Annotated in this window: 59 protein-coding genes and 1 tRNA gene (2 of these 60 running past the window's edge); 30 read left to right on the top strand and 30 right to left on the bottom strand. The window is 65.0% G+C overall.

Annotated features, from left to right (window positions below):
* Positions 1–736, top strand: the 3' portion of a protein-coding gene (locus tag P6U31_RS04820; protein ID WP_407187117.1) for an NAD(P)-dependent oxidoreductase. The gene continues 173 nt to the left of window position 1, outside the view; 736 of the gene's 909 nt are visible here — the last part of the coding sequence; its start codon lies beyond the left edge, outside the window; the stop codon is at positions 734–736.
* Positions 737–875: 139 nt separating this feature from the next.
* Here the strand turns inward: P6U31_RS04820 and lysA are convergent, their stop codons facing one another.
* The 3 genes from lysA to argH form a co-directional block, all read right to left on the bottom strand.
* Positions 876–2,141 (bottom strand): diaminopimelate decarboxylase, encoded by a 1,266-nt coding sequence (gene lysA / locus P6U31_RS04815; RefSeq protein WP_407187116.1) that lies wholly within the window; start codon positions 2,139–2,141, stop codon positions 876–878.
* Between the two features lie 23 nt (positions 2,142–2,164).
* The gene (gene lptM, locus P6U31_RS04810) at positions 2,165–2,461 is read right to left on the bottom strand and encodes an LPS translocon maturation chaperone LptM (RefSeq protein ID WP_407187115.1); all 297 of its coding nucleotides are present in this window, start codon (positions 2,459–2,461) and stop codon (positions 2,165–2,167) included.
* Positions 2,462–2,555: 94 nt separating this feature from the next.
* Entirely contained in the window at positions 2,556–3,953 is a 1,398-nt protein-coding gene (gene argH / locus P6U31_RS04805; protein WP_407187114.1) for an argininosuccinate lyase, read from the bottom strand.
* 100 nt (positions 3,954–4,053) lie between these two features.
* Here argH and tlpA point away from each other — a divergent pair, with 100 nt between their 5' ends.
* The gene (tlpA, locus tag P6U31_RS04800) at positions 4,054–4,719 is read left to right on the top strand and encodes a thiol:disulfide interchange protein TlpA (RefSeq protein ID WP_407187113.1); all 666 of its coding nucleotides are present in this window, start codon (positions 4,054–4,056) and stop codon (positions 4,717–4,719) included.
* Between the two features lie 59 nt (positions 4,720–4,778).
* Here tlpA and P6U31_RS04795 read toward each other — a convergent pair whose 3' ends face one another.
* The 6 genes from P6U31_RS04795 to P6U31_RS04770 form a co-directional block, all read right to left on the bottom strand.
* The gene (locus P6U31_RS04795; protein WP_128923331.1) at positions 4,779–4,973 is read right to left on the bottom strand and encodes a hypothetical protein; all 195 of its coding nucleotides are present in this window, start codon (positions 4,971–4,973) and stop codon (positions 4,779–4,781) included.
* 87 nt (positions 4,974–5,060) lie between these two features.
* Positions 5,061–5,942, bottom strand: a complete 882-nt coding sequence (locus P6U31_RS04790; protein WP_128923330.1) for a 3-hydroxybutyryl-CoA dehydrogenase — start codon at positions 5,940–5,942, stop codon at positions 5,061–5,063.
* A gap of 195 nt (positions 5,943–6,137) precedes the next feature.
* Entirely contained in the window at positions 6,138–7,082 is a 945-nt protein-coding gene (locus tag P6U31_RS04785; RefSeq protein ID WP_407187112.1) for an electron transfer flavoprotein subunit alpha/FixB family protein, read from the bottom strand.
* The gene (locus tag P6U31_RS04780; protein ID WP_407187111.1) at positions 7,082–7,831 is read right to left on the bottom strand and encodes an electron transfer flavoprotein subunit beta/FixA family protein; all 750 of its coding nucleotides are present in this window, start codon (positions 7,829–7,831) and stop codon (positions 7,082–7,084) included. Before P6U31_RS04780 ends, P6U31_RS04785 begins: the two co-directional genes overlap by 1 nt.
* Positions 7,832–7,957: 126 nt before the next feature.
* The gene (locus P6U31_RS04775) at positions 7,958–8,548 is read right to left on the bottom strand and encodes a cob(I)yrinic acid a,c-diamide adenosyltransferase (RefSeq protein WP_407187110.1); all 591 of its coding nucleotides are present in this window, start codon (positions 8,546–8,548) and stop codon (positions 7,958–7,960) included.
* Between the two features lie 2 nt (positions 8,549–8,550).
* Complete coding sequence (locus P6U31_RS04770) at positions 8,551–8,745, bottom strand: twin transmembrane helix small protein (RefSeq protein ID WP_407187109.1); 195 nt, start codon at positions 8,743–8,745, stop codon at positions 8,551–8,553.
* Positions 8,746–9,036: 291 nt separating this feature from the next.
* Between P6U31_RS04770 and P6U31_RS04765 the strand changes: the two genes are divergently transcribed.
* The gene (locus P6U31_RS04765; RefSeq protein WP_407187108.1) at positions 9,037–9,930 is read left to right on the top strand and encodes a YihY/virulence factor BrkB family protein; all 894 of its coding nucleotides are present in this window, start codon (positions 9,037–9,039) and stop codon (positions 9,928–9,930) included.
* Here P6U31_RS04765 and P6U31_RS04760 read toward each other — a convergent pair.
* Both P6U31_RS04760 and gluQRS read right to left on the bottom strand, forming a co-directional pair.
* The gene (locus tag P6U31_RS04760) at positions 9,857–11,125 is read right to left on the bottom strand and encodes an ATP-binding protein (protein ID WP_407187107.1); all 1,269 of its coding nucleotides are present in this window, start codon (positions 11,123–11,125) and stop codon (positions 9,857–9,859) included. The two genes, P6U31_RS04765 and P6U31_RS04760, sit on opposite strands and share 74 nt — an antisense overlap.
* Before the next feature lie 104 nt (positions 11,126–11,229).
* Positions 11,230–12,102 carry a tRNA glutamyl-Q(34) synthetase GluQRS gene (gluQRS, locus tag P6U31_RS04755; RefSeq protein ID WP_407187106.1) on the bottom strand — a complete coding sequence of 291 codons (873 nt, stop codon included), beginning with the start codon at positions 12,100–12,102 and terminating at the stop codon, positions 11,230–11,232.
* A 199-nt stretch (positions 12,103–12,301) separates the two neighbouring features.
* Here gluQRS and P6U31_RS04750 point away from each other — a divergent pair, with 199 nt between their 5' ends.
* On the top strand, positions 12,302–12,955 hold the full coding sequence (locus P6U31_RS04750; RefSeq protein ID WP_407187105.1) for a DNA-3-methyladenine glycosylase family protein: 654 nt from the start codon (positions 12,302–12,304) through the stop codon (positions 12,953–12,955).
* Here P6U31_RS04750 and P6U31_RS04745 read toward each other — a convergent pair.
* Complete coding sequence (locus P6U31_RS04745) at positions 12,952–13,839, bottom strand: LysR family transcriptional regulator (protein WP_407187104.1); 888 nt, start codon at positions 13,837–13,839, stop codon at positions 12,952–12,954. The genes P6U31_RS04750 and P6U31_RS04745 overlap by 4 nt on opposite strands.
* Before the next feature lie 179 nt (positions 13,840–14,018).
* On the opposite strand from P6U31_RS04745, the gene P6U31_RS04740 reads away from it, so the two are divergent.
* The 6 genes from P6U31_RS04740 to P6U31_RS04715 all read left to right on the top strand — a co-directional run bounded on the left by P6U31_RS04740 (position 14,019) and on the right by P6U31_RS04715 (position 21,539).
* Positions 14,019–14,993, top strand: a complete 975-nt coding sequence (locus P6U31_RS04740; RefSeq protein ID WP_407187103.1) for an NAD(P)H-dependent flavin oxidoreductase — start codon at positions 14,019–14,021, stop codon at positions 14,991–14,993.
* A gap of 36 nt (positions 14,994–15,029) precedes the next feature.
* Positions 15,030–16,214, top strand: a complete 1,185-nt coding sequence (locus P6U31_RS04735) for an ABC transporter substrate-binding protein (protein WP_407187102.1) — start codon at positions 15,030–15,032, stop codon at positions 16,212–16,214.
* Positions 16,215–16,237: 23 nt separating this feature from the next.
* Complete coding sequence (locus P6U31_RS04730) at positions 16,238–17,764, top strand: acyl-CoA synthetase (RefSeq protein WP_407187101.1); 1,527 nt, start codon at positions 16,238–16,240, stop codon at positions 17,762–17,764.
* Positions 17,765–17,917: 153 nt separating this feature from the next.
* Positions 17,918–19,705, top strand: a complete 1,788-nt coding sequence (locus P6U31_RS04725) for a flavin-containing monooxygenase (RefSeq protein ID WP_407187100.1) — start codon at positions 17,918–17,920, stop codon at positions 19,703–19,705.
* 87 nt (positions 19,706–19,792) lie between these two features.
* Positions 19,793–20,770 (top strand): peptidyl-alpha-hydroxyglycine alpha-amidating lyase family protein, encoded by a 978-nt coding sequence (locus P6U31_RS04720; RefSeq protein WP_407187099.1) that lies wholly within the window; start codon positions 19,793–19,795, stop codon positions 20,768–20,770.
* 211 nt (positions 20,771–20,981) lie between these two features.
* Entirely contained in the window at positions 20,982–21,539 is a 558-nt protein-coding gene (locus tag P6U31_RS04715) for an HNH endonuclease (protein ID WP_028134115.1), read from the top strand.
* Between the two features lie 17 nt (positions 21,540–21,556).
* On the opposite strand, the gene P6U31_RS04710 is transcribed toward P6U31_RS04715, so the two are convergent.
* The gene (locus P6U31_RS04710) at positions 21,557–22,438 is read right to left on the bottom strand and encodes a DMT family transporter (RefSeq protein WP_407187098.1); all 882 of its coding nucleotides are present in this window, start codon (positions 22,436–22,438) and stop codon (positions 21,557–21,559) included.
* 174 nt (positions 22,439–22,612) lie between these two features.
* Between P6U31_RS04710 and P6U31_RS04705 the strand changes: the two genes are divergently transcribed.
* Both P6U31_RS04705 and P6U31_RS04700 read left to right on the top strand, forming a co-directional pair.
* Positions 22,613–22,834 (top strand): dodecin, encoded by a 222-nt coding sequence (locus P6U31_RS04705; RefSeq protein ID WP_407187097.1) that lies wholly within the window; start codon positions 22,613–22,615, stop codon positions 22,832–22,834.
* An 83-nt stretch (positions 22,835–22,917) separates the two neighbouring features.
* Positions 22,918–23,565, top strand: coding sequence for an HAD family hydrolase (locus P6U31_RS04700; RefSeq protein WP_407190082.1), 648 nt, complete (start codon positions 22,918–22,920; stop codon positions 23,563–23,565).
* 20 nt (positions 23,566–23,585) lie between these two features.
* Here P6U31_RS04700 and P6U31_RS04695 read toward each other — a convergent pair whose 3' ends face one another.
* From P6U31_RS04695 to P6U31_RS04670, 6 genes are all read right to left on the bottom strand, one after another.
* On the bottom strand, positions 23,586–24,554 hold the full coding sequence (locus P6U31_RS04695) for an ABC transporter ATP-binding protein (protein WP_407187096.1): 969 nt from the start codon (positions 24,552–24,554) through the stop codon (positions 23,586–23,588).
* Positions 24,551–25,546 (bottom strand): ABC transporter ATP-binding protein, encoded by a 996-nt coding sequence (locus P6U31_RS04690; protein WP_407187095.1) that lies wholly within the window; start codon positions 25,544–25,546, stop codon positions 24,551–24,553. Before P6U31_RS04690 ends, P6U31_RS04695 begins: the two co-directional genes overlap by 4 nt.
* Entirely contained in the window at positions 25,546–26,463 is a 918-nt protein-coding gene (locus P6U31_RS04685) for an ABC transporter permease (protein WP_407187094.1), read from the bottom strand. Before P6U31_RS04685 ends, P6U31_RS04690 begins: the two co-directional genes overlap by 1 nt.
* Entirely contained in the window at positions 26,429–27,388 is a 960-nt protein-coding gene (locus P6U31_RS04680) for an ABC transporter permease (protein ID WP_407187093.1), read from the bottom strand. Before P6U31_RS04680 ends, P6U31_RS04685 begins: the two co-directional genes overlap by 35 nt.
* 30 nt (positions 27,389–27,418) lie before the next feature.
* A complete protein-coding gene (locus P6U31_RS04675) occupies positions 27,419–29,212 on the bottom strand; it encodes a peptide ABC transporter substrate-binding protein (protein ID WP_407187092.1) in 1,794 nt (597 codons plus the stop codon).
* 260 nt (positions 29,213–29,472) lie between these two features.
* Complete coding sequence (locus P6U31_RS04670; protein WP_407187091.1) at positions 29,473–30,891, bottom strand: M20 family metallopeptidase; 1,419 nt, start codon at positions 30,889–30,891, stop codon at positions 29,473–29,475.
* A 285-nt stretch (positions 30,892–31,176) separates the two neighbouring features.
* Here P6U31_RS04670 and P6U31_RS04665 point away from each other — a divergent pair, with 285 nt between their 5' ends.
* The 3 genes from P6U31_RS04665 to P6U31_RS04655 all read left to right on the top strand — a co-directional run bounded on the left by P6U31_RS04665 (position 31,177) and on the right by P6U31_RS04655 (position 33,527).
* Positions 31,177–32,148 (top strand): S1C family serine protease, encoded by a 972-nt coding sequence (locus P6U31_RS04665; protein WP_407187090.1) that lies wholly within the window; start codon positions 31,177–31,179, stop codon positions 32,146–32,148.
* A 19-nt stretch (positions 32,149–32,167) separates the two neighbouring features.
* On the top strand, positions 32,168–33,238 hold the full coding sequence (locus tag P6U31_RS04660) for a phospholipase (protein WP_407187089.1): 1,071 nt from the start codon (positions 32,168–32,170) through the stop codon (positions 33,236–33,238).
* Between the two features lie 82 nt (positions 33,239–33,320).
* On the top strand, positions 33,321–33,527 hold the full coding sequence (locus P6U31_RS04655; protein WP_407187088.1) for a hypothetical protein: 207 nt from the start codon (positions 33,321–33,323) through the stop codon (positions 33,525–33,527).
* A gap of 79 nt (positions 33,528–33,606) precedes the next feature.
* On the opposite strand, the gene P6U31_RS04650 is transcribed toward P6U31_RS04655, so the two are convergent.
* From P6U31_RS04650 to P6U31_RS04630, 5 genes are all read right to left on the bottom strand, one after another.
* On the bottom strand, positions 33,607–34,263 hold the full coding sequence (locus P6U31_RS04650; RefSeq protein WP_407187087.1) for a DsbA family protein: 657 nt from the start codon (positions 34,261–34,263) through the stop codon (positions 33,607–33,609).
* A gap of 87 nt (positions 34,264–34,350) precedes the next feature.
* On the bottom strand, positions 34,351–35,073 hold the full coding sequence (locus P6U31_RS04645) for an LrgB family protein (RefSeq protein WP_407187086.1): 723 nt from the start codon (positions 35,071–35,073) through the stop codon (positions 34,351–34,353).
* The gene (locus tag P6U31_RS04640) at positions 35,070–35,453 is read right to left on the bottom strand and encodes a CidA/LrgA family protein (RefSeq protein ID WP_407187085.1); all 384 of its coding nucleotides are present in this window, start codon (positions 35,451–35,453) and stop codon (positions 35,070–35,072) included. Before P6U31_RS04640 ends, P6U31_RS04645 begins: the two co-directional genes overlap by 4 nt.
* A 44-nt stretch (positions 35,454–35,497) precedes the next feature.
* Entirely contained in the window at positions 35,498–35,974 is a 477-nt protein-coding gene (locus P6U31_RS04635) for a PaaI family thioesterase (RefSeq protein ID WP_407187084.1), read from the bottom strand.
* A gap of 3 nt (positions 35,975–35,977) precedes the next feature.
* A complete protein-coding gene (locus P6U31_RS04630) occupies positions 35,978–36,406 on the bottom strand; it encodes an acyl-CoA thioesterase (RefSeq protein WP_407187083.1) in 429 nt (142 codons plus the stop codon).
* A gap of 93 nt (positions 36,407–36,499) precedes the next feature.
* On the opposite strand from P6U31_RS04630, the gene P6U31_RS04625 reads away from it, so the two are divergent.
* Positions 36,500–37,048 carry a TetR/AcrR family transcriptional regulator gene (locus P6U31_RS04625; RefSeq protein ID WP_407187082.1) on the top strand — a complete coding sequence of 183 codons (549 nt, stop codon included), beginning with the start codon at positions 36,500–36,502 and terminating at the stop codon, positions 37,046–37,048.
* 46 nt (positions 37,049–37,094) lie between these two features.
* Here P6U31_RS04625 and P6U31_RS04620 read toward each other — a convergent pair whose 3' ends face one another.
* Positions 37,095–37,574 (bottom strand): hypothetical protein, encoded by a 480-nt coding sequence (locus P6U31_RS04620; RefSeq protein WP_407187081.1) that lies wholly within the window; start codon positions 37,572–37,574, stop codon positions 37,095–37,097.
* A gap of 204 nt (positions 37,575–37,778) precedes the next feature.
* Between P6U31_RS04620 and P6U31_RS04615 the strand changes: the two genes are divergently transcribed.
* Positions 37,779–38,051, top strand: coding sequence for a PsiF family protein (locus P6U31_RS04615; RefSeq protein WP_407187080.1), 273 nt, complete (start codon positions 37,779–37,781; stop codon positions 38,049–38,051).
* 98 nt (positions 38,052–38,149) lie between these two features.
* Entirely contained in the window at positions 38,150–39,235 is a 1,086-nt protein-coding gene (locus P6U31_RS04610) for an AbrB family transcriptional regulator (protein WP_407187079.1), read from the top strand.
* A gap of 3 nt (positions 39,236–39,238) precedes the next feature.
* Here P6U31_RS04610 and P6U31_RS04605 read toward each other — a convergent pair whose 3' ends face one another.
* Positions 39,239–39,778, bottom strand: coding sequence for a disulfide bond formation protein B (locus tag P6U31_RS04605; protein ID WP_407187078.1), 540 nt, complete (start codon positions 39,776–39,778; stop codon positions 39,239–39,241).
* 156 nt (positions 39,779–39,934) lie between these two features.
* Between P6U31_RS04605 and P6U31_RS04600 the strand changes: the two genes are divergently transcribed.
* The 6 genes from P6U31_RS04600 (at position 39,935) to P6U31_RS04575 (ending at position 45,605) form a co-directional block, all read left to right on the top strand.
* Positions 39,935–40,019 (top strand) — tRNA-Leu (locus tag P6U31_RS04600).
* Between the two features lie 315 nt (positions 40,020–40,334).
* Positions 40,335–41,054 carry a hypothetical protein gene (locus tag P6U31_RS04595; RefSeq protein ID WP_407187077.1) on the top strand — a complete coding sequence of 240 codons (720 nt, stop codon included), beginning with the start codon at positions 40,335–40,337 and terminating at the stop codon, positions 41,052–41,054.
* A 425-nt stretch (positions 41,055–41,479) separates the two neighbouring features.
* Entirely contained in the window at positions 41,480–42,049 is a 570-nt protein-coding gene (locus tag P6U31_RS04590; protein WP_407187076.1) for a hypothetical protein, read from the top strand.
* Positions 42,050–42,387: 338 nt separating this feature from the next.
* A complete protein-coding gene (locus P6U31_RS04585) occupies positions 42,388–42,612 on the top strand; it encodes a hypothetical protein (protein ID WP_407187075.1) in 225 nt (74 codons plus the stop codon).
* A 363-nt stretch (positions 42,613–42,975) separates the two neighbouring features.
* Entirely contained in the window at positions 42,976–43,659 is a 684-nt protein-coding gene (locus P6U31_RS04580; RefSeq protein WP_407190081.1) for a response regulator, read from the top strand.
* The gene (locus tag P6U31_RS04575) at positions 43,656–45,605 is read left to right on the top strand and encodes a sensor histidine kinase (protein ID WP_407187074.1); all 1,950 of its coding nucleotides are present in this window, start codon (positions 43,656–43,658) and stop codon (positions 45,603–45,605) included. The genes P6U31_RS04580 and P6U31_RS04575 overlap by 4 nt, the downstream gene beginning before the upstream one ends.
* A 137-nt stretch (positions 45,606–45,742) precedes the next feature.
* On the opposite strand, the gene P6U31_RS04570 is transcribed toward P6U31_RS04575, so the two are convergent.
* The gene (locus tag P6U31_RS04570) at positions 45,743–46,030 is read right to left on the bottom strand and encodes a hypothetical protein (protein WP_407187073.1); all 288 of its coding nucleotides are present in this window, start codon (positions 46,028–46,030) and stop codon (positions 45,743–45,745) included.
* 236 nt (positions 46,031–46,266) lie between these two features.
* Between P6U31_RS04570 and P6U31_RS04565 the strand changes: the two genes are divergently transcribed.
* Complete coding sequence (locus P6U31_RS04565) at positions 46,267–46,491, top strand: cysteine rich repeat-containing protein (protein WP_407187072.1); 225 nt, start codon at positions 46,267–46,269, stop codon at positions 46,489–46,491.
* A 129-nt stretch (positions 46,492–46,620) separates the two neighbouring features.
* Here P6U31_RS04565 and P6U31_RS04560 read toward each other — a convergent pair whose 3' ends face one another.
* On the bottom strand, positions 46,621–47,043 hold the full coding sequence (locus tag P6U31_RS04560) for a GFA family protein (RefSeq protein ID WP_407187071.1): 423 nt from the start codon (positions 47,041–47,043) through the stop codon (positions 46,621–46,623).
* Positions 47,044–47,257: 214 nt separating this feature from the next.
* The gene (gene mddA, locus P6U31_RS04555) at positions 47,258–48,046 is read right to left on the bottom strand and encodes a methanethiol S-methyltransferase (protein ID WP_407187070.1); all 789 of its coding nucleotides are present in this window, start codon (positions 48,044–48,046) and stop codon (positions 47,258–47,260) included.
* Between the two features lie 133 nt (positions 48,047–48,179).
* Between mddA and P6U31_RS04550 the strand changes: the two genes are divergently transcribed.
* Complete coding sequence (locus tag P6U31_RS04550) at positions 48,180–49,724, top strand: winged helix-turn-helix domain-containing protein (protein WP_407187069.1); 1,545 nt, start codon at positions 48,180–48,182, stop codon at positions 49,722–49,724.
* Positions 49,725–50,019: 295 nt separating this feature from the next.
* Here P6U31_RS04550 and irr read toward each other — a convergent pair whose 3' ends face one another.
* Positions 50,020–50,508: a Fur family transcriptional regulator Irr gene (irr, locus tag P6U31_RS04545; protein WP_407187068.1), complete on the bottom strand. Its 489-nt coding sequence runs from the start codon at positions 50,506–50,508 to the stop codon at positions 50,020–50,022.
* Between the two features lie 188 nt (positions 50,509–50,696).
* On the opposite strand from irr, the gene P6U31_RS04540 reads away from it, so the two are divergent.
* From P6U31_RS04540 to P6U31_RS04525, 4 genes are all read left to right on the top strand, one after another.
* Positions 50,697–51,008 carry a hypothetical protein gene (locus tag P6U31_RS04540; RefSeq protein WP_407187067.1) on the top strand — a complete coding sequence of 104 codons (312 nt, stop codon included), beginning with the start codon at positions 50,697–50,699 and terminating at the stop codon, positions 51,006–51,008.
* Positions 51,009–51,300: 292 nt separating this feature from the next.
* Positions 51,301–52,851 carry an ABC transporter substrate-binding protein gene (locus P6U31_RS04535; protein WP_407187066.1) on the top strand — a complete coding sequence of 517 codons (1,551 nt, stop codon included), beginning with the start codon at positions 51,301–51,303 and terminating at the stop codon, positions 52,849–52,851.
* Between the two features lie 199 nt (positions 52,852–53,050).
* A complete protein-coding gene (locus tag P6U31_RS04530) occupies positions 53,051–54,022 on the top strand; it encodes an ABC transporter permease (RefSeq protein ID WP_407187065.1) in 972 nt (323 codons plus the stop codon).
* Positions 54,019–54,615 carry the 5' portion of an ABC transporter permease gene (locus P6U31_RS04525; RefSeq protein WP_407187064.1) on the top strand. 243 nt of this gene lie beyond the right edge of the window, so the window shows 597 of its 840 coding nt (coding positions 1–597); the start codon lies at positions 54,019–54,021; its stop codon lies off the right edge, out of view. The genes P6U31_RS04530 and P6U31_RS04525 overlap by 4 nt, the downstream gene beginning before the upstream one ends.

The raw sequence follows: 54,615 nt of genomic DNA, 5'->3' as shown, positions 1-54,615 counted from the left end.
GACGGTGATGGCGAGCCTGCCTTCGCTGCAGGCTTCGCTCGAGGTTGCAACCGGCGCGAACGGCGTGATCGAAGGCAAGCGGGCCAAACGCTTCATCGATCTCTCCACGGTCGGCTCGGCGATGGCCGTGAAGATTCACGGCCTCCTCGCCAAACGAGGCATCGTACAGATCGACTGTCCCGTCTCCGGCGGCGTCGGTGGCGCCGAGAAGGGCACGCTGGCGGTGATGGTGTCGGGGCCGAAGGCGGAGTTCGAGCTGCTCAAGCCGGTCCTCGACGTGATCGGAAAAGTGTTCTTCATCGGCGAGAAGCCGGGCGCGGCACAGACCATGAAGCTCGCCAACAATTTCCTATCGGCGACGGCGATCGTGGCGACCTCGGAAGCCGTGGTGATGGGGGTGAAAGCCGGGCTCGATCCCGCCGTGATGATCGACGTCATCAATGCCGGCTCCGGCATGAACACGGCGAGCCGCGACAAGTTTCCACGCTCGGTGCTGCCGCGCAGCTTCGACTTCGGCTTCGCCACGGGACTGATGGTGAAGGACGTCCGCCTGGCGCTGGAGGAGATGAAGCAGCTCGGACTGTCAATGGAGGTTGCGGACGCGGTCGGGCGGCTGTGGGAGACCGTCATAGCTGCGGAAGGCGCCGAGTCCGATTTCACCGCGGCGATCAAGCCGATCGAGAAGAAGGCGGGCGTCGTGGTCGGTGGAGCGAAGGGCGGATTGGCGGGGAAGTAGCACTTCGCACTCCGCTCAATAACCACAGGACAGGGTTTGGCGAAGACTCGGATTGACCAACTTCGCCAACTTCTCCCTGTGGCTATGGGTCCCTGCTTTCCAGGGACGACACCGAGGTTATTGCACCGGCGTCGTCACCTCACAGCCACGGCGCGGGCGTATCCATCGCGATCAGCTGCTCGACCTCCACGCGCGGGCGAATGACGGCGTACTGGTCGTCCTTCACCAGCACCTCCGGCACCAACGGCCGGGTGTTGTAGGTGCCGGCCTGCACTGCGCCATAGGCCCCCGCGGTCATGATGGCGAGGAGATCGCCAGGCTTCGGCGTCGGCAGCGTGCGGTCGAGCGCGAGATAGTCACCGGTCTCGCAGACCGGGCCGACGACATCGGCCATGATGGTGGCGGCGCCCGCGGCGGGCTGCGTCACCGGCAGGATGTCGTGATGCGCCTCATACAGCGTCGGGCGAATGAGATCGTTCATCGCCGCGTCGATGATGACGAAATTCTTGCCGTCGCCGTGCTTCACATAGATCACCCCGGCGACCAGGATGCCGGCATTGCCGACGATCATGCGGCCCGGCTCGAACATCAGCGTGCAGCCGAGATTGTGGCTGACGCGCTTGACCATGGCGGCATAGGCGGCCGGCGCCGGCGGCGCCTCGCGGTCCATGTAATAGGGAATGCCGAGACCGCCGCCGAAATCGACGTGGCTGATGTTATGGCCGTCGGCGCGCAGCGTCTGCACGAATTCGGAGAGGATACGGAACGCGGTCTCCATGCCGGAGAGGTCGGTGATCTGGCTGCCGATATGCACGTCGGTGCCGGTCACCTCGATGCCCGGCAGCTTCGCGGCGCGGGCATAGACTTCGCGGGCATGCGCGATCGGGATGCCGAACTTGTTCTCGGACTTGCCGGTCGAGATCTTGGCATGCGTGCCGGCATCGACGTCGGGATTGACGCGGAGCGAGATGCGCGCGGTCCTGCCCACCTCGGTCGCAAGGCGAGACAGCAGCTCGAGCTCGGGCTCGGATTCGACGTTGAGGCAGAGGATGTCGGCTGCGAGCGCCGCCCGCAGCTCCGTTTCGGTCTTACCGACACCGGAGAACAGGATCTTGTTCGGCGGAATGCCGGCCGCCAGCGCCCGCTTCAACTCGCCGCCGGAGACGACGTCAGCGCCGGCGCCGAGCTTGGCCAGCGTGCGCAGCACCGACTGGTTCGAGTTCGCCTTCATGGCGTAGCAGACCAGCACCTTCTCGCCGGCGAAGGCGTCGGTGAAGACGCGGTAGTGCCGCTCCAGTGTCGCGGTCGAATAGCAATAGAACGGCGTGCCGACGGCGGCGGCCAGCTCGGACAGGTTCACCGCCTCGGCGTGCAGCACGCCGTTGCGATAGTCGAAATGGTTCATGGCTTAGGCTCGGTTGTCCCGGCTTATTTCCTGCCGGGAGGTTCGTCCAGGAGCGGGTCGAGAATAAACGGTTTCTTCCGGCCCTTGGCCGCCGCGGGCGCGGCTTCCGCCCCGGAGGAGGTGGGGTCGAACAGGCTCGGCGCCTTCTGGGCCGCGGTCTCTGTATCGACGGGCGCGGCACCGGTGGCTGCAGGCGCATTGGAGGCGGTCGGCGGCAGATCCAGCGGGCCCTTGCGGCCACAGCCGGCCAGCGCAAGCGCCGTCAGGCTCAAGACAATGATGGCCCACCCCGAGCCGGCCGGGCGAAACTTTGACGTCACGACGAAATCCCCACTACGCGGGCCGCACCATACAGAGATTGGCGCGCTCTGGCGAGAGCCCGGATGACCATGAAACATCAGCGAAATTTTGCCCTCAGCCCGATTTTCGCTCTTTTTCCAGCCGTTTCAACCAGGCCTTGGCCTGCGCCGCCACGTTCTTCGGCGCGGTGCCGCCGAAGCTGGTGCGGCTCTTCACCGACGATTCGACCGAGAGCACGCCGAACACGCCCTTGGTGATCTCAGGCTCGATCGCCTGCATCTCCTTCAGCGGCAGCTCGTGCAGCGCCACGCCGCCCTCGGCGGCCTTGGCGACGATGCGGCCGGTGACGTGATGGGCCTCGCGGAACGGCATTTTCAGCGTCCGCACCAGCCAGTCGGCGAGGTCGGTCGCGGTGGCATAGCCCTCGCCCGCAGCAAGCTTCATCTTGGCTTCGTCGGGCACGAGGTCGCGGACCATGCCGGTCATGGCGCGGATCGCCAGTGACAGCGCCGCGAACCCCTCCATCGCGCCCTGCTTGTCCTCCTGCATGTCCTTTTGATACGCGAGCGGCAGGCCCTTCATCACGATCAAGAGGCCGTTGAGCGCACCGATGACGCGGCCGGTCTTGGCGCGCACCAGCTCGGCGGCGTCCGGGTTGCGCTTCTGCGGCATGATCGAGGAGCCGGTGGTGAACTTGTCGCTGAGCCGGACCATGCCGACCAGCGGCGAGGTCCAGATCACGATCTCCTCGGCAAAGCGCGACATGTGCACGGCGCAGATCGAGGCCGCCGACAGCGTCTCCAGCACGAAGTCGCGGTCGGAGACGGCATCGAGCGAGTTCGCCATCGGCCGATCGAAGCGGAGCGCCTTCGCGGTGGCGTGGCGGTCGATCGGGAACGAGGTGCCGGCCAGCGCGGCGGCGCCGAGCGGGGATTCGTTGAGCCGCTTGCGCGCATCCTGGAAGCGGCCGCGATCGCGCGCGGCCATCTCGACATAGGCAAGCAGATGATGGCCGAAGGTCACGGGCTGCGCGGTCTGCAGATGCGTGAAGCCGGGCATCACGGTGCCTGCGTGCTCCAGCGCACGCTCGACCAGGGCATGCTGGAACGCGGCGAGCGCCGCATCGGTCTCGTCGACGATGTCGCGGACGTAGAGACGGAAGTCGGTCGCGACCTGGTCGTTGCGCGAGCGCGCGGTGTGCAGGCGGCCGGCGGCCGGGCCGATCAGCTCGGACAGGCGGCTCTCGACATTCATATGGATGTCCTCGAGCGCGCGCTTGAAGGCGAAGCCGCCTTTGCCGATCTCTGACAAAATCGTGTCTAGACCCTTGCCGATATTTTTCGCATCAGAACCCGTGATGATGCCTTGGCTGGCGAGCATCGCAGCGTGGGCCTTGGACGCGGCAATGTCCTGGGCGAAGAGGTGACGATCGACGTCGATGGAGACGTTGATCTCTTCCATGATCTCATCGGGACGTTCCGAGAACCGGCCGCCCCACATCTTGTTGCTCATGACCCCTGCTCACGCCTTGATTTGCCGCACGTTTGCTGGCCGCCGCCAGCCGTATTAAGAGGCCCCTGATAGCCATATCTGCGACCGGATGACAAACGATATGCTGGACCAGAAGCCCTCCGCCACGCGCCGGATCCCCCTCGTCATCGCCACCGTGGCGATCGGGGGCCTGGCGGGCTTCGCCGCGCTGTACGGGCTCGGCTTCGGCCGGTCGCCTGGTGGTGATCCGACCTGCAAGCCGGCGGTGGCGACGGCGCAGAAAATCGCTCCGCTCGCCCATGGCGAGCTGGCGGCGCTGACCATGGCGAGCGCGCCACTGAAGCTGCCCGACCTCGCCTTCGAGGACGCCGATGGCAAGCCGAAGAAGCTGTCCGATTTCCGCGGCAAGACGCTGCTGGTGAACCTCTGGGCCACCTGGTGCGTGCCGTGCCGGAAGGAAATGCCGGCGCTGGACAAGCTCCAGGGCAAGCTGTCAGGCCCGAATTTCGAGGTGGTGGCGATCAATATCGACACCCGCGACCCCGAGAAGCCGAAAAGCTTCCTGAAAGAGGCCAATCTGGCCAGGCTCAGCTATTTTAGTGACCAGAAAGCTAAGGTTTTTCAGGATCTTAAAGCCATCGGCCGCGCCCTCGGGATGCCGACCTCGGTGTTGGTCGACCCGCAGGGCTGCGAGATCGCGACGATCGCAGGGCCGGCGGAATGGGCGAGCGAGGATGCGCTCAAGCTGATCCGGGCCGCGACCGGCAAGGCCGCCGCGGCGCTTTGAGGCTCTTCTTGCGCATGATCTGATCGGAAAACCGGTTCCCACTTTTCCGGATCATGCGGCTAGGCCGTCACGTTGAGATTGCCGCCGACACCAGGGCCGACATTGGCGAGCGAAGGCTGGCCCGCCCCGAGCAGCGTCAGGACGGTGGATCTCTCCATATCCGCGTTCTGCTTGGTCAGCGTCGCCGCGATGTTCGACTGCAGCGCGCCTTGCTGAGCGGCCAGCATGGTGCTGACCATTGCCATCATGTCCATTACGCGAACCCTCGTACCGGCCGTAACCTAGGCGCGAGAGGTTAACGCGACATGAATTGTCACACGGCCGAGGTGCCGTCAGGTGGATCAGCGCGTCGGAACCGGCTTGGCGCCGCGATAGTCGTAGAAGCCGCGCTGGGTCTTGCGGCCGAGCCAGCCGGCCTCGACGTATTTCACCAGCAGCGGGCACGGGCGGTACTTGGAGTCGGCGAGGCCCTCGTGCAGCACCTGCATGATGGAGAGACAGGTATCCAGCCCAATGAAATCGGCAAGCTCGAGCGGGCCCATCGGATGGTGCGCCCCGAGCTTCATCGCCGCGTCGATGGCCTCGACATTGCCGACGCCCTCGTACAGCGTGTAGATCGCCTCGTTGATCATCGGCAGCAAGATGCGGTTGACGATGAAAGCCGGAAAATCCTCGGAGACCGCGACCTGCTTGCCGAGCTTGGCGACGAATTCCTTTGATGTCTCGAAGGTCGAATCGTCGGTGGCGATGCCGCGGATCAGTTCCACCAGCTCCATCAGCGGAACCGGATTCATGAAGTGAATGCCGATGAAGCGCTCGGGGCGGTCGGTGGCAGCCGCAAGCCGGGTGATCGAGATCGAGGACGTATCGGAGGCGACGATTGCTTCCGGCTTCAGCACCGCGCAGAGCTCGTGGAAGATCTTGCGCTTGACCTCTTCCTTCTCGACCGCGGTCTCGATCACGAGGTCGCAATCGGCGAGATCGTCGAGCTTTTCGGCGGGCGTGATGCGCGCCATCGCCTTGGTCTTGTCGTCCTCGGAGACGGCCTTCTTGGAGACCTGACGCGCCAGATTGCCGTTGATTGTGGCCATGCCCGACTTGAGGCGGTCGGCCGAGACGTCGTTGAGCACCACGTCGAAGCCGGCGAGCGCCGCGACATGCGCGATGCCATTGCCCATCTGACCCGCGCCGATCACGCCGACCTTCTTGATCACTGCCGCCATAATGTCATCCACCGGAACGGCGCGCGAGGCGCGCGCCCTGCCTATACCCCTTTAGCCGGGAGGTCTGATTTAATCAGAACCTTGGCTCGAAACCTAGATTGGATCGCTTCGAAGGCGTGCCCCCACGCCAAGAAAACGGCTCAAAAAAGCAACACCGGCCGGAGTTATACCTCCGGCCGGTGGTTTTGAGGTCTTTTACTTGCCGAGCTTGCCGAGTTCGGTCGTCAGCTCCGGAACCGCCTGGTAGAGGTCGGCGACCAGGCCGTAATCGGCAACCTGGAAGATCGGCGCGTCCTCGTCCTTGTTGATCGCGACGATCACCTTGGAGTCCTTCATGCCGGCCAAATGCTGGATCGCGCCGGAAATGCCGACGGCGACATAGAGCTCGGGCGCCACGACCTTGCCGGTCTGGCCGACCTGCCAGTCGTTCGGGGCATAGCCGGCGTCCACCGCCGCGCGCGAGGCACCGACGCCGGCGCCGAGCTTGTCGGCGAGCGGCTCGATATACTTGGCGAAGTTCTCGCGGCTCTGCATGGCGCGGCCACCGGAGACGATGATCTTGGCCGAGGTCAGTTCGGGACGGTCGCTCTTGGCAACCTCCTCGCCGACGAAGGTCGACAGGCCGGGATCGGCGGCCGCCGCGACGGTCTCGACCGGCGCGCTGCCACCCTCGCCCGCAGCAGCGAAGGTCGAGGTCCGCACCGTAATGACCTTCTTGGCGTCCTTCGACTTCACGGTCTGGATGGCGTTGCCGGCATAGATCGGGCGCTCATAGGTGTCGGGCGCGACCACCTTGATGATCTCCGATACCTGCATGACGTCGAGCAGGGCGGCGACACGCGGCATCACGTTCTTGAAGCGCGAGGTGGCGGGCGCGACGATCGCATCATAGCCGGAAGCCAGCGAGACGATCAGCGCGGCCAGCGGCTCGGCGAGATCGTGCGCGTAGAGGTCGCCGTCGGCGAGCAGCACTTTCTTCACGCCGGCGAGCTTGGCCGCGGCATCAGCGGCAGCCTTGGCGTTCTGGCCAGCGACGAGGACCTCGACATCCGCGCCGAGCGCGCCAGCTGCGGTCAGGGCCTTGTTGGTCGCATCCTTGAGCGACGCATTGTCGTGTTCGGCAATCAGAAGCGTCGTCATCAGAGCACCCCGGCTTCGTTCTTGAGTTTCGACACCAGCTCGGCGACGTCCTTCACTTTGACGCCCGCCTTGCGGCCCGCCGGTTCGGTCGTCTTGAGAACCTCGAGACGCGCGGCAACGTCGACGCCGTAATCGGCGACGGCCTTCTCTGCGATCGGCTTCTTCTTCGCCTTCATGATGTTGGGCAGCGAGGCGTAGCGCGGCTCGTTGAGGCGGAGATCGGTGGTGACGATCGCCGGTCCCTTCAGCTTCACGGTCTGCAGGCCGCCATCGACTTCGCGGGTCACCTTGAAGTCAGAACCTTCGACCTCGAGCTTCGAGGCAAACGTCGCCTGCGACCAGCCGAGCAGCGCAGCCAGCATCTGGCCGGTCTGGTTCGAATCGTCGTCGATCGCCTGCTTGCCGAGAATGATCAGGCCAGGCTGCTCTTCTTCCGCGACCTTCTTCAGGATCTTGGCGACCGCAAGCGGCTCGACGGTGCCTTCCGCCTTCACCAGGATGCCGCGATCGGCGCCCATGGCGAGACCCGTGCGGATCGTCTCCGACGCCTGCGCCGGTCCAATGGAGACCACCACGACCTCGGTCGCCTTGCCGGCTTCCTTCAGACGCAGCGCTTCCTCGACCGCGATTTCGTCGAACGGGTTCATCGACATCTTGACGTTGGCGAGTTCAACGCCCGATCCATCGCCCTTGACGCGGACCTTGACGTTGTAATCGACCACCCGCTTTACCGGCACTAAGACCTTCATCGATCCTCTTTCACTCAATTTGGGAGGGGGGTTATCAACTGGCGCGGAACCTAAAGGCCTGATCTGCCCCGGTCAACGCGCGAACGGGCCTAATTTTGGCCTTCTGAAATGCGGGAGGCGCGTTGGTCAGCGGTTCTGACCCGGAACCCAAAGCACGTCGCCGGCCCCGTTGCCGTTGGCAGCACGGCTCGCCACGAACAGGAAGTCCGACAGGCGGTTCATATATTGGATGCCAGCCGCGCTGACCGGCTCGCCCGGCTGCGCCGCCAGTTCCACGATCACGCGTTCCGCCCTGCGGCATATCGTACGCGCCACATGGAGATGAGCCGCCGCCGGCGTGCCGCCGGGAAGCACGAAGGAGGTGAGCGGGGCAAGCTTGTCGTTGAGCGCGTCGATGTCGCGCTCGAGCCGCTCGACCTGGCTCGCCACCACCCGCAGCCGCTCTGCCTTGCCTTTGTCTTTGTCCTTGTCTTGGCGCTCCGGCACCGCGAGATCGGCACCGAGATCGAACAGATCGTTCTGGATGCGGCCGAGCATCGCGTCGAGCTCGGGCATCGCGCCGGCGTGGAGCCTGACGAGCCCGATCGCAGCGTTGGTCTCGTCGACGGTGCCATAGGCCTCGATGCGCAGATCGTATTTCGGACGGCGCTCGCCGGTTCCGAGCGCCGTCGTGCCGTCGTCACCGGTCTTCGTGTAGATGCGATTGAGTACGACCATGATCAGCGTCCCATCGCCCAGACCGCGACCATCGCGATGATGATCGCCACGAACTGAAGCAGCACGCGCCAGCGCATCAGCTTCTGCGAGGTGTTGGGCGAGCCGCCGCGCATCATGTTGATGAGACCGAGCAGCAGCACCAAGGCAACTGCACCGGCTGCCGCCGGCAGGATGAAAGTGGTCAGGAGAGATGTCATCGGGGGTAGATAACACCGTGCGCGCCGGTCCGCCATGGTGCTGCGGCAGGCTCCGGTGTCATTCCGGGGCGATGCGCAGCATCGAACCAGATTCATAGGGCCATATAGGCTGCGGCGGAGTGGATTCCGGGCTCGCGCTGCGCGCCCCGGATGACGGCGCGGCGCTTCGCGAACTGGCTTTTGGGCCAATAATATCAGATGGTGGCGCGATGATTTCCGATTTGCGCCCATTGCCTGTTCTCCCGATCTCTCCCTGCGCGCAGGGGGAGAGAGCAGCGGTGTAGGTGCCACGTGAAAGCGATCCGCTACATCTACGTCGTGGCGATGGATGCGTTCTACACGTTCCTGGCCGATGACGGCTGGGCGATCGCAAGCCACATCGCCCTGTCGACGCTGATGGCGCTATTCCCGTTCCTGATCGTGCTGACCTCGCTCGCCGGCTTCTTCGGCTCCAAGGAACTCGCCGACCAGGCCGCCAGCCTGATGCTGCAGATCTGGCCCAAGCAGGTCGCCGATTCGATCTCGGGCGAGGTCCACGACGTGCTGACCACGACCCGCACCGGCATTCTGACCATCGGCGCGGCGCTGTCGGTCTACTTCGCCTCCAACGGCGTCGAGGCGCTCAGGGTCGCGCTCAACCGTGCCTATGCAGTGGTGGAGATGCGGCGCTGGTACTGGCTGCGGCTGGAATCGATCGCCTACACGCTGATTGCAGCCTTCACTGCCCTCGCCATGGCCTTCCTGATCGTGCTCGGGCCTCTGATCATCGAGGCCGCGCGGCGACACATTCCGCTGTTCGTCGAATCGAACGAAAGCATCCTCACCTGGCTACGCTACGGCATCACCATCAGCGCGCTGGTGGTGGCACTGATCATCCTGCACGCCTGGCTGCCCGCCGGACGGCGCAGCTTCCTCCAGATCCTGCCCGGCATCGTCTTCACCATCGTGGCGTCGCTGATCTCCGGCATCGTGTTCGGACAATATCTGGCGCGCTTCGCCAACAACTACGTGACGATGTATGCGGGGCTCGCCTCGGTGATCATCGCGCTGGTGTTTCTGTACTTCATCGCCGCGATCTTCGTGTACGGCGGCGAGCTCAACGCCGCGATCATCAAGTCGCGGCTTCCTCACGGCGTGTCGCTTCAAGCAGCGCAGTCGCTAGCGCCCGCGGAGACACAGGCTTGACCAGGAAGGCGTCGGCGCCAGCCTCGCGCGAGGCGGCCTCGTCCTCGCCGCGGCCGGACACTCCAATGATCGGGATCTGAGCCAGCGGCGAGTCCATGGTGCGGATCCGCCGGATGGCCTCGACGCCGTCGATGCCCGGCAGCACCATGTCCATCAGCACCGCATCGAATGCGCCTTGCGCCAACCGGCCGACGGCATCCTCGCCGCGCCCGATGAACTCGGCTTGATGACCGAGCTCGGTCAAAATGGTGTTGAGCACGACGCGGCCGAACGGATTGTCCTCGACGCTGAGGACGCGCAGGGGCGCGACCGCATCCGTCCCGGCCTCGCCCTTCATCCTGCGGGATTTGCCCGATCCCGCGGCCTCCAGCGATACCGTCAGGGTGAAGGTGGCACCGCCGCCACGGCGCGGTGCGACGGTGATGTCGCCGCCCATCGCCCGCGCCAATTGCTTGACCGAGGAGAGCCCCAGGCCGGCTCCGCCGAAGCGCGAGGCGATGGTGACATTGGCCTGGGTGAATGGGCGGAACAGCCGCTTGATCTCGGCCATGGTCAGGCCGATCCCGCTGTCCGATACCGCGAAAGCAACGCCGACCCTGCCTTTGGCTTTGTCCTTGCCCTTCGTCCTGCTCTTGGCGGGCGCGATCGCGAGCGCCACGCCGCCCCGATCGGTGAACTTCACGGCATTGTCGATCAGGTTCTCGAGCGCGGCGCGAAGACGGACGGGATCGCCGACCACCAGGCCGGGCAGCTTTTCGGAGATGTCGACCTGGGCCTGGAGACCCTTGGCCGCCGCGCGCCCCGCCAGTGAATCGCCGGCGCTGCGGGCGAGCGTGCGCAGGTCGAACAGGTCCTGCCGCAGCGTACTGCCCTTCCCGGCCCCCTTGCCGGTTCTGGCGGCGTCCACGAACAGGGTGGCAAGGCTCGCCAGATGCTCGGCACCGGCCTTGATGGTGTCGGCCCAGCGCCGCTCCCGTTCCCCCAGATCGGAGGTCGCGAGCAGATCGCTGATCGCCAGAATGCCGGTCAGGGGGGTGCGGACCTCATGGGCAAAGGCAGCCAGCGCCGCCTGGACCACATCGGGCGCGACCGTCCTGGTGCTGCGCTTGCGCACCTGTCCGGTCGCCCCGGACGGCTTCCGAGGCGGCCGCCTGAACGTCCGCGTGCTGCGCGCTGGGCGCTTCTTCGCCGCCATGATCCCCTTCGAAGTATTCCCTTCGGGCCCCTGGGCTGTTTGGTGAGCATGGCACGGCGGAACACCCGGAGTCACGGCAGCCTTTTGCTAACCCCCAGAGAAACTTAACCTAATCCCACCAGCTGGCAGATGCCGGCGGGCGTAGCGCCGGCCGCACGCAAGGCACGCAGACCGGTCGAGCCGCTCGATTTCGACAGCTTCCGCCCCTCACCGTCGCAAATCAGCCGGTGATGGCGGTAGACAGGCTCGGGCAGGCCGAGCACGACCTGGAGCAGGCGGTGCACCGCGGTGGCGTGAAACAGGTCCTGGCCGCGGACAATCTCGCTGATGCCCTGCAGCGCGTCATCGACCACGACAGACAGATGGTAGCTGGTCGGCGTCTCCTTGCGGGCCAGGATCACGTCGCCCCAGGCCTCTGGCCGTGCCGGGACGGTGCCCCGCTCGCCATCAGGCCCCTCGCCGAGTTCGTTCCAGCTCAAGCCGCCGACACGCCGGCAGGCCGCCGCCATGTCGAGCCGCAGCGCGTAAGGCGCTCCTGACGCCAGCAGGCGTGCCCGCTCGTCGGTAGGTAGCGATTTGGAATCGCCGGGGTAAAGCGGCGCGCCGTCGGGATCGCGCGGCCACTTGCCACCCGCCTCGCGGGCGGCAACGAGCCGTGCGATCTCGGCACGGCTCTCGAAGGTGGGATAGACGAGCCCGAGCGCCGACAGCTTTTCAAGCGCGGCGCGATAATCTGCGAGATGCTCCGACTGCCGCCGCACCGGCGTTTCCCAGTCAATCCCGAGCCAGGCGAGATCCTCGTAGATCGCCGCCTCGAATTCCGGCCGGCACCGCGTCGCGTCGATGTCCTCGATCCGCAGCAGCAATCGGCCGCCGGTCTCTCGCGCACGGTCGAAATTGAACAGCGCCGAATAGGCGTGGCCGAGATGCAAGAAGCCGTTGGGGCTGGGAGCGAATCGGAAAACGGGTGGTGTCATCGACATGAATCTCGTCATGGCCGGGCTGGGCCGAGCGGCTGTCATTCCGGGGCGGTCCGCAGGACCGAACCCGGAATCTTGAGATTCCGGGTCGATGCTCTGGGTCGCGCTTCGCGCGATCCCGTCGCATCGCCCCGAAATGACGGAGTAGGATAATAGATGCGCGGGTCAAGCCCGCGCATGACGAGTCTGGAACACCATGACCATTCACCTCGAAACTCAGTCCGACCTTGAAGAGGCGGTCCACGCGCTGGTCAAGCGCGACCCGCGCCTGAAGCCCGTGCTCGAGATCGCGGGCATGCCGGCGCTGCGGCGGCGCGAGCCGGGTTTCGCGGGTCTTGCCCACATCGTTTGCGGGCAACAGCTGTCGACCGCGAGCGCCGCGGCAATCTGGGGACGGCTGTCGGCCGCCTTCGATCCGTTCGACCATGCGGCCGTGGGCCGCGCCCGCGCCGACCGGCTGGGGCGGCTCGGCCTGTCAGCCGCCAAGATCAAGACGCTGAAGCATCTTGCGCGCGAGATCGGCGCACAGCGGCTGAACCTCGACGTGCTCGCCGAGGAAGACGCCGACGCCGCGCACCATACGCTGATCGCGCTGCCCGGCATCGGCCCCTGGACCGCAGACGTCTATCTGCTGTTTTGCCTTGGCCATGGCGATGCCTGGCCGGCCGGCGATCTCGCCGTGCAGGAGGGCATCAAGATCGGCCTCGGCCTCAAGGCACGGCCGACGGAGAAGCAGATGGCGCCCCTCGCCGAACCCTGGCGTCCCTTTCGCGGCGCAGCGGCACATTTGTGGTGGAGCTATTATCGCGCCGTGAAGAAGCGCGAGGGCGTGCTCGCAGGATCGGGCTAGCCGCGCAGCCTGGCGCGGTCGGCCCGGGCGCATTCGGCGACGAAGTCGACCACGGCGCGCACCGCCGGGAGCTCGACGAGGTCGGGATGGGCCAGCAGCCAGAGATCCGCGACGCTGGCGAGCTTCTGCGGGGCGACACGCACCAGATCGGAATAGGTTTCGGCGACGAAGCACGAGAGCGCGGAGATTCCGATCCCGGCGCGGACCGCCGCCAGCATGTCGCCCTGCGAGGAGCAGCGCATCACCACCCTCGCCTGGCGCGTGACGACGTCGCTCCAGCGTGCGAGCTGCGCATTGGAAGCCTGATCGGCAAAGCCGATGACGCTGTGTTCCTTCCACTCGCCACGCCGTTCAGGCAAGGACCGCCCGGCGGCATAATCGCGCGAGGCATAGAATCCCGTACCGAGACGGCCGACCTTGCGGCCGACCAGGTTTTCCTCGCCGCTGTCGAAGGGCCGCAGCACCACGTCCGCCTCGCGCCGGCGCACGCTTGCCGGGAACGGGTGGGTGATGATCTCGAGCTGGATATGATCGTGCGCCCGCAGGAAGGCGGGCAGACGCGGCATCAGCCAATGCGAGGCCAGCGTCGCGCCGATCGACAGCTTGACGATGCCGCGAGCCTTCTGCCCTTTCGCCGCCACCGCAGTCTCGGCCCGCAGCGCCGCCGCCGCCATGGCCTCGGCGTGCTCGCGCAATGTCGTTCCATCCGCAGTCAGCGCCAGGCCTTCGGCGGCTCGCGCCAGCAATCGGGTGCCGAGCTGGGCTTCCAGCGCCGCGATCTTGCGGCTGACGGTGGGATGGCTGGTGTGCAGCCGGCGCGCGGCGGCGGTGAAGCTGCCGGTATCGGCGACCGCGACGAAGGTCTTGCAAAGGTCCCAGTCCATCGTCAGCCTCGTTCACATCTGAATGACCGTCCGTTCATTATTGAACGGCGCGGGCGCGCCGTCCAACCTTATAGTGGGATCAAATCCGCAACACGGGCGGCAACTCGCCCGCGCGACAATCAACACGGAAACGCCACGTCGTCCGCCCGCCGGCGGAGAGGCGCGTTTCGGAGGACATGATGGCGCTGCCCACTCTCTTGAAACATTCGCTCGAGCTGCCCGTCGTCGGCTCCCCCCTCTTCATCGTCTCCGGGCCCGAGCTGGTGATCGCCCAGTGCAAGGCGGGCGTCGTCGGCTCCTTTCCCGCGCTCAACGCCCGTCCGGTCGAGAAGCTGGACGAGTGGCTGAGCCGCATCGAGGACGAGCTCGGCGAATACAAATCGCTCAATCCCGGCATGAAGGTCGCGCCCTACGCCGTCAACCAGATCTGTCACGCCTCCAATGACCGGCTGATGAAGGACATGGAGACCTGCGTGAAGCACAAGACGCCGATCATCATCACCTCTCTGCGACCGCCGTCGGAGATCGTCGAGGCCGCGCATTCCTATGGCGGGCTGGTGTTCCACGACGTCATCAACGTCAAGCATGCGCGCAAGGCCGCCGAGCAGGGCGTCGACGGCCTGATCCTGGTCTGCGCCGGCGCAGGCGGACATGCCGGCACGCTGTCGCCGTTCGCGCTGGTGCGCGAGGTCAAGCAATGGTTTGACGGCGCCATTCTGCTGTCGGGCGCGATCAGCGACGGCTTTGGCATCGCCTCGGCGCTGACGCTGGGCGCCGACCTCGCCTATATGGGCACGCGCTTCATCGCGACGCAGGAAGCCAATGCCGACGACGCCTACAAATCCGCGCTGACGCAGCACGCCGCGCACGACATCGTCTACACCAACCTGTTCACCGGCGTGCACGGCAACTATCTCGGCCCCTCGATCGCCGCGGCAGGGCTGGACCCGGACAATCTCCCGGTCGCCGACAAATCGAAGATGAATTTCGGCTCGGGCGGCAACATGAAATCGAAAGCGTGGCGCGACATCTGGGGATCGGGCCAGGGCATCGGCCAAATCACCGACGCCCCTCCGGTCGCCGAGCTCGTCGGCCGCATGAAGCGTGAATTCGACCAGGCCCGGCAGGAATTCCTGATGCGCGCCAGTGCCTGACGGCTCAGACGGACAGAAAGAAGACGGGAGGACATCATGAAGCTGGCGGCCGCACTGATCGGCCTGTCCCTGCTGGCGTTCGCCGGCGGCGGCGCCCATGCCGAAGGCACGGACGAGATCCGCATCGGACAGACCCTGCCCTATAGCGGTCCGGCCAGCGGCTTCGGCGCGATCGGCCGAACGCAGGAAGCCTTTGTCGAAAAGATCAATGCCGAAGGCGGCATCAACGGCCGCAAGGTCAAGTTCATCACGCTGGACGATGCCTACTCGCCGCCGAAGACGGTCGAGCAGACCCGCAAGCTCGTCGAGCAGGACGAGGTGCTGATGATGTTCGGCTCGCTCGGCACCGCCACCAACAGCGCCGTGCAGCGCTATCTGAACAGCAAGAAGGTGCCGCAACTGTTCGTGCTTTCGGGCGCGACCAAATGGGCCGATCCGCAGAAATATCCGTGGACCATGCCCGGCATGGCCGCCTATGAATCCGAGGGCGTGGTCTATGCCAAGCACGTGCTGCGGACCAAGCCCGACGCGAGGATCGCCATCCTGTCCCAGAACGACGATTTCGGCCGCGACTACGTCGCGGGCTTCAAGCGCGCGCTCGGCACCAAGGCCGCCGGCATGATCGTGGCGGAGGCGACCTACGAGACCAGCGCGCCGACGATCAGCTCGCAGCTCTCGACCCTGAAGGCGTCGGGCGCGGACGTGCTGTTCGGCGTCGTGCTCGGCAAGTTCACCTCGCAGATGATCAAGGGCGTGGCCGAGATCGGCTGGAAGCCCGAGCTGTTCTTCGTGCCGACCTCGGCCTCGTCGATCTCGTTTCTCGAGCCGGCCGGGCTCGACAACGCCGTCGGCCTGATCTCGTCGAGCAATCAGAAGGACACGATGGACCCGCAATGGGCCAGCGATCCCGGAGTGAAGGAGTATTTCGCCTTCATGAAGCAATACATGCCGAACGCGGACCTCTCCAACTCCAACTACGCGGCCGGCTACCATTACGCGACGCTGCTGATGACGGTGCTGAAGGCGTGCAAGGATGATTTCAGCCGCGACAACATCATGCGTCAGGCCGCTTCGCTGAAGGACGTCAAGCTGCCGCTGCTGCTGCCGGGCATGTCCGTCAGCACCGGCCCCGACGATTATCTGCCGTTCCAGCAGCTCCAGCTCCGCCGCTTCAACGGCAAGAGCTGGGTCGGCTTCGGCGACGTGCTGGACGATCGCTAGCCTCGAGCGGAACAAGGACGGACATGATCATCAGCGGCGAACGCCGGATCGGCTATGACGAGATCCAGGCGCGCATCAAGCGCGCGGCGAGCGGGCTTCGCGCCCTCGGCCTTGCCGAAGGCGCGCCGGTCGCCATGATGCTGCGCAACGATTTCGCCTTGTTCGAGGTGGTCGCGGCCTCGGCCGCGCTGGGCAGCCCCGTGGTGCCGATCAACTGGCACCTGAAGGCCGAGGAGGTCCGCTACATCCTGACGGACAGCGGCGCGAAGATCCTGATCTGCCACGCTGACCTGCTGCCGCCAATCCAAGGCGGCATTCCGGAGGATGTGCGCCTGCTCGTGGTCGCGACACCGCCCGAGCTGGCGGCAACCTTCGCCATTCCCCATGAGCTGACCGAAGTCCCGGCGGGCCTCACCGATTGGGACTGCTGGCGCGACGGCTACACGGAAATGCAGGAGCCACCGCGCCGGGCTGCGGCGATGATCTACACCTCGGGGACCACGGGCATGCCGAAAGGCGTGCGGCGCATGCCGATGCAGCCGGAACAGGCCGCCGCCTCCGAACGCGTCGGCGCGATCGCCTACGGCATCAAGCCGCGCGAGGGCCAGGTCGTGTTGATCAACGGGCCGATGTATCACTCGGCGCCGCACTCCTACGGCATGATGGCGTTCCGCAACGGCTGCACCATCGTCCTGCAGCCGCGCTTCGATGCCGAGGAGCTGCTGGCGCTGATCGAGCGCCATCATGTGACGCACATCCATATGGTGCCGACCATGTTCGTCCGCCTGCTCCGCCTGCCGGAGGCTGTCAGGCAACGTTACGATCTGTCGTCGCTGCGCTTCGTCGTGCATGGCGCCGCGCCCTGCCCGCCCGAGATCAAGCGGGCCATGATCGAGTGGTGGGGACCGGTCATCAACGAGTATTTCGGCTCGACCGAGACCGGAATCCCGGTCTGGCACTCGGCCGAGGAGGCGCTGAAGAAGCCCGGCACGGTCGGCCGCGCTATCGAAGGCGGCATCGTCAAGATCTTTCGCGAGGACGGCAGCCTCTGCGGCGCAGGCGAAGTCGGCGAGATCTACATGCGCCAGACCGCGGTGCCCGATTTCGACTATCACGGCAAGGCGCAGGCGCGCGCGGAGGCCGGGCGCGATGGTCTCGTCAGCGTCGGCGACGTCGGTTATCTCGATGAGGACGGCTATCTTTTCTTGTGCGACCGCAAGCGGGACATGGTGATCTCGGGCGGCGTCAACATCTATCCCGCCGAGATCGAGAACGTTCTGATCGCGATGCGAGGGGTGCGCGACTGCGCTGTGTTCGGCATCCCGGACGCGGAATATGGCGAGCGGCTGTGCGCCTGCATCGAACCCGACACCGGTGCGCAGCTCTCCGCCAGTGCGGTGCAGGCTTTTCTGCGCGAACGGCTGGCCAACTTCAAGGTGCCGAAGGAGATCCGCTTCCTCGATGCCCTACCCCGCGAGGCGACCGGAAAGATCTTCAAGCGCAAGCTGCGCGATCCCTACTGGGCGGACCAGAGGGCGGCTGGACCTTAGCCGCCCGCCGACTCCTGCCTGAAACATTGCCGGCATATACCGTCCGAGCAGAGCCATATGCCGGCATTGCTCGGGTCATCGGCTTTTGGCGACCTGCGAAACCGTATAGCCTCGACCAGAGGAAACGCCGCGAAGACGGCCACGAGGTCGCGCATGCTGGACAGGACGAAAGATATTTCCGTCGCCGCGCAAGGCTGGCTCGACGCGTTCGAGCGCATTCTGGGCAAGAGCGATCCCACCGCGCTGGCCGCCCTCTTCGTCGTCGACAGCTACTGGCGCGACGTGCTGGCACTGAGCTGGAACCTGCAGACACTTGCCGGCCGCGACGCGATGACCCAAGCGCTGGCGGCGCTGGCGCCCAAGGCGGCACCGGCGAAATTCGAGATCGCACCCAACCGCGCGCCGCCGCGCTGGGTGACGCGCGCCGGCACCAACAGCGTTGAGGCGATCTTCAATTTCGAAACCGCGATCGGGCGCGGCAGCGGCATCGTCCGGCTCGTCCCTGACGCGACCGATGGCGACCGCCTGAAGGCATGGACGCTGCTCACCGCGCTTGACGAATTGAAGGGCTTCGAGGAGCAGCTCGGCACCTCACGCCCGCGCGGCCAGGCCTATTCGCGCGATTTCCGCGGGCCGAACTGGCTCGACCAGCGCAACGCCTCGCGCGACTATGCCGATCGCGACCCGGCCGTGCTGGTGGTCGGCGGCGGCCAGGCCGGGCTCGCGATCGCGGCGCGGCTGAAGCAGTTGCAGGTCGACACGCTGATCGTCGATCGCGAGACGCGGATCGGCGACAATTGGCGCAAGCGCTATCATGCGCTGACATTGCATAACCAGGTGCAGGTCAATCACCTGCCCTATATGCCGTTCCCGCCAAGCTGGCCGACCTACATCCCCAAGGACAAGCTCGCCAACTGGTTCGAGGCTTACGTCGATGCGATGGAGCTGAACTTCTGGACCGGCACCGAATTCGAGGGCGGCGCCTATGACGAGGCGCAAGGACGCTGGACGGTGACGTTGCGGCGCGCCGACGGCAGCAAGCGGATCATGCATCCGCGCCATGTCGTCATGGCAACCGGTGTCAGCGGCATCCCCAACATGCCGGACATTCCGACCCTCGGCAATTTCCGGGGGACGCTGCTGCATTCCAGCCGCTATGAGGACGGCGAGACCTGGACCGGCAAGCGCGCGGTCGTCATCGGCACGGGCAACAGCGGTCATGACATCGCGCAGGATCTCTATTCCAGCGGTGCGGAGGTGACGCTGGTGCAGCGCTCGCCCACACTCGTCACCAATATCGAGCCGTCGGCGCAGCTCGCTTATGCCACCTACAATGAAGGCACGCTCGAGGACAACGACCTGATCGCGGCCTCGATGCCGACGCCGCTCGCGAAGAAGACTCATATGATGCTGACGGAGCGGTCCAAGGAGCTCGACAAGGAGCTGCTCGACGGCCTCGCCCGCATCGGCTTCAAGCTCGACTTCGGCGAGGCCGGCACCGGCTGGCAGTTCAAATACCTCACCCGCGGCGGCGGCTATTATTTCAACGTCGGCTGCTCCAACCTGATCATCGAGGGCAAGATCAGGCTCAGGCAGTTCGCCGACATCGAGCGTTTCACGGCCGACGGCGTGCGGATGAAGGACGGCACGATCATCCCGGCCGATCTCATCGTGCTCTCGACCGGATACAAGCCGCAGGAATACCTGGTGCGACAGCTGTTCGGCGATGCCGTCGCCGACCGCGTCGGCCCGATCTGGGGCTTTGGCGACGGGCACGAGCTCCGCAACATGTATGCGCGCACCAGGCAGCCCGGCCTCTGGTTCATCGCCGGCAGCCTCGCCCAGTGCCGCATCAACTCGAAATATCTCGCGCTGCAGATCAAGGCGATCGAGGAAGGGATTTTGCCAAGGGCTTTGGCTATGCCGTTGAGCACAGCTTGAGCAACACCGTCATTGCGAGCGTAGCGAAGCAATGACGGCGCGGATGCAGACGCGCACGGCAGACAGAACTGAAGGAAAGGACCACCCATGCCGGCCATTCTCGGCAGCGGCGAGCACCGCTACCGCGTCGTCGACAATTTCGCGAAGCTGCCGGACGGTTGGCAGCTCACCGATGTCGCCTCGGTCGCGGTCGACAGCAAGGACCGCATCTATGTCTTCAATCGCGGCGCCCATCCGATGGTGGTGCTGGACCGCGAGGGAAATTTCCTGCGCAGTTTTGGCGAAGGCCTGTTCTCGCGCGCGCACGGCCTGCACATCGACGCCGACGACAATCTCTATTGCACCGACGACGGCGACCACACCGTGCGCAAATGCACCACCGACGGCAAGGTGCTGCTGACGATCGGCATCCCCAAGAAGCCGGCACCCTTCATGAGCGGCGAGCCGTTCCATCGCTGCACCCACACCGCGCTGTCGCCGAAGGGCGAGATCTACGTCTCCGACGGCTATGGCAATGCGCGCGTGCATAAATACACGCCTGACGGCAAGCTGATCAAAAGCTGGGGCGAACCGGGCACCGATCCTGGCCAGTTCAATATCGTGCACAATATCGCCACCGATGCCGACGGCTGGGTCTATGTGGCCGACCGCGAAAATCATCGCGTGCAGGTGTTCGACGGCGAGGGCCGGTACGAGACGCAATGGAACAATCTGCACCGCCCCTGCGCGCTATGCTGCTGCGGCGGGCCTGAGAACCCGACCTTCGTGATCGGCGAGCTCGGCCCGGGCCTTGCCATCAACCGCAATGTGCCCAATCTCGGCCCGCGGCTGTCGATCGTGGACGCCAAGGGAAATCGCATCGCGCGGCTCGGCGGCGAGGAGGGGCCGGGCGTTGCCAGCGGCAAATTCCTGGCGCCGCACGGCATCGCGCTGGACTCGCAGGGCGATATCTATGTCGGCGAGGTCGGCGTCACCAACTGGGAGACGAGCTTTCCGGACGAGGCGATGCCGCCCGTCGTTCGCGCGAGCCGCTGCCTGCAGAAGCTGGAGCGGGTACGGGAGTAGCTGCAACTGCAAGGCCATCCGCGCGGAAGGAGTTCCGCGCCGCCGCGAGGGCCACGGCGAGATCGCGGCATTTTGAGCGCTTCTGCCACCCCGCCGCCGCATTGCTTGCGCCTGAATAAGTCGCTCAACGGGCTTCACAATCCCGTCACGCTGCATGTAGTATGTCAATACATGCTGCTTCGCAGCGTATATTGGAGGCCGGGAGCGTTACTTGAACGCACATGTCTCGCAAGGCAGTTGGCCGGTGTTGGTGCTGAATGCGGACTTCCGGCCGCTGAGTTACTACCCGCTGTCTCTCTGGTCGTGGCAGGACGCGATCAAGGCGGTGTTCCTCGACCGCGTCAACATCGTCGCTCACTACGATCAGGCGGTCCACAGTCCTACGCTGCAAATGCAGCTGCCGAGCGTCGTCTCGCTCAAATCCTTCGTCAAGCCGACCACCCACCCCGCCTTCACCCGGTTCAACGTCTTCCTGCGCGACCGTTTCGCCTGCCAATATTGCGGCTCGCCCGAAGACCTCACCTTCGACCACATCATCCCGCGCAGCAAAGGCGGCCAGACCACCTGGGAAAACGTGGTCGCGGCATGCTCGCCGTGTAACTTACGCAAGGGCAACCTGACGCCGGCACAAGCAAAAATGTTTCCGCGCCAGAACGCGTTCGCGCCGACCGTGCACCAGCTCCACCGCAACGGCCGCCTGTTTCCGCCGAACTATCTGCACGACAGCTGGCTCGACTATCTGTACTGGGATACGGAGCTGGATCCGTAGGAGCGCGCCTTGGCGCCTCATCCCCGCTGCAAGGCCAGCGTCACGCCGCCGAGCGTGAGCGCCATCGCGGTCCATTCGCGATAGCCCAGCGGCTCGCCCAGAATCATGGCAGCGGAGACCACGCCGATCACCGGCACGATCAGCATGCCGGTCGAGGCCGTAGTCGGTGGCAAGCGGCGCAGCGTCTCGAACCAGGTGACGTAGCAGACGCCCATCGGCACCAGCGTCATGTAAGCGAAGCAGCCGAGCCCCAGCGGGGTGATCGCGGTGATGTCGGGACGTTCAAAGAGCAGGCCGAGCACCAGCATGGTGGCGCAACCGAGCCCGACCTGCCAGGCGACGACGACCAGCGGCGGCAGCGGCAGCGGCTTGCGGTTCAGCACGTTGCCGAGCGCGAACAGGATGGCGCAGAGCAGCGCGAGCACAATACCCAGCAGCTTGTCGGCACCAAACGCGAAGCCGTTGCCGCTCAGGAGCAGCGTGACGCCGGCAACACCGAGCACGAGCCCGAAGATATCCCTCAGCGCCGGCCGCGTATGCAGCACCGGCCAGGCGAACAGCATCGCCCAGATCGGCATGGTGTAGGCGAGCAGCGCGCCCTCGCTCACCGTCACATATTTCATCGCGACCGTGCCGAGCCCCATCCAGGCAAAGACGTTGGTGAAGGTCGCAAACAGCAGCCGCGGGATGGCCTCGCGCGGAACGGCGAACGACTCCTTTCGGCTCAGCACCAGAGTCCCCAGGATGAGCGAGGCGCAAACGCCCGCCAGCCCGCGCGCGAACAAAGGTGGCCATTGCTGGAGCAGCAGCTTCATCAGCGGCCAGTTCAACGCCCAGCCGACGGCCGTCACGCAGAGGCAGAGAGAGCCGATCGTCCTGTCGCGCCGCGCCGAATCCATGACAAGCGCTTAGCAGGCAAGTGCGGCCCGCTCCACCTCGGCTGGCGCATGCGCGGCATCACCGAGGCAAGGAACCTGAGGCGGCCATGCCCGTTCAGAATCAACGCCAAGCGCCCGCGCATCCACGTTCCGCGAACGCGTTGGTCGGCCGCAAATCGAAACAGGGGAAGACCCATGCCCGCACCCGAAAGCGATCACGTCTACAAGATCCTGGACCTCGTCGGATCATCCGAGACCTCGATCGAGGACGCGATCAAGAATGCGATCAGCCGCGCCGCCAAGACCGTTCGCGAGATGAAATGGTTCGAGGTGGTGCAGACGCGCGGTCACATCGAAAATGGTGCCGTGCGCCACTATCAAGTTACGCTGCGCGTCGGCTTCACGCTGGAGGGCTGAGGCGACGGGCGCACCGCGGTTACCCGGCACCGCTTCGGATTTGTCGCCCGCCTTCCGGCGGGATATGACTCCGATCAGGGCCGATCTCCGGCCGATCCGCGAGTGCTGCCGTGACCGACGCAATCAAGCTCGTCCTGTTCGACATGGACAATGTCCTTTGCGCCTATGACAGGGCGACGCGCGTCGCCTATCTGGCAGAGATCGCGGGAACGACCAGCGACGCCGTGCACGAGGCGATCTGGGGCAGCGGATTCGAGCTGCTCGGCGATTCCGGCGCGCTCGCGGCCGCCGACTATCTGCAAGGCTTTGGCGAACGCATCGGCTATCCTCTCTCGCTCGCGGAGTGGGTGGAGGCACGGCGTCGCTCTATGCAGGCGGATCGCGCGATGCTGGAAGTCGCCCGCAGCTTGCGCAAGTCGGTCGATGTTGCCGTCCTGACCAATAATACCACGCTGGTCGCCGACCACATCGACACGCTGCTGCCGGAGCTCCGTCCGCTGTTCGGCTCCCGAATCTACGCCTCGGCCCAATTCAAGACGGCCAAGCCGGACCCGGACTGCTATCGTCTGTGCCTGTCGGAGCTTGACGTGCGGCCGCAGACCGTCCTGTTCGTCGACGACCTCGCGGCCAATGTCGCCGGAGCGCAACAGGCGGGCCTGTTCGCGCATCAGCACACGTCCGTAAAGGCTTTCAGGCAGGCTCTGTCGGAACACGGCCTGCCGCTCGACTGAAGCTGCGTCTTCGCGTCTCGTCAGGCCAGGTGGCAGGCCACGAAGTGACCGCCCGCTCCCTCCTTCAGCACGGGCGCGCTCTCTGCGCAGCGCGGCTGGGCGATTGGGCAGCGGGTGTGGAAGTGACAGCCCGATGGCGGCTTCATCGGGCTCGGCACGTCGCCCTTGAGGCGGATGCGCTCGCGCTTCAGCTTGGGATCAGGCACCGGCACCGCCGAGAGCAGCGCCCTGGTGTAGGGATGCTGCGGATTGCGGTAGAGGTCGCTGGCCTTGGCAAGCTCGACGATGCGGCCGAGATACATTACAGCGACGCGGTCGGAGATGTGCTCGACCACCGAGAGGTCGTGCGCGACGAAGAGATAGGTCAGGTTCAGCTCGGCCTGGAGATCCTCCAGCAAATTGATGACCTGGGCCTGGATCGACACGTCGAGCGCGGAGACCGGTTCGTCGCAGACGATCAGCTTCGGCTCGACCGCCAGCGCCCGCGCGATCACGATGCGCTGGCGCTGGCCGCCGGAGAATTCATGCGGATAGCGCCGCATGTGCTCGGCCTTGAGTCCGACCTTGACCAGCAGGCCCGCGACGCGCTCCTCGCGCTCCTTGGCGGAGCTCGCGAGATTGTGGATGGTGAAGGCCTCACCGAGGATCGCACCGACCGTCATGCGCGGATTGAGCGAGGCGAACGGGTCCTGGAACACCAGCTGCATGTTCCGCCGCATCGCGCGCAGTTCGTTGCCGCCGAGCTTGCGCACGTCCTGGCCGTCGAAGGTGACCTCGCCGTCGGTCGGCTCGATCAGGCGCAGCACGCAGCGGCCCGTAGTGGACTTGCCGCAACCGGATTCGCCGACGAGACCGAGCGTCTCGCCGCGATTGACCGAGAACGACACGCCGTCGACCGCGTAAACGGTGCCGACCTGGCGCGACAGCAGGCCGCCGAGCACGGGGAAATGTTTCTTCAGGCCGCTGACGCGGAGCAAGGGCTCGCTCATGACGCGGCTCCCAGGTTCGGATCGCCGAGATGACAGGCCATGCGGTGACCGGGCGCGATCTCGCGCAGCAGCGGCTCCTTCTCGGTGCAGACATTCATGGCGAACTTGCAGCGCGGCGCGAAGCGGCAGCCGACCGGCGGATTGATCAGGATCGGCACCGAGCCGCCGATCGCCTCCAGCCGCGTCTTGTGCTCGCTGTCGAGGTCGATGCGCGGGATCGAGCGGATCAGGCCTTGCGTGTAGGGATGGCGCGGATCGCCGAACAGGTCGTCGACGAGCGCCTCCTCGACCACCTTGCCGGCGTACATCACGACCACGCGCTGCGCGGTTTCGGCGACCACGCCCATGGCATGGGTGATCAGCATCACCGCCATGCCGAAGCGATCCTTCATGTCCTGGAGCAGGTCGAGGATCTGGGCCTGGATGGTGACGTCGAGCGCGGTGGTGGGCTCGTCGGCGATGATCAGCTTCGGCTTGCAGGCGAGCGCCATGGCGATCATCACGCGCTGGCGCATGCCCCCGGAGAACTGGTGCGGGTAGTTGTGCACGCGGCCTTCGGCGTTCGGGATCTGCACCAGCTTCAGCATCTCGATGGTGCGCTCGAGCGCTTGCTTCTTCGTCACGGCTTCGTGCCGGCGCAGGCTCTCGGCGATCTGCTCGCCGATGGTGAGCACCGGGTTGAGCGAGGTCATCGGCTCCTGGAAGATGAAGCCGATCTCCTTGGCGCGGATCTCGTCGAGCTGGTTGCTGGTCAGCGGCACCAGATCGCGGCCCTCGAAGATGATCTGGCCAGCCGCGATGCGCCCCGGCGGCATCGCAATCAGCTTCAGGATCGACATCGCGGTCACGGTCTTGCCGCAGCCGGATTCGCCGACGACGCAGAGCGTCTCGCCCTTGTTGATCGAGATGTCGACACCGTCGACGGCCTGGAGGATGCCGTCGTCGGTGGAGAAATGGGTCTTCAGTCCCTTGATCTCGAGCAGCGGTGCCATCAGATCACCCGTCGCGCATCCAGCGCGTCACGCAGACCGTCGCCGATGAAGTTGATGGCCACCACCGCGATGAAGATCGCGCCGCCCGGGAACAGCGCCCAGTGCGGACCAATGTCGAGAAAATCCTTGGCGTCGTACAGCAGCCGGCCCCAGGTCGGGGTATCCGGCGGGAAGCCGAGGCCGAGGAAGGACAGCGTCGATTCCGCGATGATGGCAGCGGCGACGTCGATGGTGCCCGCAATGATCACCGGACCGACCGCATTCGGCAGGATATGGCGCAGCACCTGCCGCACCGGACCGGCGCCGAGCGCGCGGGCAGCCTCGACGAACTCCTTCTCGCGGATCGACAGGAACTGCGCGCGCACGAGCCGCGCCACCGGCATCCAGCGCAGGCCACCGATCACGAGCACGATCAGGATGAAGATGCCGCCTTCGGGGCCGAACACCTGCTTCAGCCCGTCGCGGAAGAGATAGATCAGGAGCAGCAGCAGCGGCAGCTGCGGCAACGACAGGAACAGGTCGGTGAGCCACATCAGTGCGTGCCCGAGCGCGCCGCGCGACATGCCGGCGAGCGCGCCGATCAGCGTGCCGATGAAGACCGAGACCAGCATCGCGGCGAGGCCGACCGCGAGCGAGATGCGGCCGCCATAGATCATGCGCGCCAGGATGTCCTGGCCGAGATCGTCGGTCCCGAAAGGATGGGCCAGCGAGGGTCCCTGTAACCCTGCGACGATGTCGATCTCGTTGATCTTGATGCGCCATACGAAGGGCCCGACCAAGACGGCGAGCACCAGAATGAGCAGCAGGAAGGCGCTGACGACTGCGAGCCTGTGGCGGCTGTAGCGCCGCCACGTCTCGCGCCAGGGCGAATAGACGCGCCGCTCAGCGGAAGGAGATGCGAGGGTCAAGCCAGCCATAAAGAACGTCCGCGATGAGATTGAACAGCACGACGAGGCACGCGAAGACGAAGGTCACGGCCATCACAACCGGCGTGTCGTTGGACAGGATCGAGGAGATCAGCAGCGAGCCGATGCCGGGAATGCGGAAGATCTGCTCGGTGACGATGGCGCCGCCGAACACCGCGGGCATCTGCAACGCGATCAGCGTCACCACCGGGATCATGGCGTTGCGCATCACGTGCTTGATGATTACCTTGGCCTGCCCGAGCCCCTTGGCGCGCGCCGTCGTGACGTAGTCGAGCCGGATCACGTCCAGCATTGCCGAGCGCACGAAACGCGTCATCGACGCCGCCTGAAACAGGCCGAGCACCGCCACCGGCATGATCGCCTGACGGATCATCTCCAGCACCCAGTGGATGCCGGTCGCCTTGATGTCGGTGGTGTAGACGAACGGCAGCCAGTCCAGCGTGACCGAGAAGATCAGGATGAACAGGATGCCGGTGAAGAAGGTCGGCAGCGAGAAGCCGACGAAGGCGAGCGTGTTGGCGATCTGGTCGAACAGCGAATAAGGCCGGGTCGCGGCATAGACGCCGACGGGAATCGCGATCAGCAACGCCAGGATCTGCGCCGAGCCGATTACATAGAGGGTGGCCGGCAGGCGCTGCAGAATCAGCTTGTCGACGTCCATCCGGCTGACGAAGGAGAAGCCCCAGTCGCCATGCAGCATGGCATTGAGCCAGTGCAGGTAGCGGAGATGAATCGGATCGTCGAGGCCGAACTTGGCCCGAAGCGCGGCTTGCACTTCCGGCGGCACGTTCGGGTTCGTCGCCAGTTCCGAGAACGGATCGCCGGGGGCGAGCGCGAGCACGACGAACAGCACGACCGAGATTCCGAGCAGGCTCGGAATCGCGATCAGGAGACGACGCAGGATGTACTGACTCATGAGGGAAGGGCCCCGTCTAGCGCTGGGGGATCATTCCTCGCGGTACCAGTCGAACAGATTGTCGGTTTCGTTGGCCCAGCCCGAGATCACCGGACGCAGATTGTTGGCGGCCGCCTCGACCTTGAGACGATGCATCACGGGGATGAACACGGTGTCTTCCCACATCAGGTCGTTGGCCTTGATGTAGAGCGCGGCGCGCTTCACCGGGTCCATTTCCATGTCGGCCGCGTTGATCGCGGCGTCATAGTCCTTGTTGACCCAGCGCGGGAAGTTCGTGCCTTGCCACTTGTTCTCCTTGGTCGCGACCGCCGTCGAGACATAGCGGCGCATGTGCTGCGACGGGTCCGGCTGGCTGAGCGGGATCTGGAACATCTCGAGGTCGGCGTAGAATTTCGGATAGGTGTCGGGATTGGCGACGTCCGATGAGAAGAACACCGAGGCCACAATCGACTTCAGCTCGACGTCGATGCCGGCCTTCTGACAGGCCTGCTTGACGATGGCCTGGGTTTTCTGGCGCGGACCGTTGATCGAGGTCTGATAGACAAGCTTGAGCTTCTTGCCGTCCTTCTCGCGAATGCCGTCGGCGCCGGGCTTCCAGCCGGCATCGTCGAGCATCTTGGCGGCTTTCTCGATGCTGAATTCCCAGCTCGTGTTCTTGGACACGAACTTCTCGGGGCCGTTGAGGAAGTTGGCGGTGGTGCGGCCGGCGCGGCCGTAGATCGCCTTCTTGACGGACTCGCGATCAACCAGCAGGGACAGCGCCTTGCGGACCACGGGATCCGAGAACAGCGGATGCTTGGTCTTCATCGACGAGCGCTCGCCGTCGACCTCGACGTTCGGGTCGGTGAAGTTGAGCGCGATGAACTCGGTGTCGCCGCCCACGGCATAGACGGTCTTGCCCTTGCCGCCCTTCTCCAGGCGCAGCAGCACGTCATCCTCGACCTGGATGTTCCAGCCGAAATCATACTCGCCCGTCTGGATCACCGCACGCGCGGCCGAGACGGCGTCACCGCCGCCCTTCATCTCGAGCGTATCGAAATAGGGGCGGTTGGGCATGTGATAGTCGGGATTGATCACGCCGCGGATGAGATCGCCCGGCTTGAACTCGACGAACTTGTAAGGACCGGTGCCCACGGGTGCGAGATTGGTCGGAGCCTCGCGCGATTTGGAGCCGATGAAATCGGCGAACAGATGTTTCGGCAGGATCTGGCCCGCGCCGGCACCGACGAAAGCGTCGGCCCAGAACGGGGTCGGCTTCGGGAAGGTGATCTTGACCGTGAGATCGTCGATTTTCTCGACGACGATGTCGCGATAGACACCAACGGTGATCGCCGCGGTCGCGGGGTCCTTGGCATACTGCCAGGTAAACACGACGTCGTCGGCGGAGAACGGCTTGCCGTCGTGCCATTTCACGCCGGGCTTGAGCTTCCACGTCGCCGACTTGCCGTCGGCGGCAAGCAGGCCGTTCTCGATCGAGGGAATTTCGCTGGCCAGAACCAGCTTCATGTTGCCGTCCGGATCCCAACAGCCGAGCGGTTCGTAGAACAGGCGCGAGCCGTCCTGGTCCTTGGTGCCGGTGGCGAAATGCGGATTGAGCAGGGTCGGGCCCTGCCACCACAACAGCTTCAGCGCACCGCCGCCGCCACGCTTGGTCGGCTTGTAGGTCGAGGCGCCCTCGGCCATGGCGACGCCGCCGAGCGCGAGGATCTGGTTGGCCAGGGGTGCGGTGAGACCGACGGCAGCCATGTGCTTGATGAAGGTGCGGCGATCCATTCGCCCGTCCTTCACCTGGCCGATCATCGAACGCAGTTCTTTATCCAGCATGGTTGTCCCCGTCTGGTTTCCCATCGTGATGAAGACGGCCGCGAACGACGGCCGCCATTTGGCTGGCAGTAGATGGCACACCGAATGGGGGGCGCGTCAACTGGGACCGTATGTATGCAAACGGTCTTCTGGCTTTCTGTTGGGCAAAATCGCGTTCCGCAGCCCATCCGTTCGGCAATCCAGCATCAAAACATGCTGGATTGCTCGCTGCACTGCGGAAAATTTGTTCGCCGGATCAGACGAAGTATCGAGGCGAAATTCTACGCCACGGACATGGTGAGCGGCGGCTCGACGTGATCCGGCAGCGGACAGACATAGGGCGTTTTGGCCGTCCGCTTCTTGAGGTCGGCCTTGGCCGCCTTGATCAGCTCCGGTTCCGTCAGCGCCTTGATCCCAAGACCGGCCATTGCCTTGGCCGCCTGCACCATGGCTTTGTGAGCATGCGGGCTCTTGCCTTGCGCGACCACCTGCCAGGTGTGGAAGGGCGTGCCGATTGCAACCGTCGGGGCGTGAACCTGCACGGTCGGCACCACCCAGCTGACGTCGCCGACATCGGTCGAGCCGACCAGCGGATTACGCTTGGCATCGAGCGGCACCAGGAAGTCGGCCAGCGGCCGATCGGTCGGCTCCATGCCGATCGCGTAGTAGACGGATGCGATGTCCTTGTCGCTCAGCGTCGCACGGATCTGGCCGGCAAAGCTCTTGTCCGCATCGTCGAAGTGCGGCGGTCCGAGCTCTTCCATGACCCGGTGCAGCGCCTGCTCCAGCGGCGCGTTCGGCAGGATGTTGGAGACCGCGGAGATGATCTTCATCTCGACCTTGGTCTCGGTCATCAGCGCCGCGCCCTCCGCGATCTTGCTCACGCGCCCGACCAGCTCGTTCATGCCGGGCAGGTCACGCGCTCGGATCGAATAGCGCACCCGCGCATGGGCCTGGACCACGTTCGGGGCGATGCCGCCGGTATCGAGCAGCGCGTAATGCACACGCGCATCGCTCGGCATGTGCTCGCGCATGTAGTTCACGCCGACATTCATCAATTCCACCGCATCGAGCGCGGAACGGCCGAGATGCGGCGAAGCCGCGGCGTGCGAGGTGCGGCCGGTGAAGATGAAGTCCGCGCGCGTGTTGGCGAGCGAGGGCGTCACCGCGACCTCCCAGAAGCTGTGCGGATGCCAGGTGATGGCGATGTCGGCGTCCTCGAACGCGCCGGAGCGCACCATGAACGCTTTTGCCGAGCCGCCTTCTTCCGCCGGGCAGCCATAATAGCGCACCCGGCCGGGCACCTTGTTCTCGGCGAGCCAATCCTTCACTGCGGTCGCGGCGAGCAGCGCGGCGGAACCGAGCAGATTGTGACCGCAGCCATGGCCGTGTCCGCCGACTTCGATCGGACGATGCTCGGCCACACCCGCTTCCTGGCTGAGGCCGGGCAGCGCGTCATATTCCCCCATGAACGCGATGACAGGACCGCCCTCGCCCCATTCCCCCATCACCGCGGTCGGAATGCCCGCGACCTTCTCCGTGATGCCGAAACCCTGGTGACGCAACTCCGCGAGATGCTCGGCAGCGGACCGCGCCTCGGTGTAGCACACTTCGGGCATGCCCCAGACCCTGTCGCTGAGGTCGATGAAACGCGCCTTGATCGTGTCGACGCCACGCCAGATGTCGCTGCGGTTATCCATGCTTCGGTCCGTGATCCCTAGTGAAACGAAGCGGCAATGGTTAGCAGCTTCGTTGCGCGGCGCCTAGCACCTCGCCGGACACCAGCCATGCGGCGCATGCCGGATTGAGGGGCGCCTGCTGCCCGTGTGCTGGGCGTTCCGGTGCCTTTCGAAGATTTCACGCGGCGTTCTCACGAATAGTTGGGAACGAGCCTTTCAAGACGGGCTCCTCCGGCCTAAATTATGCGTGCTTCGCGCGTCGCTCGGAAGCAATCTCGGAGCGATGCACTCAGCAAGGAGAACTCCATGTCCACCCTGACTGAATGGAGAGTGCCGCCGGCCAATCAGCCGCGTGCGAGCGATTACGGTTTCGATCTCGACCGCGCGCTCGCATCGATCGTCGGCCTGCACGCCATCATCCCACCGGACGCCTTCACCGCCGAGACGCTGGGCACCGAGCGCGCCGGCAACGGCGTCGTGATCGACGACGGGCTGGTGCTCACCATCGGCTATCTCATCACCGAGGCGGAATCGGTGTGGTTGCACCTCGCCGACGGGCGGGTGGTCGAAGGGCACGCGCTCGGCTTCGATTCCGTCACCGGCTTCGGCCTGGTGCAGGCGCTCGGCCATCTCGATGTCGAGCCCTTGCCGCTCGGCAGCTCGGCAGATACCCGGATCGGCGATCGCGTCGTGGTCGGCGGAGCCGGCGGTCGCACGCGTTCGGTCGCGAGCCAGATCGTCGCCAAGCAGGAATTCGCCGGTTATTGGGAATATCTGCTGGACGAGGCCATCTTCACCTATCCCGCGCATCCGAACTGGGGTGGCACCGCGATGCTCAACGAGCGCGGCGAGTTGATCGGCATCGGCTCCCTCCAGCTCGAACGCGAGCGCGATGACAAGGCCGAGCACGTCAACATGATCGTGCCGATCGACCTTTTGAAGCCGATCCTGGAAGATCTGCGCAAGTTCGGCCGCGTCAACAAGCCGGCCCGGCCCTGGCTCGGGCTCTTCTCGACCGAGATCGACAACCGCGTGGTGGTGATCGGGATCTCGACCAACGGTCCGGCGGCCCGCGCCGAGCTCAAGACCGGCGACGTCATTCTCGCCGTCAACGGCGACAAGGTCACCAGTCAAACCGCCTTCTACAAGAAGATGTGGGCGCTCGGCGCGGCCGGCGTCGACGTGCCGCTCACCGTGCACCATGAAGGCGTCACCTTCGACGTCACGGTGACCTCGACCGACCGCTTCAAGCTGTTGAAGGCGCCGAAGCTGCATTGAATCCACGAAGGGATTGGCGATGAGCGAGGCCGTGATCGACGACATCGTGGCCGTGCTCCCGCCGCTGCTCAATGCGCTGGAAGCGCTTGGATACTTCCAGCGGAATCTGCACCCGCCGGCCTTTGCCTCGGTGATGAACGCGATTGGCAAACCGGACCAGGCGCTGCAAACGGCACGCGCGATGATCGGGGATTGGCCGGAGCAATTCGCCGGACTGCGCGAGCGGCTCGATCGCGCCTGCGACGAGGCGCTCGCCGCCTTTGCCGGCATCCGCGAGGTCGAGCGCGGCAATGGCGATCTGGTCGCGGTGTTCCGCGCACTGCGCCATCTGCCGCGCGCACAAGAGGCACTCTATCCCCTCGCGGCGCAGTTTCCGCCGGTGAGCAGCTTCTTCCTCAACGCCGCCAATCGCGACAATGCGAACCTGTTGTCGCGGCTCGAAGCTGGCGCGAACGACGATACCGGCATCTTCCACGATCACAACGACCCCGGCAGCCGCGGCGGCTTCTCGGTCTATGTGCCCGAATATTACTCGCCCGATCGCACCATGCCGCTCGTGATGGCGCTGCATGGCGGTAGCGGCAACGGACGCGGCTTTTTGTGGAGCTGGCTGCGCGATGCCCGCAGCCTCGGCGCGATCCTGGTGGCGCCGACTGCGACCGGTCCGACCTGGGCGCTGATGGGCGATGATGCCGATACGCCCAACCTCATGCGTATCCTCGAAACCGTACGCAGCCGCTGGACCGTCGATGATTCCCGCATGCTGCTGACCGGCATGAGCGACGGCGGCACCTTCTGCTATGTGAGCGGGCTCGACGGCGCCTCGCCCTTCACCCATCTCGCGCCGGTGTCCGCAACCTTTCATCCGCTGATGGCGGAGATGGCCGACGCCACGCGCCTGCGGCAGCTGCCGATCTTCATCACCCACGGCAAGCTCGACTGGATGTTTCCCGTGCAGACCGCGCGCCAGACGCAGGCGGCGCTCGCAGCCGCCGGCGCGAACGTCACCTATCGCGAGATCGACGACCTCAGCCACACCTATCCACGCGAGATCAACGCGGAGCTGCTGCAGTGGCTGAATGCGGGATGAACGACCTCTCCTTACATGCGCCGCATGGCCGCGGAACCTTTCTCTCCAGGCCGACGTTATCGGCCGTCACCGGAGGTTCGCCATGCAAACTTTTTTCGGAATGATCCTGGGCGCGCTGCTGCTTGCGGGCGGCGTCTACGTCTATGATTCCATGCAGACGTCGTCGGTCGCCAAAGGCGAGGTCGCGACCACCAACCGCACCATCGTGAACTGGGATGTCGCGAAGGCCGACTGGGATGCGCTGCGCGATCGCGCGCACAAGGACTGGGTCCGAATCTCCCAGAAGTGACGCAGGCCGAATAGGAACGAGGCGCCGTCGCGAATCCGCGGCGGCGCCTTTGCGTTGGCTGCGATCGACGCCGCGCGCGTCAGTTCATCTTGGCCTTGCGGGCATCGGCGATGACCTGCTCGAACTCGGTCATGCTGAGCACGCCGGGCACGCGGTACTTGCCGACGATGAAGGACGGCGTGCCGCGGAAGCCGAAGGCTTCGGCCTGCTCATTGTTGCGCTTGAGGAGCGCATCGATGTCGCTGCCACGGCCGGCAAGATCGCGTTTCAGTCGGTCCATGTCGACGCCGGCCGCCGCCAGCAATTCGTTGATGCGCGGCTCGGTCAGGCGCGAACTGACGCCCATCATGGCGTCATGGGCCTGGTGGTACTTGTCCTGGTATTTCGCTGCGAGCGCCGACCGCGCCGCGGTGACCGAGACGGGCCCCAGAATCGGCCAATCCTTCATCACCAGCCGCACCTTGCCGTCGTCCTGGACCACCTGGCGCAGCTCGGGTTCGAGCTTGCGGCAATATGGGCAATTGTAATCGGACCATTCGACGATCGTGATGTTGCCATTGGGATTGCCGGCGACGGGCGTGTCGGGATCGCGCAGCACCTTGGCTTCGGTCAGCACCTCGTCGTCGGCAGCCGCCAGTGCCGAGGTGATACGGCCTGCCGCGAGGACGCCCGCCCCGATCAGCGTCAACGCCGCGCGCCGCGTGGGCACAAGGCCCCTATTCCCAGATCCAGCCATATCTCGTCCCGTTTCGGTCCCATCTTCCCGAATACGGTTCGGGACCGGGAATTGTTACAGATCATATAAAGTGTCGCGGCGGCGATGTCATCGCACCAGCAGCGTGACCGCCAAGGGGACCAGGAACGAGGTCACCAAGGCATTCAGGCTCATGGCGATGCCGGAGAAGACGCCGGCGATCTCGTCGACCTGGAACGCGCGCGCGGTGCCGATGCCATGCGCGGCAAGGCCGGCGGCGAATCCGCGAGCGCGGTAATCGGTGACGCCGGTGCGGTTCATCAGCGGCGTCACGATGATGGCGCCCATGATTCCGGTAAGGATCACCGCAACGGCCGCCAGCGAAGGATCGGCATGCAGGGATTCGGCGATGCCCATGGCAACGCCGGCGGTGACCGATTTCGGCGCCAGCGACAGCACCACGTCGCGGGGAAGGCCGGCCAGCTCGGCCAGCAACACCACCGACACCACGGCCGTGATCGATCCCGCGAGCAGCGCCACCAGCATCGGCACGATCGAGGTGACCACGCGCTTGCGATTCTCGTAGAGCGGCACGGCGAGCGCGACAGTGGCGGGCCCGAGCAGGAAATGCACGAATTGCGCGCCGGCGAAATAGCTGGTGTAGGAGGTGCCGGTCAGGAGCAGGAACGCACCGATGATCCACATCGCATGCAGCACGGGATTGGCCAACGGGTGGCGCCGCGTCGCCAGCGACACCGCATCGGTCGCCGCATAGACCAGCAACGTCACGGTCAGCCACAGCAGCGGCGACTGCGAGAGGTAGACCCATAGCGAGAACGGATTGTCCCTCATCGCGCATGCCGTTGCTTCAGCAGGCGGCTGACGAGACGAAAGGTTAGCACCGTCGCGAGCAGCGTGACGACCACCGACAGCGCGAGCACCAGCATGATCGCGATGCCGTGGGACGCAAGCAGGTCGAGCTTCTGCACCACGCCGACGCCGGCCGGAACGAACAACAGCGACAGATGCGCCAATAGACCCTTGCTGGCCGTCTCGACGCCGTCGTCGCGCAGCGGTCCGCGCATGAGCAACGCGAAGCGATCGCGAGCGAGGAGGAGCATCAGGAGCAGCAGCAGGCCGAGCACAGGTCCCGGCAGCGGCAGGCCGAGGCCGCGCACGACGACTTCGCCGATCAATTGGCACAGCAGGATGAGACCGAGACTCGCAAGCATGACCGTCGCATCAAGGGATGCGTCGGCAAGCTTGTCAATCGCCGCTATGCGCCGGACGTACCCGATGCCGGCGAGGCTGCGTTGCGCGGCAGCATCGCCATCAACGTTCCGGTCATGGTCGCAATCAAATTGGACTTGCCCGCATGCTCGGCAAACGCCTTTGCCTCGCAGAAGGTCAGCGTACGGCCGGGCTTGACGACCTCGGCCTTGAAGACGAAGCGCTCGCCCCGGGCAGGTGCAAGCAGCGTGGTCTTGAACTCGACGGTGAGGATGTCGGCTTCGCACGGCATCAGCGTGATGGCGGCAACGCCGCAGGCGTTGTCGAGCCCGGCCGTGATGATGCCGGCGTGAATGAAGCCGTTCTGCTGGGTGAATTCCGCCGAATGCAGCATCGCGAGCTCAACCTCGCCCGGTCCGAGGCGGACGATCACGATGCCGAGCGTGCGCATCGCCGGCTGGCCATCGAACATGGCGATGGCCGCCGCACGATAACCCGGATTCTTCGGCTCGAACGCAGCCATGGCTCAGACCTCGGCCGGCTCGGCGAGATGCCTTACGGCGATCTCGCGGATGGCATCCGTGAACGGCGCCGACTTTCGCTCGCTGCGGTCCATGTGCACGCCGGTGATCTCGCACATTGCGGCAATCTCCCCGGTCTCGGCATTCGTCATGTCGTGTCGGAAGCGGATCGATTTGTCGCGGACCTCGAGCAGATGGCTGCGGATCTCGACGATATCGCCGGCGAGCAGCTCGCGCCTGTAGGTGATGTTCTGCTGCACGGCGGCCATGCCGCGGCCGGATGCGCGCAGATAGCTCGGCGTCAGCCCGAGGCGGGCGAACAGATTCCAGTTGGCCTCGTCGAACTTGCCGACATACCACATGATGTTCATGTGGCCGACGTGGTCGCACTGCCACGGATAGACCGTGCCGCGATAGGTTGCCTCCTGCGCCATCGCCTCCACCCCTTTGATCTTGATACGGTAGCGTATCAGGCGCGGGACGGGTTAGCAATACGGTACCGTATCAAGAATCGGAGAGCTCGCTTCATGAGCGACGGCAAGGGCGATGTCTGGGTCGAGGCGGGGTTTGCCGAGCTCGCCCGCTCGGGGGTCGAGGGCGTCAGGGTCGAGGTGCTCGCCAAGAATCTCGGCGTCACCAAGGGCGGCTTCTACCGCCGCTTCGCCGACCGCGCCGCGCTGCTCGATGCCATGCTGCAACGCTGGCGCGAGGGGCGCGCTGCGTCCATCGCGCAGCAAACCCGCCTAAACGGCCAAAAGCCCCGCGAACGGCTGAAGGCGGTGATCCAGCTTTATTCGGAGCGGCTCAATCCGGAAGCCATGGCGATCGAGCTCGCGATCCGGCAATGGGCCCGCTCGGACGAGAACGCCGCGGCGGCAGCGGCGGCCGTGGACGCCGTTCGGCTCAAACACGTGGCCGAACTCTATCGCGCAACCGGGCTCGAGGCCGAGGAAGCCGAGGCGCAGGCCTTCCTGTTCTACTGCTTCATCTTCGGCCAGAGCCTGTTGTTCGTCGAGCGCGGCCCGCGCAAGCGGTCGCAATTGGTGGCGAAGTCGGCCGAGAAGCTGCTGGACTAGGCGAAACGGCCGGAGCGTTGCTCCGGCCATCGTGCCAGTTCGAAGCTCAGGCGGCGCCCTTCAGCTTCTTGGTGCATTCGCTGTAATAGCCGCCGCCCTTCTGGATCCACTTCAACCCGCCATTGCCGTTGGTGGTCTTGTTGGCATTGTACTGGTCGACGCAAGTATGCAGGCGCGCCTTGCCGGGAGTCTCCTTGGCGTATTTCGGATCGACCGCGTTCGGATAGATCGCAGGTCCGGCGGGCAGGGCCGGCGCGGCAGCGGGGGCTTCCGTCTTCGCCTGCTTCGGCTCGGCGGGAGCCGCCGGCGCAGCTGCCGTCGGCGCAGCGGCGGGCGCCGCATCCGCGCCGCACTGGGCCTTGCGGAAGTCGTTCCACTTCATGGTGCCGAGCGAGCCGTCTTTCTTGGCCGCCTGGTATTTCGCGCTGCACTCCTGCGTCGTCAGCGCCTGCGCCGGCGCCGACACCGCGAGCGCAGCAAATCCCGACAATGCGGCCGCGCACAGCAATTTCGATTGGATGGTCATTCCTAGGTCTCCTCCTTGGTCTTCCCCCGAGGGAAAGTGAAACAAGAGTTGCTATCTTAGCGTGCCGGTCCTTTGCGACAAGAAAGCGATGGCTGCTGCCGCCAAAATATAGTGACCGTCTTGTTCAGATTATTCATGTCGCGTTCAGCAACGCGAGCCGACGTTCCTCACTCCTCGTAATTCTTGCAAGATGAGTGCACCACCATGACCCTCGCCTCTCGCCTCGCCGCCGTCGCCCTCGCCTCCCTGCTCGCCACCGGCGCCGCCTTCGCGCAGACCGCCGCGCCGGCTGCCAAGACCGATACGGCTGCCACCGCCGACAAGAAGGCAACGAAGGAGCGCACGGCCGAGTCGATCGAGTGCTCCAAGCAGGCGGATGCCAAGGGGCTGAAGGGCAAGGAGCGCAAGAAATTCCGTCGCGAGTGCAAGAAGGAAGCGAAGGCCGGCACCGCCGCCCCCGCCGCCGACAAGAAGTAATCCCCTCGCGATCCCCTGCGCGCCAGTGACGGGGCGCACGCATTGCGGCATGACGAGCCTGCAATTGTGCGCCCGCCGCCGATTTGCGATAAGGTGGCGTGAAGCAGATTACCGCCTCCCTGCCGTTCGAATGGCCGAGCCGCGCCAAGCTCTTGAGCACGGCGGAGACGCTCGTCATCGGCACCGCAGGTGGCTTGGTGTTTCTCCTCGCCGGGCTTCCCGGCGGACTGATCTCGGGCTCGATGATCGCGGTCGGGATCGCCGCAATCGCCGGCCGCAAATTGTCGTTGCCGCCGCTCCTGACCCAGACCGTGCTGGTGCTGCTCGGTATTTCGCTGGGCTCGGTGGTCTCGCGCCATCTGCTTCAGCAGGTCAGCGCCTATCCCCTCACCATCGGGCTGCTTGCGCTCGCGACCTTCTGCTCGACCTTCGGCTCCAGCTATTACCTCCAACGCGTCCATGGTTGGGACCGCACCTCGGCCTTCCTCGCCGGCAGTCCCGGCGCGCTGTCGCAGATCACGATACTGGCGGTGGAGCGCGGCGCCGACCTGCCGGGCATTGCGGTGGTCCAGACCATGCGCGTCATCATCCTCACCGCAGCCCTGCCGATGGTGCTGGCGGTCGCAGGCGTGGCCCCCTCTGCCGCGCCCTCGCTGACGACGACGATCGCCTCGCCGCTCGACCTCGTGAAGTTGGTCGCGGCCTCGCTCGCCGCGGCGCTGGTCCTGCGGCTGATCAAGTTTCCGGCGAGCTGGATGTTTGGCGCCATGATCGCTTCCAGCGTGCTGCACGGCGCCGGCTGGGTCGAGGGCGGCCTGCCGAACTGGGGGCGCGGCGTGGCGCTGGTCGGGATCGGCGCGCTGATCGGCAGCCGTTTCGCGCGGATGCGGATCAAGACGCTCGCCGGCCACATCAACGCGGCACTGGGCTCGTTCACCGTGGCCATCGCGGTCTCAGCCATTTTCGTCGGCATCGTGGCGCTCACCACGCAGGTCAAGTTCTCCGATGTCGTCGTCGCCTTTGCGCCGGGTGCGATGGACGCCATGCTGGCGCTGGCGCTGACCTTGCACATCGACCCGATCTTCGTCGGGGCCCATCATTTGTCGCGTTTCGTGTTCGTGACGATCGCAACCCCGGGCATCGTGCATCTGTTCGGACGCACGCAGGACGATGTGGACGATTGAACTTCAGCGCTTCGCCGTCGCCGCAAAGCCCCATGCGGCGATGGCGGCCATCAGCAGCGAGATCAGCACGTTGTAGCCGGCGAGCGACAGGCCGAGGAAGCGCCACTGCACCTCGTCGCAACGCACCACCTTCACGGTGTCGAGCCTTGAAAACAGGTCGCCGGCATTGCCGAGATTGACGACGGGACCGCTGCAATCGGTCGGCCCTTTCCAGAATCCCCATTCGACTCCGGAATGGTAGGTGCCGAGACCGGCATTGGCGAGCGTCGCCAGCGCCAAGATCGCAAGCCCCGCCAGCAGCAACGGCCGCGGCGCGCCGCTGCGCGCCGCAATGGCGGTGAGCAGACCGAGCGGAATCGCGAGGTAATAAGCGTAGCGCTGCTCCAGGCAGAGCGGGCAGGGCGGGATCTCCAGCACGAGCTGGAAGAACCAGGCGCCCGCGATGGTCGCGGCCGCGATCAGCGTGACGAGCAACGAGGCCGTCAGCGCTGGGCTTGCGGCCCCCGGCCTGAATGCAGGTATTGCGGCACTCTGGGTGGTCACGGCGGCCTCGTTCGGATGGGTCGTGGCCCTAGCCTCTAGCCCCGGCCCAGGCAGCTGTCGAGAACGGCCGACATCACTTTGGCGCGGGTTGACCCGGCTTTGTCGATGGCTATAGTCCGCCGGCTTCGCGACGCTCCCCTCAAGGGCCGACCGAGGGCCCCTGTGGCGGAACTGGTAGACGCGCTCGACTCAAAATCGAGTTCCGCAAGGAGTGCTGGTTCGATTCCGGCCAGGGGCACCATTCGGAAAAGTGAAGCAACGTGCGGCTTCGTCGCGCCTACGGTCCGAATTCGATGCACGGCGCGATGTGCCAGACCGCCGTCGTCACGCCAGTCTTGTTTTCCGAGCCGGCTTCGGAGCTCCGGGTCAAGAGTGGCGCTGCCGTGTCATCGAAGCTACATATGGGACCGCTAGCGTCCGCCGCATCGGGGATGCCAGCTCGCGATCGAACGGTCCCACCTTCAGTCGTTGGGCTGCAAGGTTGCTGGATGGTGTGCTCGATACGGGGCAACGAACGTTGTCCTTGGCAATCAGCATCCAGTAAGGATCAAGTACCGTGAAGAAATACAGGATCGGCCTAGCGGCCATTGCGTTCGCGGCTGCCGGCATCAATGGTGCCCAGGCTGCAACCATTAATAGCGTTGCCAGCGGGAGCGTGGCTGTCGTAGGAGCTGCCTGCTGCAGCACAGGCCAGGTGTTTCCCAACATCATTCTCGATGCCGCGAACAATCGTTCGAATTATCTCGTTTTCGACGTCGGCCCTCTCGCTGCCCTGCTCGGCGGCAAAGATGCGAGATCCGTCACGTTGACGCTCAACCAGCCTGGCTTTTACGGCAGCGCTGATCCGACCGAGACTTTCACGCTGTGGGATTTCACCGGGAATGTGAATGCGTTGAAGAATTACAGCTTTGCCAACCCGCCTTCGGCGGCGGACGCAGCATCGATCCGAGACGACCTGCGTAGCGGGATCAGCTATGGAAGCACGGTCATTGCCAAGCCCGTCGGCGCTCTTTCGATCCTAACGATCATGCTGAACGATGATGCAGTTGCCGCGATCAACAGCGCGCTCCACTCTGCGAACCATCTGTTCGCCATCGGCGGCTTTTCGAATACGCTGACCGGCTCGCAGCTGCTGTTTCAATCCTCGGGCGGCGATGCAAGCCTGGATGTCAGCCCGGTGCCGGGCCCCGTCGTCGGCGCGGGCCTTCCTGGCCTGATCGCCGCGTGCGCCGGATTGCTCGCCTTGCGGCGACGCCGCTTGGCTGGAAACGCGTAAGGACTTTGAACTATCCACGATCCCAAATGTCGTCTCTCCATCGTGCCGAAATTGCTGGCATGAATGTCGTGACCGGGATGCCTCGAGACTGGGCACCCAGGCCGGAAAGGCCGGGTGCCCATCAGTTGCAGATGCTTTGGTCTCGTCACAATCGAGCAGCTCGGCAGGTGAGGCGGCGAGTACAACCGCAGCTTGCGGGTTGTTGAATAACTGCCCGCACGCAACCACAAGCAGCGAAAGGTTCGGTTGTATGCATTACGCCCTGCCATCTACCAGTTTAGCTTTGCGTCCATCTCATTGAGTTTCAATTATTATTTTAATATTTTCATCGTCTAGAACAATCGCTTGACAAGCAATTCGATTTAAATAAATAATTCAACCTGATTTTAATTCGATTGAATTGATTCCGGACAGGAGTACAGTCCATGAAATCCAAAATGTTTTCGGTGGCTGCTTTCGCATTTGGACTTTGCCTCGTCTCGGCGGTGCCCGCTGGTGCCATCACATTGACTCCGGCCACTGCGGTTCTTAGCGGCGGCGCCAGTCTCATCGGCGGCGGATCGAAGATCCAGTTCGATGCCAACACGGCAGGTGAGACCGCGACCTGGACTTTTGCATCCATCCCGGGACAGACGTACGTCATCTCCGTGACCGGCCATAGCGACAATTCCGCGTCGTTCTTCCAGTTCTTCATTGATGCCGACGGCCCTGGAGCTGGTACTGGCTTCGTCCAGCTGGGTGGTGATCATAATTTCGGCAGCGGATTTTCCACGTTCATTCTGCCGTCCTACGTTGACCTCGGATCGACTGATTATTTTCAGATCGTCAACGGCACCACAGGCGGCGGTCGCACCGGCAATAGCGCGGGCCAGATCGAGGTTGCCGACGTGACAATCCAGGCGGTCCCCGGGCCGGTCGTTGGGGCAGGATTGCCCGGCCTGATCATGGCTATTGGCGGCCTGCTCGCCTGGCGCCGCCGACGGGTAGCTGCTTGATTTAGGCGCTCAAGCCGATCGATAAGGCCGCCTACGGGCGGCCTTTTCATTTTGCCTTGCAGAGATTGCATCCTTTGGAGGCCTGTGCCGCTCCCTGCAGATAGCTGGTGCTCGCGCCCCATCGGCCGCTTCACCACCGCAAGCCTCAACGCACTGACCCCGGGCCTCAGGACGACACGCTTTTGCCGTACGCGGAACGCACCGGTCGTGTGCGCGGCAGTCAACCGCTCACGGGCCAAACTCGCTCTACGATGGCTGGCGCGCCGATGCCCTCATTCGACTTCGCTGTGCCAATCCCTATATCCTGTGGCAACCGATCCGATGCAGCGGACAGCTTGATGGCCAGGATACGCACGACGGACGCCGACGACCTTCCCCGCTATTTCGTCTGGGTCCGGGGCCTCGAAGGACCCGAGCCGCAGAAATGGATGGCGATGGATTTCGGCATCGGCGACTGGAAGCGACCGCTCGTGCTGGCCTATCTGGAGCTGCCGCCGGACGAACGTCGCCTGACGTTGTCGGCGCTGGCCCGGCGCTATCCGGCACCGCGGGTCGATCCTTAAGCCGCCTCAGCACACAGTTCAGCCGATGCCGGGCGCATCCCGCCGGATGAATCCAACCCTTCCGGCGAAAAAGGACAACGACAAATCGAAGAACAGATATCCCGTGCATCTCGAAGACGCGACGAATCTGCCGAATCCCGCCGACACGGAGAAGCTGAAGAAGCTTAGGAGCGACGTGGCCGGCATGAGCACATACCGGCCCCCGACAAGCCGTCATCCTCGCCTGCGAGCAAGTAGCATGGCCGCGTGATCCGCCGCGTTTCGAAAGACTTGCCGCCCCATGATTATGGGTGTCGCGGCATCCGCACTGCGGCTAAGCTTGCCCTCGCGCCGCGGGGGACACGCGGCTGCGGGACCATGATGATGACCGAACAGGGCGAGACGGGTGAAACGATCAGCATCCTCCTCGTCGAGGACGACGCGCCGACCTGCTGGCGGCTGCAGGATGCGCTGGTCAAGGCCGGCTACGAGGTGCGCAGCGCCGGCACGCTCGGCGAGGCCCGTTCCAGCCTTGAAGGCGGCGCGCCCCGTGTGCTGCTGACCGATCTGCGGCTGCCCGATGGCCACGGCGTCGAGCTGATCCGGGAGATGAGGCAGCGCTTCCCCGACACCGAGATCATGGTGATCTCGGCCCTCGGGGACGAGGAAAGCGTGATCTCCGCGATCACGGTCGGCGCCACCGGTTATCTGCTCAAGGACGCCTTCCCCACCGACATTGCCACCACCGTGCGCGATCTGGTCGCCGGTCATTCGCCGATCTCGGCCTCGATCGCGCGCTTCATCGTGCGCAGAACGCAAGGTGCCGCGCAGAATTCGGCGGAGCCGCCCCCTGGCCCCGCGCTCAACACGGCCCGCTTGACGCCGCGCGAGATCGACATCCTCTGGGGCATCGCAAAAGGCTTCAGCTATGCTGAGATCGCCAGCCATCTCGGCCTGTCCAGGCAGACCGTGCCCGGCCATATCAAGAACATCTATCGCAAGCTCGAGGTGCACACGCGCAGCGAAGCGGTGTTCGAGGCGGTGCAGCAGGGCCTGATCAAGCTGTGAGCGAGATCGCGGCCAAAGCACCCACGAAGGCACCTGCGAAGGCCTCTGCCAAACCCGCGCGTCGACGGCTGCTGGCCTCGCGCCTGGTGCCCTATCTCCTGCTCCAGGCCCTGATCGTGATCCTCACCATTCTTGGGCTTCGGCTGCTGCAGCCGAGCGATCCCGAAGATTTCGCGTTGAGCGATTTTTCGGAGCGGGAAGACGGCCTGACCCGCCCGGTGACGCTGCCGCATTTCACGTCATCGCGCTACTCCCTCGCCGACCCGCCGTTCTACGCCGGTGCCTTCACCTTCCGGAGCGCCGATGCGGCCTCGGGCTGGTCGGTGTACCTGCCACGCTTCAGCAACGCTGTGGAGGTCGCCATCAATGGCGTCGTCGTGCTCGACTCCCGGCGCGACGCCAACGCCAACCGGCCCGACCGCAACACGCCCGAGATCGCCGCCATCCCCGCTTCGCTCCTGCGCGAGGGCGCCAACGAGATCGCGGTGCGGCTGTTCGTGTGGGGACCGCTCAAGGGCTTTCTCGACACCGTTTATGTCGGACCGGACGTCGCGTTGCGTCCAGCTTATGAGACGCGCACGCTGCTGTTCGTCACCCTGCCGGTGGTGTTCTCCGCCTGGCAATCGATGCTGGCCGTCATTCTCGCGATCATGTGGCTGATGCGGCGTCACGAACCGGTCTATGGCGTGCTGGCCGCGGCGATGGTGCTCGGCGTGGTGCAGGCCTTCGCCCCGCCACCGGTGCCGCCGGCCACGGTATCGCGGCTCGCCGCGGTGCTGCTGGCCTCCGCGCCGATCGAGAGTGCGTTGATCGTGGTGTTCGGCGTGCTGTTCTTCGGCTGGCGTTGGCCGCGCTACGGCACGCTGCTGTTCGTGCCGGGTGTCGTGGTGTTCGTGGTCGGGCTGATCGGCGGTCCGCCGCTCCCGCGCATCCTCTTCCTGGTGCTCGGCATTCCCACGGTCGGGCTCTGCCTGTTCCTGATGGCCTGCGTCACCGCGACCGCCGTTGTGCGGCGCCAGGACGCGGCGAGCTTCACGATCGGCTGCGCGGTAACCATCGTGCTGACCTGCTGGGTCCAGGACATGCTCACCGTGCTCGAGATCACGACCAATGATCGCATCTTCGTCTCGCGCCTGTCCTATTCGGCCATGCTGGTCGCGATCGGTGCCGGGCTGACCTGGCGCTTCGCCCGCGCGCTGAACCAGGTCGACAGTTTCGCCGGCCAGCTGGTGACGCGGGTGCGGGAGGCCGAGGAGCGGCTGAAAGCGAGCTTTGCCCGCGAGGAGGAGCGCGCGCGCGCCGCCGCGCTTGCCAATGAGCGCACGCGCCTGATGCGTGACCTGCATGACGGCCTCGGCGGCCAGCTCGTCAGCATCGTCGCGCTCTCCGAGCGTGGCCATGAGGGCGCGACCATCACCGACGCCGCCCGTGCCGCGCTGAAGGATCTGCGTCTCGTCATCGATTCCATGGACGACATCGGCGGCGACCTGATGCTCGCCCTCGGCTCCTGGCGCGAGCGCGCGACGGCGCAATTGCGGCCGCACGACATCACGCTCGACTGGCGCGTGGCGACACCGCAAGGCCTGCCGCTCCATCCCGAGCTCAGGCCATGGCACGTCATCCAGATCGTGCGCATTCTCGACGAGGCCGTGACCAATGCCGTGAAGCATGCGCAGGCTCGCCGCATCGCCGTCACCATCGACACATTCGACACAGGCCAGGGGCCGTACGGCGTGATCAGCGTCACCGACGACGGGAACGGCTTTGCGCTGGACGGCCTCGGCGAGGCCGGACGCAACGGTCAGACCGCGCGCGGCCTGCGCAACATGAGAAGCCGCGCGGCACGCTGCGGTGCGGTGCTCGATCTCAGTTCCGATGCAGGCGGCACGTGCGTGCGGCTGCAATTGCCGCAGCGTTTTCCCGACAGCGACATGGCCGTAGGCTGAAAGACCCCCTCCCCGAACGTGTGGGGCGCACGGAGAGAGGGAACGGGCCGGGAAATTGGCCTGCGGAGGACGGGGGGGGTGTTCGTCCGCCGGCCCTCGGCCCGAAGCGATGCAATCAATTCAATGCAATGGAAATATCAGCGCACGCCGACGCGATTGACCGGGCCGCCGCGATTCATCGGCGTTCCCGCGCGCACGCCGACACCGGGCGCGCCGACGCCGGGCGTTGCGACCGCTGCCCTCGCGACCGGCGCCCGCGGCGCCACCACCGCCGCCGTCGGCCGCACCACGCAGCCCTTGGGCACGCCGACGGTCTTGCAGTAGACCACCGCCTGCGCCGGGCTCGTGCCCAGCGACACCATCGCCGCGCTCGCCAGCGCCATGACCGTCAGCCCTGCGCCCAGCGCTCCAGCTCTCTTCGACATCCTTGCTCTCCTGCTTCCCGTTCGGCGTCCCGACGCAATCACCGGGTCTCGCAGCCGAGGTGCAGCCTGAATGACAAAAGACGGCGCGCGAATACATGCCATGAAGATGGGGGTCCCGCGGCCGGCAGAGCGCACCGGTGCCATGAACATGGCATGGACCCGCGCCCGGCCTTTGCGGGATGGTCCGGCCCGATTGGTCCCGGTCGGGATCAACGAGGATTCCAAAGAGGTGCTTCATGAAGATTTCGGTTCTGGCCGCGCTGCTGCTCGCCGCCACCGCCCTGCCCGTCGCCGCGCAATCCGGTCCGTCGCCCCAGGAGCAAATGGCTTGCCGCGGCGACGCCAGCAAATTCTGCGCCGAGCATATCGGCAAGCCGCCGCAGATGAACGCGTGCCTGCGCGAGAACAAGTCGAAGCTCTCCGACTCCTGCCGCAAGGTCGTCGAATCGCGCGGCGGCTAGTCGACCCTCGGAACAAGACAGAGAGGGCGGCTCCGAGCCGCCCTCTCGAGAGATTTGAGCGCGATCGTGATCATGAGGGCCCGCCACCGGCGGGCGCTCGAAGGATGGCCGCAGGCAACAGCCTCGCCGCTACTCCTGCATCATCTCGCCGCTGCCGCCGAACTCGGCCGGAAAGTCCTTCAGCTTGGGCAGGCCGTCGCGCATCGGCAGCACCGTTTCGGCATAGTTGACGTGAACCCCGGGTGCGAAGGCAAGCGTCGGGATGGTGGCGGAGAAGACGTCGACCAGGCCGAGTGGCGGGTGGTTGGTCATGAGATGACCGCCGCACTTCTTGCAATATTTGCGCTGGCTGAGCGGCGTCTTGGCAAACGTCTCGACATTGTCGGCGCCTTCGGTGACACGCACGGCTTCGGGCTTCCACAAGCTGAAGGCGTTGACCGGACCGCCCGACCACGACCGGCATGACCGGCAATGACAATAGCCCATCGCCTCGGGTGCACCCGTGACCTCGATCGTCACCGCGCCACAGAAGCAGTTTCCGACATGTTTCATTTGATCGACTCCGTTGGATGAACAGGGGGATTCTCTGCCCGCTCCCGCCCGACGACAAGTCGAGAAAGGCGGGGTGGGCGAGAGATATTGGGGTGAGAAGAGAAGATCGCCCCCGGGGGACGTTGAGGGGACGGACGCGTGAGATGCTCGCGTACCTCACCCGGTGCGGCCACGCGTCCTCCGTTCGGCGGACGCGCGCGGTGCCGGATCGAGGCTAGGATGACCGGCGCCAGGGAATAAGCATCGACACCCGTTGTTTGTACTGCCGGTATTCGTCACCGAAGAGCTCGATGAGGTCGTGCTCCTCCAATGCGATGCCGACGAAGATGTAGAGCGTGGTCACGGCTGCAAACAGCAGATGGCCCGCGGTCATGGTCGGCGTCGCCCAGAACGCAATGATGAAGCCGAGATAGATTGGATGGCGGACGAAATTATAGAGCAGCGGCGTCTTGAAGCGCGGCGGCGGCGACTCCTTCCCGATCAGATGGTTGGTCACCTGATGCAAACCGAACAATTCGAAATGGTTGATCAGGTAGGTGCTGGCGAACACCAGGACCCAGCCCGCAAAGGACAGCGTAACCAGAGTCACGGCGAGATCCGGGTTCTCGACGTTCCATATGACGGCAGGCAACGGACGCCACTGCCAGAACAGGAGGAGCAGTGACAGACTCGCGAACAGCACATAGGTCGAGCGCTCGACCGGCTTGGGGACGAACTGCGTCCACCATGCCTTGAACTGCTTGCGCGCCATCACGCTGTGCTGAACCGCGAACAGCGTCATCAGGAGTAGATTGATGATGACCGCCTCGACGGTCGGCGTGTCGGTTCCGGTGTCGATGGTCTTCGGCACCATCACCCCCATGACGAAGCCGATGGCGTAGAGAACGGTGACGAAAAACACGAGATAGGCCGTAATTCCGTACAGAAAGGCGATGAGCTTGAAAATGCGTGAGCCCGCAACGTCCGGGCCGATAGAATGAACCTGGTGATCAAGTTGGGTCATGAAACGCTCCGTTGTGCCGAGACATCGACACTGTTTGGTCTCCGCACCATGCCGGAATGGACGTCCCCAGACTTTCGCGGACGGTTGATTTTCGCCTGAGACGACTTTGATTTTCTCTTGAGACGACAGAAACGTGCGATTTCGCTTTGAAAACAACGTGCTCGACGGCGACCTCCGGGAACTCACCTGCGGCGGAGCAGCCGTGCCGTTGCAGCCGCAAGTGTTCGATCTCTTGCTTTATCTCGTCGCACAACGGGCGCGTGTGGTCAGCAAGGATGACCTGATCAGCCAGATCTGGAGCGATCGGATCATCTCGGATTCGGCGCTGAACAGCCGGATCAACGCCGCGCGCAAGGCGCTCGGCGACGACGGCGCCACGCAGCGGCTGATCAAGACCATTCCACGCAAGGGCTTCCGTTTCGTCGGTGAAGTCCGGGAAGAAGCTTCCACCGTGCCGGCCGAAGAGGCCGGGCCGGCTGTTCCGCGCGTGGCCGACCGACCGGCGGTCGCGGTGCTCGCCTTCGAGAACATGAGCGGCGATCCCGCACAGGACTATTTCGGCGATGGCATCAGCGAGGACATCCTCACCGCACTGTCGAAGCAACGCTGGTTCATGGTGATCGCCCGCAACTCGTCCTTCACCTACAAGGGACGCGCGGTCCATATCAGGCAGATCGCGGAGGAGCTCGGTGTGCGTTACGTCGTCGAAGGCAGCGTGCGCAAGGCAGGCAACCGCTTGCGCATCACCGCGCAGCTCAACGACGCCATTTCGGGCGGCCATCTGTGGGCGGAGCGCTATGACCGCGAGCTGGTCGACGTCTTCGCCGTCCAGGACGAGATCACCAACGCGATCGCGGCGGCGATCGAACCGCAGATTCATGCCGCCGAGAGTTTTCGCGCCCACAGCAAGGCGCCTGCGAGCCTGGACGCATGGGATCTCCTGATGCGGGCGCTGTCGCATTATTGGCGGGTGACGAGGCGCGATCACGAGACCGCACGCACGCTGCTCGAACGCGCGATCGCGATTGACCCGAACTACGGGCAGGCGCTGTCGCTGCTCGCGGCAAACCACATGCTCGGCGTGCATCTCGGCTGGTCCGAGCTCGCCACGGTGGCGCCGCTGGCGGAAGCGGCCGCGTTGGCCGCGGTGCGCTGCGACCATGAGGATGCCTGGGCGCATGTCGCTCTCGGCAGCGTCTATTTTTCGACACGCAGGCTTGCCGACGCGGTGTCCGAGTTCGAGCAGGCGCTCGCGCTCAATCCGAACTTCTCGCTGGCCCAGGGCTATTACGCGCTGGCGCTGTCCTATGCCGGCCGGCCGAAGGATGCGTTCGAGGCCGCCCAAAGGGCGATCCGACTCTCCCCGCGCGACCCGTCGCTGGCGATCTATCAGGGCATCGCCGGCTATGCGCGTTTCACCGAACGCCATTATGACGAGGCCATCACGCTTGCGCGCGATGCCATCCGCCATCGCGGCGATCTCACCGGCGCCTACCGCGTGCTCGCGGTCTCGGCCGGCATGACGGGCGACGACAGGCTCGCGAAGACGGCGCTGGGCGAGCTGCGCCGCACCCAGCCGGGCATCTCGCTGCACTGGATCGCAACGCAGCTGCCATGGGCCAACGAGGCCGATCGCGAGCACTATCTCGAGGGATTCCGGCGCGCAGGGTTGCGGTGAAGTCTCTCACCCTCCCCTGGAAGCAGGGCTATCGCTTGTGGATTTCGCGAGGACCGCGGGCTTGCTCCGCCTCTCCCGCTTGCGGGAGAGGCCGACGCGCTCGCAGAGCGCGGCGGGTGAGGGTTTTCGCCACTCGGGGGCATCTTCCGCATTTTCTAGCAATTCCAATGCGGACACAGCCCCCACCCCAGCCCTCCCCCGCAAGCGGGAGAGGGAGCCGACTGCCACTGCCGCCGCATCGTGCACACCATATGCGATTGCCCTGCCCTGGAGGGAGGGTAAGAGCACCGTGGTGCTATGCCGTGCGCTTGCGGCGCAGGTGGACGATGACGTCGAGCCGGGCGATTTCGTGGCCGGGAAGCGCCTCGGGGATCTTGGTGAACGCGAGGCCTTCCGCAACGTCGACCAGCACATCCTCGCCCTCGAGGTAGAAGTGAGGATGCACCGAGGTGTCGGTGTCGAAGAACGACTTGATGCCGTCGGCGGCGATCCGGCGCAGCAGGCCGGCTTCGGTGAACTGGTTCAGCGTGTTGTAGACGGTCGCGAGCGAAAGATAGGCGTTCGCCGCCATCGCCTCTTCATAGAGGCTCTCGGCGGTGACATGACGATGGCCGTTCAGGAACAGCAACCGGCCAAGCGCGAGGCGCTGGCGCGTCGGGCGCAGGCCGGCATTGCCGAGCAATTGCAGGCAGTGCTGCACGCCCGCATCCGGCGGGAGCTCGAGGGCGGCGCCATCAGGTCCGCCATCGTCGACCGCAGGGATATTCGAGGCCTGGCTGTCCATCGATGGTCTCACGCGTCTCACGGCTGAAGGACGCAGGACACGCAATGCAGCGTCCCGCCAGTTGCTATTCGATCGCAAAAGCAGCGGCCCGGCTTTGATCCGGATCAAATTCGCAGGACGCCTCTGACCTATCGCAAGGCGGCCCGGTTCATTCCCGGCCAAAATCGATCGATTTCGATGAGGTTCACATGTCCAGGCCGGTTCCCGACAAGGCAGAGGTCGCACTCGAATATCCCGACAAATTCTACGTCGGCACCTTCGAGCATTCGTCCCGCTTTGAGGCGAAGCTCGACGGCAGCGGCGTTGCTCTGGTGCTGCAACAGCCCGGCGCGGCCGACGAACGCAAATCGGTGCACCTGCATATCAATTTCGGCCTGCTCGCCGGCATCCTGCGTGAGCTCGCCGGCAGCGTCGCGGCGCTTCCCAAGGACGACATCGCACATCGCGAGCAGCTCGCCGACGCGCTCGATGAATTGCGACGGGCGCTCGGCCCGAAATGACGGCCCGGCGCTTTTGGCCGCAGGCGCAAACTTGGGCAATGCCTCCGCAACCTGCTGGCACGACCAAGGCCGCGTGATCGCCCGGAGCGGGCCGATCCGCCCCGCGCTATGCGGGAAACAGGACGGGCTGTACATTTTTTGGGCTGCCACTGTCGAGACTTTCATCTTGCGGCGCCGAACGGGACTGTGTGAGCCTCGCCCCCGGATGGGGACTGGGATGGGCCGGCCGTCGCTTTGCGCGCGAGGACGTCGCGAAGCATTCACGACTGGCTGCGCTTGAGAAAGATTCGAGATGCCAAAACGAGTGTTGCTTGGTCTCCTCCTGGCTTGCGGCCTCACGGCCCCGGCGCTGGCGCAAGAGCCGAAGATGGGGGGCGTGATCAATGCCGTGATCCAGCCCGAGCCACCCGGCCTGATGCTTGCGCAGGTTCAGAACGGCCCGACCCAGATGGTCTCGGGCAACATCTTCGAAGGGCTGCTGCGCTACAGCCCCAAGCTCGAGCCGCTGCCGGAGCTTGCCGAAAGCTGGAGCGTCAGCGACGACGCCAAGACCTACACCTTCAAGCTGAAGAAGGGCGTCACCTGGCATGACGGCAAGCCCTTCACCGCCGCCGACGTCCTGTTCTCGATGGAGATGCTGAAGCAGACGCATGCGCGTGCCCGCACCAATTTGGCGCAGGTCGACAAGATCGAGACGCCTGACGACTACACGGTGGTGTTCACGCTGAAGCAGCCGTTCGGCCCGTTCCTCGGCATCTTCGAGGTCGGCTCGATGCCGATCGTGCCGAAGCATCTCTATGAGGGCACCGACTGGAAGACGAACCCCTACAACAACGCGCCGGTGGGCACCGGTCCCTTCATGTTCAAGGAATGGCAGAAGGGCTCGTTCATTCGCCTGGTCAAGAACCCGAACTACCACGAAAAGGGCAAACCCTATCTCGACGAGATCTACTGGCAGATCATCCCCGACGCGGCGGCGCGCTCGGTGGCGTACGAGACCGGCAAGGTCGACGTGCTACCGGGCGGCTCGGTCGAGAATTTCGACGTGCCGCGCCTGTCGAAGCTGAAGGACACCTGCGTCACCGGCGCCGGCTGGGAGTTCTTCTCGCCGCTGGCCTGGCTGTGGCTGAACAATCGCCAGGGTCCGCTCGCCGACAAGCGGGTGCGGCAGGCGATCATGTATGCGATCGACCGCGATTTCGCCAAGGACGTGATCTGGAACGGGCTCGGCAAGGTCGCGACCGGCCCGTCCGCGTCGACCATCAAATATTACACCGACGACGTGAAGAAATATCCTTACGATCCGGCCAAGGCCAAGGCGCTGCTGAAGGAAGCCGGCTACAAGGGCGAGAAGATCCGCCTGCTGCCGCTCGCTTATGGCGAGACCTGGCAGCGCTGGGGTGAAGCGGTGAAGCAGAATCTCCAGGACGTCGGAATGACCATCGAAACCATCGCCACCGACGTTGCCGGCGGCAACCAGAAGATCGGCGACTGGGATTACGACATCGCCTTCACCTATCTCTACCAGTATGGCGATCCCGCGCTCGGCGTCGGCCGCAACTACATCTCGAGCAACATCGCCAAGGGCCAGGTCTTCAACAATGTCGAGGGTTATTCCAACCCGAAGATCGACAAGCTGTTTGCCGACGGCGCAATTGCCACGCCGGACTCCAAGCGCAAGGAAATCTACGAGAAGGCGCAGAAGATCCTGGTCGAGGACGTGCCGGTGGCCTGGATGCTTGAGCTGCAATTCCCGACCATCACGCGCTGCAAGGTCAAGAACCTGATCACCACGGGGATCGGGGTCAATGACGGCTTCAAGGACGCATGGCTCGACAAGTGAGCGCAAGCGTTCCGGACTCCCCTTACCTCTCCCGCTTGCGGGAGAGGTCGCTACGCTCGAAGAGCGTAGCGGGTGAGGGTTCTTTCCTCTTGGCGATCCCTCTGCGGAAGCACGCCCTCCCCTGCCCTCCCCCGCAAGCGGGAGAGGGAGCGCACCGCCGCCGCGGCTGCGACCACCCCGATCTCATCGCGATTTGATCATGCTCTCCTTCGTTACGCAGCGTGTCGTGAAGGGCGTGATCGTCCTGCTCGCGATCGTCGTTCTCAATTTCTTCCTGATCCGGCTTGCGCCCGGCGACCCCGCAATCGTGATGGCGGGCGAGGCCGGCGCCAGCGACCAGGTCTTCGTCAAGCAGCTCCGGGAGAAGTTCGGCCTCGACAAGCCGCTGCCTGAGCAGCTCTTCATCTACGTCAAGGGTGTCGTCACGCTCGACCTCGGCTTCTCCTTCCGCCAGCAAGCACCGGTCGCAAAACTGATCGGCGAGCGGCTGCCGGCGACGCTGCTGTTGACGTTGATCGCCTTTGCGATCTCGCTCGCGCTCGGCGTCCTGTTCGGCACCTTTGCCGCGCGATTTGCCGGGACCTTTCTCGATACCGCGATCACCGTGTTCGCGCTGATCTTCTACGCCATGCCGATCTTCTGGGTGGCACTGATGGGCATCCTGCTGTTCTCCGTCACCATGGATTGGCTGCCGAGCTTCGGTTACGAGACGGTCGGCGCTAACCTCACGGGCTTCGCCCATGCGCTCGACGTCGCAAAGCACCTGATCATGCCGGCGATGACGCTCGGGCTGTTCTTCATGGCGACCTATACCCGCATGACGCGCGCCTCGATGCTGGAGGTGAAGCGGCTCGACTTCGTCAAGACCGCGCGTGCCAAGGGCCTTTCCGACGCCGTGATCCAGCGCCGCCACGTGCTGCGCAACGCGCTGCTGCCGGTGGTGACGCTGGCCGGCGTGCATTCCGGCACGTTGATAGGCGGTGCCGTCATCACCGAGACCGTGTTCGCCTGGCCCGGCATCGGGCGGCTGATGTACGACGCACTGCTGCAGCGGGACTACAACCTGCTGCTCGGCGTGTTCGTGATCTGCTCCGCCATGGTGCTGATCTTCAATCTCATCACCGACCTCGTCTACCGACTGGTCGACCCACGCATCGAATTCGCCTCATGAAACAGTTCTGGAAATCGATGCTGAAGAGCCCGAGCGGCGTCATCGGGCTCATCATCCTGCTGCTCGCGATCTCGGTCGCCGCGTTCGGACCGATGCTGTTCCCGAACTCGCCCTGGCGCATGGTGCAGCGGCCGTTCCTGCCGCCCTTCACGCTGTCGACCGTGCCGCTCGGCACCGACGCGCTCGGCCGCGACGTGTTTGCCGGCATGATCTTCGGCGCCCGTGTCTCGCTGCTGGTCGGGCTCGTCTCGACACTGGTCGCACTGGTCGTCGGCGTGCCGATCGGCGCCATGGCCGGCTATTTCGGTGGCAAGGTCGACGACGCCCTGATGCGCTTCACCGAATTCTTCCAGACCATTCCGAGCTTCGCGCTCGCGATCGTGCTGGTCGCGATCCTGCAGCCTTCGATCTATTCCATCGTGGCCTCGATCGCGGTGGTGAGCTGGCCGCCGGTCGCCCGCCTCGTGCGCGGTGAGGTGCTGTCGCTGCGCACGCGCGAATATGTCCAGGCGGCCGTGGTGACCGGCCAGAGCAACAGCTGGATCATCCTGCGCGAGATCCTGCCCAACGCATTGTCGCCGGTGATCGTGCTG

This window comes from Bradyrhizobium centrosematis (genome assembly GCF_045571495.1).
Classification (GTDB): Bacteria; Pseudomonadota; Alphaproteobacteria; order Rhizobiales; family Xanthobacteraceae; genus Bradyrhizobium; species Bradyrhizobium centrosematis.
The sequence above is the reverse complement of the archived record's forward strand: the minus strand, read 5'-3'. Positions and strand labels throughout refer to the sequence as shown.

Excerpts from the sequence above, each read along its gene's own strand:
- mddA (WP_407187070.1), bottom strand. The coding sequence starts at position 48,046 with ATGACCCAACTTGATCACCAGGTTCATTCTATCGGCCCGGACGTTGCG.
- P6U31_RS04775 (WP_407187110.1), bottom strand. The coding sequence starts at position 8,548 with ATGGTCGTACTCAATCGCATCTACACGAAGACCGGTGACGACGGCACG.
- P6U31_RS04620 (WP_407187081.1), bottom strand. The coding sequence starts at position 37,574 with ATGACCATCCAATCGAAATTGCTGTGCGCGGCCGCATTGTCGGGATTT.
- P6U31_RS04725 (WP_407187100.1), top strand. The coding sequence starts at position 17,918 with ATGCTGGACAGGACGAAAGATATTTCCGTCGCCGCGCAAGGCTGGCTC.
- P6U31_RS04705 (WP_407187097.1), top strand. The coding sequence starts at position 22,613 with ATGCCCGCACCCGAAAGCGATCACGTCTACAAGATCCTGGACCTCGTC.
- P6U31_RS04660 (WP_407187089.1), top strand. The coding sequence starts at position 32,168 with ATGAGCGAGGCCGTGATCGACGACATCGTGGCCGTGCTCCCGCCGCTG.
- irr (WP_407187068.1), bottom strand. The coding sequence starts at position 50,508 with ATGGACAGCCAGGCCTCGAATATCCCTGCGGTCGACGATGGCGGACCT.
- P6U31_RS04670 (WP_407187091.1), bottom strand. The coding sequence starts at position 30,891 with ATGGATAACCGCAGCGACATCTGGCGTGGCGTCGACACGATCAAGGCG.
- P6U31_RS04565 (WP_407187072.1), top strand. The coding sequence starts at position 46,267 with ATGAAGATTTCGGTTCTGGCCGCGCTGCTGCTCGCCGCCACCGCCCTG.
- P6U31_RS04680 (WP_407187093.1), bottom strand. The coding sequence starts at position 27,388 with ATGAGTCAGTACATCCTGCGTCGTCTCCTGATCGCGATTCCGAGCCTG.
- P6U31_RS04560 (WP_407187071.1), bottom strand. The coding sequence starts at position 47,043 with ATGAAACATGTCGGAAACTGCTTCTGTGGCGCGGTGACGATCGAGGTC.
- P6U31_RS04645 (WP_407187086.1), bottom strand. The coding sequence starts at position 35,073 with ATGAGGGACAATCCGTTCTCGCTATGGGTCTACCTCTCGCAGTCGCCG.
- P6U31_RS04580 (WP_407190081.1), top strand. The coding sequence starts at position 42,976 with ATGACCGAACAGGGCGAGACGGGTGAAACGATCAGCATCCTCCTCGTC.
- P6U31_RS04685 (WP_407187094.1), bottom strand. The coding sequence starts at position 26,463 with ATGGCTGGCTTGACCCTCGCATCTCCTTCCGCTGAGCGGCGCGTCTAT.
- P6U31_RS04665 (WP_407187090.1), top strand. The coding sequence starts at position 31,177 with ATGTCCACCCTGACTGAATGGAGAGTGCCGCCGGCCAATCAGCCGCGT.
- lysA (WP_407187116.1), bottom strand. The coding sequence starts at position 2,141 with ATGAACCATTTCGACTATCGCAACGGCGTGCTGCACGCCGAGGCGGTG.
- P6U31_RS04655 (WP_407187088.1), top strand. The coding sequence starts at position 33,321 with ATGCAAACTTTTTTCGGAATGATCCTGGGCGCGCTGCTGCTTGCGGGC.
- argH (WP_407187114.1), bottom strand. The coding sequence starts at position 3,953 with ATGAGCAACAAGATGTGGGGCGGCCGGTTCTCGGAACGTCCCGATGAG.
- tlpA (WP_407187113.1), top strand. The coding sequence starts at position 4,054 with ATGCTGGACCAGAAGCCCTCCGCCACGCGCCGGATCCCCCTCGTCATC.
- P6U31_RS04540 (WP_407187067.1), top strand. The coding sequence starts at position 50,697 with ATGTCCAGGCCGGTTCCCGACAAGGCAGAGGTCGCACTCGAATATCCC.
- P6U31_RS04750 (WP_407187105.1), top strand. The coding sequence starts at position 12,302 with ATGACCATTCACCTCGAAACTCAGTCCGACCTTGAAGAGGCGGTCCAC.
- P6U31_RS04585 (WP_407187075.1), top strand. The coding sequence starts at position 42,388 with ATGGCCAGGATACGCACGACGGACGCCGACGACCTTCCCCGCTATTTC.
- P6U31_RS04720 (WP_407187099.1), top strand. The coding sequence starts at position 19,793 with ATGCCGGCCATTCTCGGCAGCGGCGAGCACCGCTACCGCGTCGTCGAC.
- P6U31_RS04675 (WP_407187092.1), bottom strand. The coding sequence starts at position 29,212 with ATGCTGGATAAAGAACTGCGTTCGATGATCGGCCAGGTGAAGGACGGG.
- P6U31_RS04735 (WP_407187102.1), top strand. The coding sequence starts at position 15,030 with ATGAAGCTGGCGGCCGCACTGATCGGCCTGTCCCTGCTGGCGTTCGCC.
- P6U31_RS04535 (WP_407187066.1), top strand. The coding sequence starts at position 51,301 with ATGCCAAAACGAGTGTTGCTTGGTCTCCTCCTGGCTTGCGGCCTCACG.
- P6U31_RS04615 (WP_407187080.1), top strand. The coding sequence starts at position 37,779 with ATGACCCTCGCCTCTCGCCTCGCCGCCGTCGCCCTCGCCTCCCTGCTC.
- P6U31_RS04690 (WP_407187095.1), bottom strand. The coding sequence starts at position 25,546 with ATGGCACCGCTGCTCGAGATCAAGGGACTGAAGACCCATTTCTCCACC.
- P6U31_RS04795 (WP_128923331.1), bottom strand. The coding sequence starts at position 4,973 with ATGGACATGATGGCAATGGTCAGCACCATGCTGGCCGCTCAGCAAGGC.
- P6U31_RS04745 (WP_407187104.1), bottom strand. The coding sequence starts at position 13,839 with ATGGACTGGGACCTTTGCAAGACCTTCGTCGCGGTCGCCGATACCGGC.
- P6U31_RS04570 (WP_407187073.1), bottom strand. The coding sequence starts at position 46,030 with ATGTCGAAGAGAGCTGGAGCGCTGGGCGCAGGGCTGACGGTCATGGCG.
- P6U31_RS04780 (WP_407187111.1), bottom strand. The coding sequence starts at position 7,831 with ATGAAGGTCTTAGTGCCGGTAAAGCGGGTGGTCGATTACAACGTCAAG.
- P6U31_RS04785 (WP_407187112.1), bottom strand. The coding sequence starts at position 7,082 with ATGACGACGCTTCTGATTGCCGAACACGACAATGCGTCGCTCAAGGAT.
- P6U31_RS04710 (WP_407187098.1), bottom strand. The coding sequence starts at position 22,438 with ATGGATTCGGCGCGGCGCGACAGGACGATCGGCTCTCTCTGCCTCTGC.
- P6U31_RS04790 (WP_128923330.1), bottom strand. The coding sequence starts at position 5,942 with ATGGCGGCAGTGATCAAGAAGGTCGGCGTGATCGGCGCGGGTCAGATG.
- P6U31_RS04625 (WP_407187082.1), top strand. The coding sequence starts at position 36,500 with ATGAGCGACGGCAAGGGCGATGTCTGGGTCGAGGCGGGGTTTGCCGAG.
- P6U31_RS04740 (WP_407187103.1), top strand. The coding sequence starts at position 14,019 with ATGGCGCTGCCCACTCTCTTGAAACATTCGCTCGAGCTGCCCGTCGTC.
- P6U31_RS04590 (WP_407187076.1), top strand. The coding sequence starts at position 41,480 with ATGAAATCCAAAATGTTTTCGGTGGCTGCTTTCGCATTTGGACTTTGC.
- P6U31_RS04630 (WP_407187083.1), bottom strand. The coding sequence starts at position 36,406 with ATGGCGCAGGAGGCAACCTATCGCGGCACGGTCTATCCGTGGCAGTGC.
- P6U31_RS04640 (WP_407187085.1), bottom strand. The coding sequence starts at position 35,453 with ATGCTTGCGAGTCTCGGTCTCATCCTGCTGTGCCAATTGATCGGCGAA.
- P6U31_RS04650 (WP_407187087.1), bottom strand. The coding sequence starts at position 34,263 with ATGGCTGGATCTGGGAATAGGGGCCTTGTGCCCACGCGGCGCGCGGCG.
- P6U31_RS04760 (WP_407187107.1), bottom strand. The coding sequence starts at position 11,125 with ATGGCGGCGAAGAAGCGCCCAGCGCGCAGCACGCGGACGTTCAGGCGG.
- P6U31_RS04770 (WP_407187109.1), bottom strand. The coding sequence starts at position 8,745 with ATGACATCTCTCCTGACCACTTTCATCCTGCCGGCGGCAGCCGGTGCA.
- P6U31_RS04730 (WP_407187101.1), top strand. The coding sequence starts at position 16,238 with ATGATCATCAGCGGCGAACGCCGGATCGGCTATGACGAGATCCAGGCG.
- gluQRS (WP_407187106.1), bottom strand. The coding sequence starts at position 12,102 with ATGACACCACCCGTTTTCCGATTCGCTCCCAGCCCCAACGGCTTCTTG.
- P6U31_RS04635 (WP_407187084.1), bottom strand. The coding sequence starts at position 35,974 with ATGGCTGCGTTCGAGCCGAAGAATCCGGGTTATCGTGCGGCGGCCATC.
- P6U31_RS04695 (WP_407187096.1), bottom strand. The coding sequence starts at position 24,554 with ATGAGCGAGCCCTTGCTCCGCGTCAGCGGCCTGAAGAAACATTTCCCC.
- P6U31_RS04530 (WP_407187065.1), top strand. The coding sequence starts at position 53,051 with ATGCTCTCCTTCGTTACGCAGCGTGTCGTGAAGGGCGTGATCGTCCTG.